The organism is Streptomyces sp. NPDC047971 (assembly GCF_040653355.1).
Taxonomy (GTDB): domain Bacteria; phylum Actinomycetota; class Actinomycetes; order Streptomycetales; family Streptomycetaceae; genus Streptomyces.
The window spans coordinates 171,488-223,692 of sequence record NZ_JBEZNW010000009.1 but is presented as its reverse complement, the minus strand read 5'-3'; the positions used below and the strand labels follow the sequence as shown (position 1 = coordinate 223,692).

The window sequence follows — 52,205 nt, the reverse complement described above, 5'->3', positions numbered from 1 at the left end:
GGGGGGGGAACCCGCGGCCGCTCACGCCGCCGGCTCCGTGCGGCGCACGAGGTGACGGGAGTAGGCGTCCGGGGTGAAGAAGAGCGGCAGCTCGGCCGCGAGCGCGGTCCTCTCGAAGAGCTCGCGCACCTCGTCGACAGCCGCCCACGGGTACTCGGCGCCCAGCTTGGCCAGCTCCTCGTCCAGCACCTCCAGCACGGTCGCGCGGTCGACCGCACGGTGCCTCAGCCACTGCCAGATCTGGACCCGCGCGATCTCGGCGGTGGCGGCGTCCTCCCTCAGCCCGTGCAGTGCCACGGCTCCCTGGCCGCGCAGCCAGGCGTCGAAGCAGCGCAGCGCGACGGCGATGGCGGTGCGCAGGCCGGCCTCGGTCGGCGGGCCGCTGATCCCGCGGACGCGGAGCAGGTCCTCCGCGGTCGTCTCCACGTCGTCGCGGGTCCGGTGGATCTGCTCGGGCCGGTCGCCCAGCACGCCGTCGAAGACCGCGCGGCAGGCCGGGACGAGCCCGGGGTGGGCGACCCGGGAGCCGTCGAAGCCGTCCTCGGCCTCGCGCTCCTTGTCGAGACGGACCTCGGCGAGAACCGCCTCGTGCGCGGCCGGGTCCCCGCCCGGCACCTGGGCCGCCGTGCCGCCGATGGCGTGGGCGCCGCGCCGGTGGCAGGTGCGCACCAGGAGTTCGGTGCAGGCGCGTATGAAGGGGGCGGTCATGGTGACCTCGGCCCGGTCGGGGAGAAGGAAGTCGGTGCGGTGGCCGAAGGTCTTGATCAGGCTGAAGAGGTAGTCCCGGCGTCCGGCGTCGAGGCCGGAACTGTGCTCGCGCAGTTCGTGGAGGATCTCCTCCATCTGGAACGCGGCGGTGATCGTCTCGATGAGGACGCTCGCGCGGGCGGTGCCGCGCGGGATGCCGAGCAGTTCCTGGGCGAGGACGAAGACGTCGTTCCAGAGCCGCGCCTCGTAGTGGTTCTCCAGCTTGGGGAGGGAGAAGTACGGGCCGTACCCGGCATCGATCCGGCGTCGCGCGCAGTGGAAGACGTAGAGCCCGAAGTCGACGAGGGAGGCGGGGACCGGGCGGCCCTCGAACTCCAGGTGCTCCTCGTCGAGGTGCCAGCCGCGCGGCCGGACCACGAGGGTGGCGGGGTGGGCGCCGAGCGGGTGCTCCCTGCCCTCGGGCGGGGCGAAGTCGAGGCGCTGCTCGACGGCGTCGAGCAGGGTGAGCTGGCCGCCTATGACGTTGTCCCAGGTGGGGGCGGTGGCGTCCTCGAAGTCGGCTATCCACACCCGGGCGCCGGAGTTGAGCGCGTCGACCGCCGTCCGGCGGTCCGGCGGGCCGGTGATCTCGACCCTGCGGTCGGTCAGGCCGGGGGCGGGCGGGGCGACCCGCCAGGACGGGTCGGCCCGCACGGCCGCGGTGGCGACGGGGAAGTCGAGCGGGGAGCCGGTGGCGAGCCGGATGGCCTGTCGACGGCGCTCCTTCAGGAGCCACTGCCGGCGTTCGCCGAAGGCGGCGGCGAGCCGGCCGACGAAGTCGAGTGCGGCGGGGGTGAGGATCTCGTCGTGGCGGTCACCGGGGGCGGCCAGGACGCGGACCTGACGGGTCGGGGCGCTGATGGTCATCGGACTCTCCTGAGCTGCTGGGCGAACGGGGGCGGGCGGGGATGGGTCGTCCGCCCCCGTTCGGCCGGGACGCGAACTGTCCGGTCGCGGTCACGGTGTTGCTCAGTGGAACTGCTCCTCCTCGGTGGAGCCGGCGAGCGCGGTGGTGGAGGAGGCCGGGTTGACGGCCGTGGAGACCAGGTCGAAGTAGCCGGTGCCGACCTCGCGCTGGTGCCTGACCGCGGTGAAGCCCTGCGCCTGGGCGGCGAACTCCCGCTCCTGGAGGTCGACGTACGCCGTCATGCCCTGCTCGGCGTAGCCGCGGGCCAGGTCGAACATGCCGTGGTTGAGGGAGTGGAAGCCGGCCAGGGTGATGAACTGGAAGCGGTAGCCCATCGCCCCGAGCTCGCGCTGGAACTTGGCGATCTGGTCGTCGTCGAGCGCGGCCTTCCAGTTGAAGGAGGGCGAGCAGTTGTACGCGAGCATCTGGTCGGGGTACCGCGCGTGGATCGCCTCGGCGAACTCGCGGGCCTGCGCCAGGTCCGGGGTGCCGGTCTCGACCCAGATGAGGTCGGCGTACGGGGCGTAGGCGAGGCCGCGGGCGATGACCGGGGCCATGCCGTTCCGTACCCGGTAGAAGCCCTCGGCGGTCCGCTCACCGGTCGTGAAACGGGCGTCGCGCTCGTCGACGTCGCTGGTGAGCAGGGTGGCGGCGAGGGCGTCGGTGCGGGCGATGACCAGCGTCGGGGTGTCGGCGATGTCGGCGGCGAGGCGGGCCGCGTTCAGGGTGCGGATGTGCTGGGCGGTCGGCACGAGCACCTTGCCGCCGAGGTGGCCGCACTTCTTCTCCGAGGCCAGCTGGTCCTCGTAGTGGATGCCGGCCGCGCCCGCCGCGATCATCGCCTTGGTCAGCTCGAAGGCGTTCAGCGGGCCGCCGAAGCCGGCCTCGGCGTCGGCGACGATCGGCGCCAGCCAGTCGATGTCGTCCGAGCCGCCCTCGGCGGTGGCGATCTGGTCGGCGCGCAGGAGGGCGTTGTTGATCCGGCGCACCACCTGAGGCACCGAGTTGACCGGGTACAGGCTCTGGTCGGGGTAGGTGTGGCCCGCCTGGTTGGCGTCGGCGGCCACCTGCCAGCCCGACAGATAGATCGCCTGGAGACCGGCCCGCACCTGCTGCACGGCCTGGCCGCCGGTCAGGGCGCCGAGCGCGTGGACGTAGTCCCGCTCGTGCAGCTGTCGCCACAGGCGCTCGGCGCCGCGCCGGGCCAGGGTGTGCTCCTCGCGGACGCTGCCGGAAAGCCGGACCACGTCCTCGGCGGTGTGGGTGCGCTCGATCCCGGCCCAGCGGGGGTCCGTCGCCCAGCGCCGGGCCAGTTCCGCCGCCGCGGCCGTCGTCTTCGTCTCTGCCATGACCGTCACCGTCTCCATGAGTCGTCCGAGAAGGCCGTGCACGTCAAATGTGCAAAGCATTGGCACTGTGTGCCGAGAATGGGGGTGTGCGACCCGCCGTCCCGGAGGGAACGAGCTGAGCAATCGCGCCGAACCGCCAGCCGATACCGCCGGGATCTCCGACGTCAGGGCGTGAATCGTGCCCGGTTGTACCGCCTGGGCCACCTGGTCCGGCGGGCCGCAGAACGACTTTCCCAGTGACACCCAGTGCCATCAACCAGGGACGATTGCCAAGTTCTGCGAATCTTCCGCGGGCGATCTGCCAACTCTGCGAAGGGTTGCCGGTGGGGATGTCCGCGTAGGCTGACGCCCGTCACGAACCGTCACCGACCTGGTCGGGGACGGCCCGGAGGGCGTCCGTGGAGAGGCCGGGGAGGCGCGGTGGGCAAGACGTACGCGGGAGCGCGGCTGCGGCGGCTGCGCGAGGAACGGCGGATGAGTCAGGCCGAGCTGGCCCGGGTGCTCGCCATCTCGCCCAGCTATCTGAACCAGATGGAGCACGACTCGCGCCCGCTGACCGTGCCCGTACTGCTGCGGCTCACCGAGACCTTCGGTGTCGACCCCGGCTTCTTCTCGGAACGGGACACCAGCCGCCTCGTCGCCGACCTGCGCGAGGCGCTGGCGGGAGAGGTCGACAAGGGCCGGGTCTCCCCCTCCGACCTGGCCGAGCTCGCCTCCCGCATGCCCGCCGTCGCCCATGTCCTGCTGGACCTCGGGCGGCGCGGCCAGCAGCTCGCCGAGCGCCTCGCCGGGACGGTCGAAGGGCGCGACGGGGACCTGGGCCCGGACGCTCCGCGCTCCCCGCACGAGGAGATCCGGGAGTTCTTCTACCGGCGCCGGAACTATCTCCACGACATCGACCTCGCCGCCGAGGAGCTGGCGCGCGCGATCCGCATCCGCCGCGGCGAGGTCGTACGCACCCTCGCGGACCGGCTCGCCGAAGACCACGGCGTGCGCGTCACCGCCGACTCGGACCGGCTGCACCACTACGACGCGGCCGGTCGCGTCCTGCGCCTGTCGGCCCGTCTCCGCCCCGGCCAGCAGGCGTTCCGCATGGCGACGCAACTGGCCCTGCTGGAGCAGTCCGCCGAGCTGGACCGGCTGGCGGCCGAGGACTTCCCCGCCGGATCCACCGCCCACGCGCTCGCCCGGATCGGAATCGCGAACTACTTCGCCGCCGCCCTCGTCCTCCCGTACGGGGCCTTCCACACGGCCGCGGAGGAGTTCCGGTACGACATCGAGCGACTCACCGACCACTTCGGGCTCGGTCACGAGACGGTCTGCCACCGGCTGAGCACCCTGCAACGCCCCAGGCTGCGTGGGGTGCCGTTCTCCTTCGTCCGGGTCGACCGGGCCGGCAACATGTCCAAGCGCCAGTCCGCCACCGGGTTCCACTTCTCCCGCGCCGGGGGCACCTGTCCGCTCTGGAACGTGTACGAGGCGTTCGCCGCCCCCGGCCGCATCCACGTCCAGGTGGCCGCCATGCCCGACGGGCAGCGCTACCTGTGGACCGCCCGGGCGGTCACCCGCCACCGCGGCGGCTGGGGCGAGCCGGGCAAGACCTTCGCGATCGGACTCGGCTGCGAGATCCGCCACGCCTCCCGGCTCGTCTACTCGGACGGCATCGACCTCGACAACGCCGCGGCGGCAACCCCGATCGGCATGGGCTGCCGCCTCTGCGAACGCCTCGACTGCCCCCAGCGCGCGGTCCCCCCGCTGGGGCGCCCGCTCGCGGTGGACGAGAACACCAGCACGTTCGTTCCGTACGCGGTGGAGGACGGCCGACTGGTGTAGCCTCCCCCTCACCTATTCAACGAGTTGAGTATGTGAGGGTTCATGCACCCGTTCCGCAAGGCCGTCGAGGACCGTGACACCGCCGCCGTGGTCGCGCTGCTGGCCGACGACGTCGTCTTCACGAGTCCCGTCGTGTTCAAGCCGTACGTCGGGAAGGCGATCACCGCGGCGATACTCCGCGGGGTGCTGCGGGTCTTCGAGGACTTCACCTACGTGCGCGAGATCGCCGACCCCGACGGGCGCGACCACGCCCTCGTCTTCACCGCCACCGTCAACGGCCGTCAGATCCAGGGCTGCGACTTCCTCCACTTCGACGAGGACGGCCGGATCGACGACTTCACCGTCATGGTCCGGCCGCTGTCCGCCGCCCAGGCGCTCGCCGAGGCGATGGGCGCCCAGTTCGACCGGATCGTGCAGGAGGCCGCCGGGGAGTGAGAGGGCGTGGAGGTCCTGGTCAGCCCAGCTGCCTGAGGACCTCGGCCGCCAGCGGGGCGGAGGAGGACGGGTTCTGGCCGGTGACGAGGTTGCGGTCGACGACGATGTTCGGCGCCCAGGGCTCGCCCGCCCGGACGTCGACGCCGGCCTCGGTCAGACGGGTCTCCAGCAGCCACGCGGCCTTGTCGGCGAAGCCGGACTGGGCCTCCTCGGCGTTGGTGAAGGCGGCGACCCGGTAGCCGGCGAAGGCGTTCGTGCCGTCGTCATCGACGGCGGCGAGGAGCGCCGCCGGACCGTGGCAGACGACGGCGAGCGGCTTGCCCGACGCGAGGGCGTCGATCAGGATCCGGCCCGAGGTCCGGTCGACGGCGAGGTCCTCCATCGGGCCGTGCCCGCCGGGGTAGAAGACGGCCGCGTAGGCGTCGAGGTCCACGTCCTCCAGCGCGATCGGGTGCTGGAGCGCGGTGAACGAGGCGAGGACGGCGGCGACCCGGTCCGCGCCTTCCTCGCCGCCGTTGTACTCGGGCGCGAGGCTGCTCCGGTCGACGCTGGGGACGACCCCGCCGGGAGTGGCGACGACGACCTCGTGGCCGGCCGCCTCGAACGCCTCGTACGGCGCGGCGGCCTCCTCGGCCCAGAAACCGGTGGGGTGCTTGGTGCCGTCGGCGAGCGTCCAGTGGTCGGCGCCGGTGATCACGAAAAGAATCTTCGCCATGATGGGTCACTCCAAGGGGGGCGGGGCCTGAGGCCCGTGGACGGACACCGCCGCGGGAAGACGTTCCGCGGGCGCCGGGGCTCCGCAACCGGAACGTCCGTGCGGCGATGTCCTCGACGGTAAGCCCGCCGCCGAAGCGTTTCCCATGCGGAATCCCATGGCCGGCATCGGAACTCCGATGGGTCCCCGGGAATACCCCCGCCGGACCCTCGTCCCCTCCCTGACCTGCGCGGATGCCCGGACGCTCAGAGGCTCGGCGCCACGCCGCCCCGGAAGGTCCGCCGGTAGGCGAGCGGGGACACCCCGATGGCGGCGTGCAGATGCTGACGCAGCGAGGTCCCGGTCGCGAACCCGACCTTGCCGGCGATGTCGTCCACCGCCAGGTCGGTGGACTCCAGGAGCTGCCGCGCGTGGTCCACGCGCTGCTGGATCAGCCAGCGGCCCGGGCTCATGCCCACCTCCTCGTTGAAGCGGCGCGCGAAGGTGCGCAGGCTCATCCGGGCGTGATCGGCGAGCTCCCTCAGCGTCAGCGGTTCATCGAGGCGCTCCAGCGCCCACTGGCGCGTGGCCCACGTCCCGCTCGAATCCGGCCCCGGAACGGGCTGGACGATGTACTGGGCCTGGCCGCCGTCCCGCCACGGCGGCACCACACAGGCCCGCGCGACCTGGTTGGCGACGGCGGTGCCGTGGTCCTTGCGTACGAGGTGCAGGCAGACGTCCACCCCGGAGGCGGCGCCGGCCGAGGTCAGCAGGTCGCCGTCGTCGACGAAGAGCACGTCCGGGTTCAGGTCCACCTGGGGGAACCACGACCGGAACACCTGCGCGAGCGCCCAGTGCGTGGTGGCCGGCCGGCCGTCCAGGAGCCCCGCCGCCGCGAGCACGAACGCCCCCGTGCAGATGGAGACGATCCGCGCACCGGCGGGGACCGCGGCGAGCGCGTCCGCGAGCTCCGTTCCCAGCTCCCGGGTGATCCGGGAGGTGTCGAAGGGCGGGAGCACGACCGTGTCCGCCGTACGCAGCGCCTCGGAGCCGTGCTCCACCGTGACGGAGAAGTCGGAGTTCGTGCGCACCGGCCCGCCGTCGACGGAGCAGGTCGCGACCGTGTACAGATCACCCGCCGCCCCGAACACGCGGCTCGGGATGCCGAGTTCGAAGGGATACACCCCGTCCAGGGCGAGGACGACGACGCGATGAGGCGTCGCCCCGGCGACATCCGAGGTGCTTTCGCTTCCCATGGCACGATCCTGTCGAAAGATGGCAATCATGCCATGGTACTCCCGGCCGCCGGCCGGGAACCTGGACACATGACGAACAACGCCACCATGCGAGCCATCAGCCAGGACACCCACGGCACCCCCGAGGTGCTCAAGGAGGTCCGCATCCCCCGACCCGCCCCCGGCCCCAGCCAGATCCTGGTCGCCGTCCGCGCGGCCGGTGTCAACCCCACCGACTGGAAGCACCGCTCCCAGGTGATCTTCCTCGACCGGATGCCGCTCGTCCTCGGCTGGGACGTCTCCGGGGTCGTCGAGGCCGTCGGCTACGGCGTGACGCTCTTCAAGCCCGGCGACGAGGTCTTCGGCATGCTGCCCTACCCCTACGGGGTCGGCTCCCACGCCGAGTACGTCACCGCCCCCGCCCGGGCCTTCGCCCACAAGCCCGCCGGCATCGACCACGTCCAGGCCGGAGCCATCCCGCTGGCCGCGCTCACCGCCTACCAGGCCCTGGTCGACACCGCGGCCGTCGCCCCCGGCCAGCGGGTGCTCGTCCACGCGGCCGCCGGCGGCGTCGGCCACCTCGCCGTCCAGATCGCCAAGGCCCGCGGCGCGTACGTGATCGGCACCGCGAGCGCGCCCAAGCACGACTTCGTGCGCTCGCTCGGCGCGGACGAGGTCATCGACTACCGCACCACCGACTTCCGGGACGTCGCCCGTGACATCGACGTGGTGCTCGACCCGATGTCGGGCGAGACCCGCGCCCGCTCCCTGGAGGTCCTGCGCCCCGGCGGCGTCCTCGTCTCGCTCCTGCCGCCCACCGACCCCGACGAGGCGCGGAAGGCCGAGGCACGAGGAGTCCGCGTGGAGACCCTCCTCGTCGAGGCCGACCACGCGGGGATGAACGCCGTCGCCGACCTGGTCGCCGCGGGCACCCTGCGCGCCCATGTGGAGGCCACCTTCCCGCTCGCCGAGGCCGCGAAGGCCCACGCGCTGGGCGAGACCGACCGCACCACCGGCAAGATCGTCCTGGTGATCGACGAGCCCGGCGAGGCACAGGGCTCGTAGCGGATCTGCCCGTGGGGCGCCGGGAGGGTCGCCGGGGTCTCCGGCGGCCCCCTCACGGTCTCCCGACGGGCCCCCGCCGGTGCCCTAGACCCGCTCCTGACGGAGCGGGCTCGCGGTGCCCGTCAGGCGCTCCGGGGTGAGGAGCTCCGCGATGCGCTCGGCGGGCAGGAGGCCCTTCTCCAGGGTGAGTTCCGCGACGCCACGGCCCGTGAGGAGGGCCTCCTTCGCGATCGCGGTGGCCGCCGTGTAGCCGATGTGCGGGTTGAGGGCCGTGGCCAGGCCGATGGAGTTCTCCACCGCTGCCCGCAGTTCCTCGGTGTTGGCGGTGATGCCCGTGACGCAGCGCTCGGCGAGGGTGAGGCAGGCGGCCCGCAGCGAGGTGATGCTCCTCGCCAGCGAGTGCAGGATCACCGGCTCGAAGGCGTTCAGCTGGAGCTGGCCGCCCTCCGCCGCCATGGTGATCGTGATGTCGTTCCCGATCACCTCGAACGCGACCTGGTTGACCACCTCGGGGATCACCGGGTTGACCTTGCCGGGCATGATGCTCGAACCCGCCTGCACGGCGGGGAGGTTGATCTCGTTCAGACCTGCGCGCGGACCCGAGGACAGCAACCGCAGGTCGTTGCAGGTCTTGGAGAGCTTCACCGCGAGCCGCTTCAGGACACCGGAGAGCTGGACGAACGCGCCGCAGTCCTGCGTCGCCTCCACGAGGTTGGCGGAGGTCACCAGCGGCATCCCGGTGATCTCGGCCAGATGGCGCCGGGCCGTCTCGGCGTACTCGGCGGGGGCGTTGAGGCCCGTACCGATCGCCGTCGCGCCGAGGTTGATCTCGTGGATCAGCTCCACCGCCTCCGCCAGCCGGTTGCGGTCCTCGTCCAGCATCACGGCGTACGTGGAGAACTCCTGGCCCAGCGTCATGGGCACCGCGTCCTGGAGCTGGGTGCGCCCCATCTTCAGGACATCGCGGAACTCCACGGCCTTCGCCGCGAACGCGTCCTGGAGGACGGCCGTCGCCAGCAGCAGCCCGCGTACCGCCGTGATCGCCGCGATGCGGACGGCGGTCGGGTAGACGTCGTTGGTGGACTGGCTGAGGTTGACCTCCTCGTTCGGGTGCAGGTGCCGGTAGTCGCCCTTGGCGTGGCCGAGGAGTTCGAGGCCCCGGTTGGCGATGACCTCGTTGGCGTTCATGTTCGTCGAGGTGCCCGCGCCGCCCTGGATGACGTCGACGACGAACTGGTCGTGCAGCTTTCCGCCACGGATCTCCCGGCACGCGGCGACGATCGCGGCCGCCTTCTCCGGTGCGAGCAGGCCCAGTTCCTCGTTGGCCAGCGCGGCGGCCTCCTTGACGGCGGCAAGGGCGTCGATCAGCTGCGGGTGGGCGGAGATCGGCGTTCCCGTGATGGGGAAGTTCTCCATGGCGCGCAGGGAGTGGATGCCCCAGTACGCGTCGGCGGGCACCTCCCGCTCTCCGAGGAGGTCGTGCTCACGGCGGGAGACAGTCTTCATGGAGGTCCGTGCCTTAAGGGGAGGGGAGGGAGGGGCTGTGAGGTGAGGCGTGGGAGGGCACGGCGAGGTGCCCGGGCGGATGGACCCGCCGGGAGGGGGACGTCGGCTGTCCGTCGAGCGCGGGGCGGTGTGCCCGTCTCCGTCGAGGGCCGCGCGGAGTTCCGATGGCCGCCGAGGAGGCGGTGCGGAGTTCCGATGGCCGTAGAGGAGGCGGTGCGGAGTTCCGGCGCCCGTCGAGCGGACTGCCGCACTCCGATGGCCGTCGCGGACGGCCGTCTCGGAGGGGAGGAGTTCCGGCGTCCGTGAGGGAGGAGGGCCGGCGTCCGTCGGGAGGGGGAAGAGGACGGACGCCGGCGCGTGGTCAGGAGCCGCCGGCGAAGCGGGAACCGGCCGCCGTCAGGGCGGGTTCGGGGCGGGCCGGGCCGTTCAGGAGGCCGTGCAGCAGTGCGGGACGACGGTCGGGAGTGACGTCGGACAAGAGGGTCGCGAGCACCGCCATCCGGGCCTGGCCCGCGCGCAGCGTTCCGGCCGGTACGGCGCCGCCGGCCACCAGGTCCACGGCTCCGCCGCCGGTGTAGATCTCCGCGACCGGCCCGGCGGGGACCCGGGTGCTGAGCGCGACGAGGGTGCCCTGGGACACGGCGTCCGCGACGGCCGCGGCTATCTCCGGGGTGGCGTTGCCCGCGCCCGTGCCGACCAGCACGACGCCCTGGGCGCCGGCCGCGACGGACGTCTTCAGGAACAGCGGGTCGCCGTCGCTGTGGTGCATGACCAGGTCGACCCGGGGAGGCGTGAGCCCGGCGACGGGAAGCGGAAGCGGCGTGGGCCGGTCGGGGCTGCGACGGATGTCCACACTGCCGAACCCGACCTTCCCGAGCCCCTGCTCGGAGGGGTCGGCGAACGCGTCGGCGGCCAGCGTCTGGGTCTTCACCGTGCCGCGCGCCGCGTGGACCCGGCCGTCGAAGACGACGAGGACGCCGAGGTCACGTACGGAGGCGGCGACCTGCAGCGCGTCGTACACATTGCCCGGGCCGTCGCCGTCCCCCGTACCGAGCGGGCGCTGCGCGCCGGTGAAGACGACCGGTCGGGGGTCGGAGTGGTGGAGGTCCAGGAAGAACGCCGACTCCTCCAGCGTGTCCGTGCCGTGGGTGACCACGACGCCGTCCACGCCGGGGTCGGCCAGAGCGGCGTGGACCGCCCGCAGCAGCGTCAGCTGGCGGGCACTGGTCATGCGGGAGCTGTTGACGTTGAACAGGTCCACGACCTCGACCGCCACGCCCTCGGGCAGGGCGGAGGTGGCCAGGACGTCGTCACCGGACGCGTCGGCGGCGTACCCGGTGCCCTGCCAGCGGCTGGCGATGGTGCCGCCGGTGCTGATGAGGGTGATCCGGCGGGGCCGGTCGTCGCGTGTCCACTGCATGTCTGTCTGTCCCGGAGGTCGAGGGTCGTCGCACTCGCAACGATAGGACAGCTTGTTTCGAATGTGATTGCGGATTCGGGGCCATGATCTCGAAATCCTGCGTGCATAATTGCGTGATGGATCGCATTGATCGCAGCATCTTGCGTGAGCTTCAGGAAGACGGCCGACTGACCAACCTGGAGCTCGCCCAGCGTGTCGGCCTCAGCGCCTCGGCCTGCCTGCGGCGGGTGCGGCAGCTGGAGGAGGACGGGGTGATCCAGGGCTACCGCGCCGTCATCGATCCGGCGGCGGTCGGGCGGGGCTTCGAGGTGCTCGTCTCGATCGAGGTCCGGCGCGACCGGGAGACCGTCGAGGCGTTCGAGGAGGCGCTGCGGGACATCCCCGACGTCATCGAGGCCCACCGCCTCTTCGGCAGCCCCGGCTGCCTGCTCCGCATCGCCGTCGCGGACCTCGCCGCGTACGAACGCCTCTGGATCGAACGGCTCACCTCGCTGACCGGGGTCACCGAGGTGAACTCGCAGATCATCATGAAGCGGATCAAGGAGCCGCGGGGGCTGCCGGTCGAGCGGTGAGAGCGCACGGGTTCCCCGTGTCGTGCGCCCGGCCCCGACTCGACCCGTGTCGTCGGCCGTGTCGTGCCGACCGTGCCCGCCCCGGTCGTGGTGTGCCGGGACCCGTCGGCTCCTTCGTGTCGACTTGTCGAGAGTCCCGTCGAGTCGGGCCGTGTCGTTGTTGGGCCGAACGGGTGAGGGACGGGAGGATGGTGGCATGAGTAGGTACGAGAGGTACGACGTCACCGACGAGCAGTGGGAGGGCCTCGCGCAGGTCGTCCCCCTGCGCGGCCGTGACGAATGGCCGTCAAGAGTCGACCACCGCGCGATGCACGATCCGTACGAGGCCGCGGAGCAGCGCCGCATGATCGTCCTGCGGGTGCAGGTCTTCGCCGATGCCCGTGAGGTCGCCGAGTACCTCGTCGCCCAGATCCCCGTGCTGCTGGACCTGACCGGCGCCGACACCGAAGTGGCCAAGCGGATCCTGGACTTCAGCAGCGGCGTGGTCTTCGGGCTCGGCAGTTCCATGCACCGCGTCGACCGCAACGTCTTCCTGCTGACCCCCGCCGGCACCGAGGTCGAGGGCGCGCCGGAGTCGGAGGACGACGACCTGGGGGTCGCCGTCCCCCGATCGTAGGAAGGTCATCTCGGTGTAACGGTTCGTCATACACCGGTCTGCGTACGGTCCGATCATGCACTTCACCGGCGGCCCTACGCCCGATTCCGATGCTTCCGCCACCTCCACCCTCGTTCCCGCTCCCGCTCCCGCTCCCGCGAGGGAGGCCGCGCGCCGCGTCGCGCACCACCCCCCGTACGACTCCGGCCACCGCGCCGCGTACGACGGCGTGGGCGACTCCCCGTGCGAATCCCCGGAGGACACGCCGCGCCACCTCGTGGGCGGCTCCGCACGGCGTCCCGCCCGCCCCGCCGTCACCGAACTGCGCCTCTCCGCCTTCGCGGGGCACCGCGCGGCCGTCCACCCCCTGGGGCCGGTGACGCTCTTCGCCGGGGCGAGCGGGAGCGGGAAATCCAGTGCCCTGCGGGCGTACGAGGCGCTGGCGCGGCTGGGCGCGGGCGACGATCTCGCGACCGTCTTCCCCGACGCGGCCGACTGCGTTCCCGAACGAGCCAGGCCGGACGCCCAGGGGAGGCGGGGGTTCCGGATCGGGTGCACGGTCGACGGCCCGGTCGGACCCGTCCACCTCGACATCGCCGTGCAGGCCGAACCCCGGCTCCGGATCGTCGGCGAACGGCTCACCTCCCGCGGCCGCACCCTGCTCACCACCGCCCTCCGCGACCCCGGCCGCGACTCCGTCCAGGCCGCATGGCACACCGCCGGAGCCACCCCCGTCACGCGCGCGCCGTTCCCCGACGACCTGCTGGGCACGGCACTCCTGCCCCTGCGGGTCGCCGGGAAGACGAAGGGGCAGCTGGACGTCCTGGCGGCTGCGGAACAGGTCGTGGTGGCGCTGCGCTCCGTCTTCGTCTGCGATCCCCGCCCCGACCGGATGCGCGCCCCCGTGCCGACCGGGGAGGGCTTGCTCAGGCGAGGGTGCGACAACCTCGCGGAGGTACTGCACCGCACCCACACCGACTGCCCGCGCCGGCACGCCCGGTTGGCCTCGGTCGCGGGCGCGGGGTGCGCGGGTCCGGTGGCGGGGCTCGGTGTCGAGGAACTGCCGGACGGGACGGTCCGGGCGGTCCTGGAGCGCGGGGTGCCCACTCCCTTGGGGCGGCTCGGGGACGGGGAGCTCCGCTATCTCGCGCTCGCGCTGGTCCTGCTCACCGGCCCGGGGGTGCTCGCCATGGACCAGCTCGCCGAAGTGCCGGCAGCCATGCGGACCTTGACCGTGCTCGCGGACGGGCTCGACCGGGGCCTGGACCGCCGTCAGCTCCGGGAGCTGCTGGACCTCGCCACCACCATCTGCGCCGGCGGGCACATGAGGCTCGTGGCGACCGTCGGGGAGACGGCCGCGGCGAGCGCGCGGGAGACACCCGGCGTGTCGCTCGTGGAGCTGGTGCGGTGAGCGAGGGAGCGGTGGCGAGGCGAGCGACGGCGAGGCGAGCGGTGGCGAGCGAGTGGGCGAAGACGCCGCGATCGCCGAAGCGGTGCCGTAGGGGGAGGCGCCGCGGTGGGTGAAGCCGCGCGGGGGGCGAGGTGTCGCTGAGGGTGAAGCCGCGCGAGGGGCGAAGGTGCAGCGGTGGGCGAGGCGGCCCTCGAAGGGGAGCGTCGGCCGGAACGGGGAGCCCTGCCGCGGGGGTTGACCCCCAGGCGCTCCGTGGGTGCCGCCGCGAACGATGATCGTCACTCTTCGGAGTGATCGGAATTTCCCCATCGAGCTTCCTGTCCACAGATTTCCGAATTCCTCTGGCGTTGGGGCTCAGGCGCCTTCACTCTGGGTAGTGGAGTGAGTGGGCAGTAAGTCGTACGAACGGGGGCGGCATCGATGGAGGCGGAGCGACTGATCGCGACAGGGCGGAACGCACTGGCGCGGAGCAGGGAAGCGTTGGACATCGTGGCGGAGGCGTGGCAGGCACAGGCCCTCGCCCAGGCGGTGGGGAATCACCTCGCGCTCGCGGGACCGCTGGAACTGCGGGGCGAGGCCCGGGGGTTGAGCGAGATAGGAGGCGGGCGCGGGATGGTCGACCATCCCGCGCTGCGCACAGGCGGTCTGAGAGCCGCTCAGCTGACCGAGGTGGGGGACACGCGCGTGGCCCTGACGGCGCTGAGCGCACTCCTGGGAGAGGTGGGAATCGCGCTGGTGGGGGTGGCCTGCGTCACCGACGAGGAGGGGCTCTACTGGCAGTGCATCGAGGCGATCGACGCGGCCGACGAGTCGAACGACCGGGTGCGGGGGATGCTGCGCAGGCTCGCGGTGCGGGAGCGGGACCGGCCGCCCGACGTCGCCCGTGAGCGGGCGGGCCCGGCGGGGCCCTCATGAAGGGGAACCGCGGGGGCACCCGCCGTGGGAGCGGGCGGTGGACGGCCGGCGCGCGCTCAGCGTGGGAGGGGCTCGCCCTCGGCCGGCGGCTCATGGCGCTCCGCCGAGGACTGCAGGTCGGCGTCGAGCCGCGACAGATCGGCGGTGAGCGCCGCCATCATCTCCTCCATCTGCTGGAGCAGACCCTTGGGCGCGCCGGGGCCCTTCTGCTCCGGCACGGAATGCTGGACCGGCTGCTCGGGCATCGCCTTTTCGGGCGGGGCTTCCTGGGACATGGCGGCCTCCTCGGCCCAGGCCCGTCCCGCGAGGGAGGGCCACACGTGAGAACGACGCACCGGCAGCGGCCGCCGGCGCGCGGGCCGGGCGGTCCGGCTCCGCCCGAGCCAACGACGCGCGCCGGGCCCCGGTCACTGGCCTCGGTGGAGGTGTCCCGCCGGGAGGCGGGTATTCACCCGACCGGGCTGGCGCGGTCCGGGCGCTGACGGACGCGTTGACGGACATTCGCCCAGGTCGCACCGGGCGACGCCCCACCTGGATCGGGAGCCCCTCGCCCCCGGACCCCGGGACGGAGGGGGACGTGAGGACCGGAACGCCCGCCGGCCCCCCGCCGGTGATAGACCTGATGCCGTGACGGAACTGGATGTAGCGGGATTGCAGCGCAGACTGGCCGAGTTCGCGGCCTCGCGGGAGTGGCAGCCGTACCACACGCCCAAGAACCTGGCGGCGGCGCTCAGCGTCGAGGCGGCCGAACTGCTGGAGATCTTCCAGTGGTTGACGCCCGACGAGGCGGACCGGGTGATGTCCGACCCCGAGCGGGCACACCGGGTCGAGGACGAGGTCGCGGATGTGCTGGCGTATCTGCTCCAGTTCTGCGGCGTCCTCGGTGTCGATCCGCTCGCCGCGCTCGCGGCGAAGATCGACAGGAACGAGCTCCGCTTCCCGGTCGGCCGGCCGCCGGGCAGGTCCGAGGAGGCCACGGAGGACGGGGACGGTCACTCGTCGGAGTGATCGCCCACCCGTCACCCGGGAGGTTGACCGCCACCCGGCGGTGCAGGATGGAGGCATGGATCTCCGAATCTTCACCGAGCCCCAGCAGGGGGCCGACTACGACACCCTTCTCGCGGTGGCGAAGGCCACCGAGGACCTCGGCTTCGACGCCTTCTTCCGCTCGGACCACTACGTCAGCATGGGATCCGCCGACGGCCTGCCCGGGCCGACCGACGCGTGGATCACGCTGGCCGGCCTGGCCCGGGAGACCAGCCGGATCCGTCTCGGGACGCTGATGACGGCCGGCACCTTCCGCCTTCCGGGAGTCCTGGCCATCCAGGTCGCCCAGGTCGACCAGATGTCCGGTGGTCGGGTCGAACTGGGTCTGGGAGCCGGGTGGTTCGAGGAGGAGCACCGGGCGTACGGGATTCCGTTCCCCAAGGAGAAGTTCGGCCGGCTGGAGGAGCAGCTGGCGATCGTCACCGGCCTGTGGGGCACCGAGATCGGCAAGAGGTTCTCGTACGAGGGGCGGCACTACCAGCTCGTCGACTCGCCCGCGCTGCCCAAGCCGGCGCAGGCGAAGATCCCGGTGCTCATCGGCGGGCACGGGGCGAGCCGTACCCCGCGGCTCGCCGCACGGTACGCCGACGAGTTCAACATCCCGTTCGCCTCGCTGGAGGACAGCGAGCGGCAGTTCGGACGGGTCCGCGCCGCCGCCGAGGCCGCCGGCCGCAAGGCCGACGACCTGGTCTACTCCAACGCCCTCGTCGTCTGCGTCGGAAAGGACGACGCGGAGGTGGCCCGGCGGGCCGCGGCCATCGGCCGCGAGGTACGGGAGCTGAAGGCCAACGGCCTGGCCGGCTCGCCCGCCGAGGTGGTCGACAAGATCGGCCGGTACGGCGCGATCGGAGCGTCCAGGATCTACCTCCAGGTCCTCGACCTCGACGACCTGGACCACCTTGAACTGATCGCCGCCCAGGTCCAGTCGCAGCTGGACTGACGGAAGGACCCCTCGGAAGGACCCCCGATGGCACCCGCCCGCACCCTCGCCGAGGCGCTCGCCGCCGAGGTGCTCGTCCTCGACGGCGGACTCTCCAACCAGCTGGAGGCCCAGGGCTGCGACCTGCGTGACGCGCTGTGGTCGGCCCGGCTCCTCGCCGACGGGCCCGAACAGATCGTCGCCGCGCACACGGCGTACGTCCGGGCGGGGGCCCGGGTCCTCATCACCGCCGGCTACCAGGCGAGCTTCGAGGGCTTCGCCCGGCGCGGCATCGGCCGGACCGAGACGGCACGGCTGATCGGGCTCGGGGTGGAGCTGGCCCGGGCGGCGGGGGAGGAGGCCGCCGAGCAGGTGTGGGTCGCCGGGTCGGTCGGCCCGTACGGGGCGGTGCTCGCGGACGGGAGCGAGTACCGCGGCCGGTACGGACTGACGGTGGCGGAGCTGGAGCGCTTCCACCGGCCCCGCATCGAGGCCCTGGCGGCGGCCGCGCCGGACGTGCTGGCCCTGGAGACGGTGCCCGACGTGGACGAGGCCGAGGCGCTGCTCCGGGCGGCCGAGGGGTGCGGGGTGCCGGTCTGGCTCTCGTACACCGTCGCGGGGGAGCGGACCCGCGCGGGACAGCCGCTCGTGGAGGCGTTCGCAGCGGCCGCGGAGAGCGACCAGGTGATCGCGGTCGGGGTCAACTGCTGCGAGCCGAGGGACGCGGGCCGCGCCGTGGAGATCGCCGCGGGGGCCACGGGGAAGCCGGTGGTCGTCTACCCCAACAGCGGCGAGGAGTGGGACGCCCGGGCCCGGTCCTGGCGCGGGAGCGGCTCCTTCGACCCCGGCCGGATGCGAGCCTGGACCGCGGCGGGGGCGCGGCTCCTGGGAGGCTGCTGCCGGGTCGGCCCCGACAGGATCGCGGCCTTGGCCGCCGCGCTGGGACCGACGACCTCGGGACCCGCCGACCGCTGAGGAAAATGCCTGGTCGGAGGGGGACCGGCGGACCATACTCGGACGTGTGTTCCTGACGATCAGTACAACCGGCACCCCCGAGCGACCCGCGACAGATCTGGGCTTCCTGCTGCACAAGCATCCCGACAACGCGCAGTCGTTCTCGACCTCGCACGGCCGGGCCCATGTCCTCTACCCCGAGGCGAGCGCCGAGCGGTGCACGGCCGCCCTCCTCCTGGAGGTGGACCCCATCGGGCTCGTGCGGCGCGGCAAGGGCAAGGGCCGGGGCGGCGCTCCCGACTCCGCGCTCGCGCAGTACGTGAACGACCGGCCCTACGCCGCGTCCTCGCTGCTCGCCGTCGCGTTGGCCACGGTCTTCAAGAGCGCCCTCCACGGCACGTGCAAGGCCATGCCCGAGCGGGCCGCGGAGCCGCTGCCGCTGCGCGTGGAGGTACCGGCGCTGCCGGCGCGCGGCGGAGCCGAGCTGGTCCGCAAGCTGTTCGGGCCCCTCGGCTGGGACACCGTCGACGCCGAGCCGGTGGTGCTCGACACCGCGTTCCCCGAGTGGGGCGACTCCCGCTACGTGCGGCTCGTCCTCGAAGGGGAGCTGCGGCTCGCCGATGCCCTCAACCAGCTCTACGTCCTGCTGCCGGTCCTCGACGACGCCAAGCACTACTGGGTCTCGCCCGACGAGGTCGACAAGCTGCTGCGCGCAGGTGACGGCTGGCTCGCCGACCACCCCGAGCAGAAGCTGATCACCAGCCGCTATCTGTCCCGCCGCTGGAGCCTGGCCCGGCAGGCCATGGAGCGGCTGGAGCTGGTGCGCCTGGCCGAGAGCGACGGGCTGGAGGTCGATGACCTCGACAACGCGGTCGACGAGAACACGGACACCGAGGAGAGGCCCGTCCCGCTCGCCGAGCAGCGCAGGGACGCGATCCTCGCCGCGCTGCGCGCCGCCGACGCCACCCGTGTGCTCGATCTCGGCTGCGGACAGGGCCAGTTGGTGCAGGCGTTGCTCAAGGACGTGCGCTTCACCGACATCGTCGGTGTCGACGTGTCCGTACGCGCCCTGACCGTCGCCGGTCGGCGGCTGCGGCTCGACCGGCTCGGCGAGCGGCAGGCGGGCCGGGTGAAGCTGATCCAGGGCTCGCTCACGTACACCGACAAGCGGCTGACCGGCTACGACGCGGCCGTGCTGAGCGAGGTCATCGAGCACCTCGACCTGCCCCGGCTGCCCGCGCTCGAATTCGCCGTCTTCGGCTCGGCCCGTCCCCGGACGGTCCTCGTGACCACGCCGAACGTCGAGTACAACGTCCGCTGGGAGTCCCTCCCCGCCGGACACGTCCGGCACGGCGACCACCGCTTCGAGTGGACCCGCGAGGAGTTCCGCGACTGGGCGGCGCGCGTCGCCGGACAGTACGGCTACGAGGTCGCGTACACGCCCGTCGGCCCGGACGATCCCGAGGTCGGCCCGCCCACCCAGATGGCCGTCTTCACCCTCACCACCACCCCGACCCCGAAGGAGGACTCGGCATGACCGACACCACCCGCAAGCTGCCCGTCACCGACCTGTCCCTCGTGGTCCTGATCGGTGCGAGCGGCTCCGGCAAGTCCACCTTCGCCCGCCGCCACTTCAAGCCCACCGAGGTCATCTCCTCCGACTTCTGCCGCGGTCTGGTCGCCGACGACGAGAACGACCAGAGCGCCAGCAAGGACGCCTTCGACGTCCTGCACTACATCGCGGGCAAGCGTCTGGAGGCGGGCCGGCTGACCGTCGTGGACGCCACCAACGTCCAGCAGGAGGCACGGCGCCAGCTGGTGCGGCTGGCCCGGGAGTACGACGTGCTGCCCATCGCCATCGTCCTCGACCTTCCCGAGGAGGTCTGCCAGGCCCGGAACGCGGCCCGCCCCGACCGCGCGGACATGCCGCGCCACGTCGTCCAGCGCCACCGCCGTGAACTGCGCCGCTCGCTGCGCGGGCTGGAGCGCGAGGGCTTCCGCAAGGTGCACGTGCTGCGCGGCGTCGAGGAGGTGGAGGCGGCCGAGGTCGTGCTGGAGAAGCGGTTCAACGACCTGCGTCACCTCACCGGGCCCTTCGACATCATCGGCGACATCCACGGCTGCCGCTCCGAGCTGGAGACCCTGCTCGCCGGACTCGGATACGTCGACGGCCACCACCCCGAGGGGCGCACGGCGGTGTTCGTCGGCGACCTCGTCGACCGAGGCCCGGACAGCCCTGGCGTCCTGCGGCGCGTCATGTCCATGGTCGCGGCCGGTGACGCGCTCTGCGTGCCCGGAAACCACGAGAACAAGCTCGGGCGCTGGCTCAAGGGCCGCAAGGTCCAGGAGACGCACGGGCTCGCCGAGACCATCGAGCAGCTGGGCCGCGAGTCCGAGGAGTTCCGGGCCGAGGTCGGCGCGTTCATCGACGGGCTCGTCAGCCACTACGTCCTCGACGAGGGCAGGCTCGTCGTCTGCCACGCCGGTCTTCCGGAGAAGTACCACGGCCGGACCTCCGGCCGCGTGCGCTCGCACGCGCTGTACGGGGACACGACGGGCGAGACCGACGAGTTCGGTCTCCCGGTGCGCTACCCCTGGGCGGAGGACTACCGCGGCCGCGCCACGGTGGTCTACGGCCACACGCCCGTCCCGAACACCTCGTGGATCAACAACACCATCTGCCTGGACACCGGGGCCGTCTTCGGCGGGAAGATGACCGCGCTGCGCTGGCCGGAGCGCGAACTGGTCGACGTACCGGCGGAGAAGGTCTGGTACGAACCGGCCCGGCCGCTGGCGACCGAGGCGCCCGGCGGCCACCAGGGACGTCCGCTCGACCTCGCCGACGTGCACGGACGCCGGATCGTGGAGACCCGTCTCCTGGGCAACGTGTCCGTGCGGGAGGAGAACGCGGCGGCGGCTCTGGAGGTCATGAGCCGGTTCGCGGTCGATCCGCGGCTGCTCGCCTACCTGCCGCCGACGATGGCTCCCACGCAGACCTCCAAGGAGGAGGGCTATCTGGAGCACCCGGCCGAGGCGTTCGCCCAGTACCGGGCGGACGGTGTCGAGCGGGTCGTGTGCGAGGAGAAGCACATGGGCTCCCGGGCCGTCGCCCTCGTCTGTCGCGACGAGGAGGTGGCGCGGGAACGATTCGGGGTGGTCGGAGCCACCGGCGCCCTGCACACGCGTACCGGACGCCCGTTCTTCGACGATCCGGCCGTCACCGAGCAGGTCCTCGATCGGCTGCGTGCGGCGATCGGCGCCGCCGGACTGTGGGACGAGCTCACCGCGTCCGACAGCGGCTCCGGCGCGGCGGACTGGCTGCTGTTCGACGGCGAGCTGATGCCCTGGTCGCTGAAGTCCGGCGGGCTGCTGCGCTCGCAGTACGCGGCGGTCGGCGCGGCCTCCCGCTCGGTCTTCCCCGGCGCGCTCGGCGCACTGGAGCAGGCGGCGGCACGGGGCGTGGACGGCCTAGACGGGCTCCTCGCCAAGCAGCGTGAACGGGCGGCGGACGCCGAGGCGTTCACGGAGGCGTACCGGCGGTACTGCTGGCCGACGCAGGGACTCGACGGTGTGCGCTTCGCGCCCTTCCAGATCCTCGCCGCGCCGGGGCGCTCGCTGGCGGCCGTGCCGCACGACGAGCAGCTCCGGTGGCTCGACCGGATCGTCGAGGCGGACCCCACCGGTCTGCTGCAGGTCACACGACGGCTCGTGGTCGAGACGGGTGACGAGGCGTCGGTACGGACCGGCGTCGACTGGTGGCTGGAGATGACGGCGGCCGGCGGCGAGGGCATGGTCGTCAAGCCGCTCGCGCCGAACCGGCGCTCGCCCGCGCTCGGCCGCGACGGCCGACCCGTCCAGCCGGGCGTCAAGGTCCGCGGCCGGGAGTACCTGCGGATCATCTACGGCCCCGAGTACACCCGCCCGGAGAACCTGGAGCGTCTGCGCAACCGCTTCCTCGGCCACAAGCGCTCGCTCGCGCTGCGCGAGTACGCGCTCGGCCTGGAGGCGCTGGACCGGCTCGCCGAGGGAGAGCCGCTGTGGCGGGTCCACGAGGCGGTCTTCGCGGTGCTCGCACTGGAGTCCGAGCCGGTGGACCCGCGTCTGTGACCCGTCCGTGACACGGTCCCCACGGGGGGCGCAGGGGAGTGGATAGTTACGCTCCCCTGCGCCCCCCGTGCCCGTTGACGGGCTTCTTCGCCAGCCCCTAGCGTTCTTCACCCCACGACGTGACGCAGTGTCAACAGAGTGCCTGCGGTCACCACATGAGGTGGGAACCAACACACCGAGGCGAGCGCGGGCACGGCCCCACGTGGCTTCCACGGCTTCACGGGCGGGGGTGGACGGAGTTGAGCCTTTTCGGCCAGGACCGCTTCCTCCACGCCCTGCCCGAGCGGGACCGCCGGACACTCCTCGCCGAGGGGAACACCCACGTCTACGAGCCCGGCGAGGTGATGATCCGGGAGCGCGACACCACCGGGCACGTCCTCGCGCTCCTGTCCGGCTGGTCCGTCGTCTCGGTCGACACCGAGCGCGGCACCCGCCTCATCCTCGCCCTGCGCGGCGAGGGAGAGGTCGTCGGGGACCTCGCCGCCGTGGACCGCAGGCCGCGCAGCGCCACCGTCACCGCGCTCGGCCGCGTCGAGGCCGTCGCCATCACCGGCGACCGCTTCCGCCGCTTCCTCGCCGCCCATCCGCACGCCACCTCGCTGATCCTGCGGCAACTCTCCGCCCGGCTGCGCAGCGCCGACGTCGAGCGCCGCTCCCTCGCCTCCGAGACCGTGCTCCAGCGGCTCGCCGCACGCCTGGTCGAGCTCGCCGAGCGGGCGGGCCGACGCGCGGACGCCGGCACCGTACTCGAACTCCCGCTTCCCCAGCACGACCTGGCGGCCGCCATAGGAGCCACCCGGGAAGCGGTGGCCAAGGCCCTCCGGCTGCTACGGGAACAGGACGTCGTCCGCACGGCGAACCGCCGTGTGGTCGTCATCGACATGCCCGTCCTGATCCTGCTGGCCCAGGGCGGATCCCCCCACACGAAATCGGCGGAGAAACCTCCGCCGGGTGTGTAAACGGCTACATCGCCGGCCGCCGCGCGCGGCCAGGCTTGACCCGTCACCACGGCAACACGGCACACAGGGAGTCCGAGTGAGCAGTGCGGGAGCGAGCGCGGGAGCGATTCACCGCCTCGTCGTCTTCGGCGACGCGGCCGGATCCGGCACCTGGGGCATGGACACGAAGCGACGGATGCGCGCCGCCATGTACGAGGCGTTCGGCGAGGCGTACGCCGCCGTCGGCGTCGAACCGGGCACGGTCCACCAGGAGGACCGCGGCGACGGCATCCTCGGGGCGCTGCGCCCGGACGTCCCCCCGGCGCTCATGGTCGGACGGTGGATCGACACCCTGTACGAGAGCCTGCGCGAACACAACGCGGGCCGCCGGGACCGCCTGCGGATGCGGATCGGCATGAACGCGGGACTCGTCCTGGAGGACGACCACGGTCTCGTCGGCCGCGCGGTCGACCTGGCCTGCCGGCTCTGCGACAGCCCCACGGCCAAACAGATCATGACGGCCGCGCCCGACGCCGACCTGCTCGTCGTCGTCTCCGGCTGGCTCTACGACAACGTGGTCGTCGAAGGCGGCCGCTATGTCGAGCCGGGGCACTACCGGCAGGCCCGGGTGCGCTCCAAGGAGACCGACGAGACCGCCTGGTTCCACATCCCGCGCAGACCCGCGCCGCCGATGCCGCCGTTCGGCGGGCCGGACGGCGGGGACGGCCGTGGTGACCCCGAGACCGGCGGTGGGCCGACGCGGGGGGACGGCCCACCGCCCACCAAGCCCCCCTCCCCGGGCGACAGCTACCGGGCGGGCCGTGACCTCGTGGTGATCAAGGACAACACCATCCACGGCGGCATCACCGGAATCCGGCACGGGGAGGGCGCATGAGCGACGAGGACGGTGCCGCGGCACGCGACGAGCCCAGGGACGACGGCCGCTCCGCCGGGGGCGACTCCTCGGGCGCCGGCGGCGACCGGGCGGGCGGCGATCGGCACGGCGGCGACCGGCCCGGTGGTGACCGGGCCGGCGGCGACCGAGCCCCAGCCGACCGGCCCGGCGCCGACCGGGCCGACACCGCCGGGGAACAACAGCCCGAGGCCAACCCCTTCGACCGGGCCGGCCGCAGCCCCGTCGACGGCGTGGGCGGCACCGGCGGCGCCGGCACCGCACGCGCGGCGCTGCGCACCCTCGCACCGCGCCCCGCCGGCCGCAGCTACGAATTCGGCCGCGACGGCCAGATATACGAGGGCAACCAGTTCATCACCCAGTACTGGACGAGCCCGGGCGCCCGCTCGGACATCGTGCAGGGACGCGTGCCCGAGGAGACCCTCCGACAGCTGGACGACGTCTACTGCGAGGTCCCCGGCTACGTACGGATGAGGGAACTCCTGCGGGAGAACCGTCTCCTGGTCCTGTGCGGCGAGAGCGGCAGCGGCCGCAAGGCCACCGCCCTCGCCCTGCTCTCCGAACTCACCGACCACAAGGTCGCCCGCCTCGACCCCCGCCACCGGGTCGACGAGATCGAGACCGACGTCCTGGAGCGGGCCTGCGGCCACCTCCTGGAGCTGCCGTCCGACGACGCCCGCCCCGACCACGAGCCGCCCGGCGGCCGGGACGAGCCCCGGGACCGGGCCCGCCGCTCCCGCGTCCGTCTCTCCGAACTGCACCTCGACCGGTTCAGCCGGCAACTGCGCGAACAGGACGGGTACGGCGTCGTCCTCGTCGAGAGCGGCGATCTCGCCGACCGGATGATGCGCGGACGGTACGGCGTGTACTGCCCGCCCCCGCCCTCCGACGAGGTCCTCCACCGTCACCTGCGGCAGCTGCTGCGCGGCGAACCCGTCGGCGCCCTGGACTCCGCGCGCGACCTCGCCCGACAGCCCGAGGTGACCAAGGCCCTGGGGCTCGACGCGTTACGGCCGCGCGAGGCCGCCCGGCTCGCCGACCATCTGGCCCGGCGGCAGAAGGAGGAACTCACCCACGAGGAACTCCTCGCGGACTGCACGGCGTTCGTCCGGGCCCAGGCCCGCGCCTGGTTCGCGGGCGCGGACCGACCCGGCACCCTGCCCGAGGCGCAGCCCGCCCTCAACGCCACCGCGTTCCGCATCGCCGTCGCCGTCTTCAACGGCTCCGCCTACAGCATCGCCGCCGAGGCCGCCGAACTCCTCTCCTGGGAGCTCGGCTCCACCCTCGACCCCGAACACCCGGCGGGCAGGCGGCTGTTCGGCACCCACGCCGACAGCCGTCCGGTGCTCGCCCGCTCCGTCGTCGAGGACGGCGAGCTCGACCTCGGCCCCGCCAAGGTGCCCGTGCGGGCGATCCGCTTCCAGGGCGACGCGCTGGCCACCGCCGTCCTCGGAGAGGTCTGGCACGGTTACCACAACGTGCGCGGCCCGGTCTCCCGCTGGCTCCGCTCGCTGTGCGACGACGCCCGCCCGGAAGTGTGGGTACGCGCCTCCATCGCCGCCGGGGTGCTCTGCTCCTGGGACTGGATCCACGGGTTCGGCGAACTGATCGCCCCGATGGCGGTCACGGACGGCGCCGTACCGCGGATGGCCGCCGCCACGGCACTCGCCGAGGCCGCGCGCGACCCCCGCGTACGGCCGGCCGTCGTCGCCGTCCTGAAGGAGTGGGCCGGCGACGACGACCTGCGCGACGTGGTCCTGCTCGCCCACGGCTACGTGCTGGCCGCGGGCACCGTGAGCGGCTCGCTCGACGGGCTCGCGCGGGTGGTCCGCGAACGCGAGGCGACCGACGTGGACGTCCTGTCCTCGGCCGCGTTCAGCGTCGCGAGGCTCCTCGCCTCGGGGGAGCCGGAGACGGTGACCCGACGGATGGCCGAGTGGCTCGAGGACGGGCGGCTGAACCTCGCCAACCTGGTCCTGGTCACCATGGTCGACACCCTGACCTTCCGGACCACCCATCTGTGGGGTCTGCGCGACGTGCCCGAGCTCGAACCGCATGCCGCCCGGCCGCTGCTCGTCGCCCTCCTCGCCACCCACCCCGAACTCACCCCGGAACTCGGCGCCCTGCTGCGGCACACGCTCAACGCCGCCCGCTCGGGCGAGGTGGCACTCGACGGTCTGGGCAGCCTGCTGCGCCGGGCCGCCAAGGACGAGGAGGCGCTCGGACACGTCTGCCGGCTCCTGCCGCTGCTCGGTGTCAGCCGCCGGGACCGGGACCGGCTGCGGGGGCTGCTGAAGGAGCTGGTCGGAGACCGGGACCGGCCCATGGACAAACGCGCGGCGGGCCGGATGTGGGACGCCGTCGCGGAAGGAGCGACGCGATGAACGACCCGCGGCACCAGGCCCCCTCGGACGAGCGCCGGGGCCGGGAACAGGATCAGCGCGGCAACAACGGGGCCAAGGGCCCGCTGCTCCGCGAGCGCAAGCCCCCGTACAAGCGCGACAGCGGTCAGATCGCCGCCGTCCTGCTCTACCGCAACGGCGGCCACCGGGTCGTCTGGCCCGACCGGAACGAGGACACCGACAAGCCCCTCATGGGCTTCCCCTACACCGTCTTCGAGGTCCAGCTCGGGCGCAACGTCACCGAGTTCGAACTCACCCTGCCCGCCTCCGGCGACGGAGTCTTCTTCAAGGCCGCCGCCCGCGTCCAGTGGGAGGTCGCCGACCCGCACCTCGTCGTCACCCGGCAGGTCTGGGACGTCGCCGAGCTGCTGCGCGACGACCTCCTCGACGGACTGCGCGCGGTGTCCCGCCGATTCCGGCTCACCGACGCCCAGCGCGCCGACGAGGCCGTACGGGACGAGCTGAGCTCCGGACGCTTCAGCCTCGGCGCGGACCTCGGGCTGCGGACCCGGGTGCTGGTCTTCATCGACCTGGACGACGCCATCAAGGAGGCGATCGGCAAGCGGGACATGGTTTCCGTGGCCATGCAGGTGGACGAGCGCGAGATGGAGCAGCAGCGCCTCAAGGACATGGCCGAACGGCGGCTGGTCGCCGAGCGCGCCCGCGATCTCGAAGAGCTCTTCCGGCGCGGCGACCTCGCCCAGATCGCCCACCACATGGCGATGAACCCCGACAAGCAGTGGGACATCCGACGCGAGCTCCAGCACGAGAAGAGGGAGGGCCAGGCCGACTTCCTCGCGGTGTTCAACCGGCTCCTCGACACCGGTGTCCTGGAACGCCACGACATCGGCGAACCGATGTACCAGGTGCTGGAGTTCCTGCGGGAGAGCACCGGAACCGTCCTGAACGGAGTTGCCGGACACGTCCTGGACCCGTCCGGTTCGGGCCGCGGGCGGCCCGCTCTGGACCGGGGGACGCCCGAACCGGTCCAGCCGCCGTGGGACGCCGACGACGAGGACACCGACACCGACACCGACCGCCGTGGGGCCGAGGACGACCGGTACGACCGCCGGGAGACCCGACGGGGCGACGACCGGGGCGACGACCGGGGCGAGAGGGAACGCCCGGTGTACGAGCCGACCCGCGTCCAGTCCTCCTCCGAGCGGGACCGCGACGACAACCGGGGGCGGTCCTCCCGCTCCCGGCACAGCTCCGACTTCGACGACTGGGACGTCGAATGACCACGCCCCCGCCGGCGCCCGTCCCGCCCCCGGCGCACCCCGACCCGGCGGCCCCGACGCCCCCGCCCGCCCTCGACCCCGTCCACGCCACGCCGGTCCCGGCTCCCGACCCCGAAGACCTGCGCTTCATGGCCGACCGGCTCCTGGTCACCGTCCGCGAGGACATCGGCCGGGCCGACACCAAGGCGGCGATCCTGCTCTCCGGCGCCCTCGCCTTCCTGGCGGTGGTCTTCTCCCGGGACAACGGCCCGCTGCCCACCTCCGGCGCGGGAGTCGCCCTGCTCGTCGTCGCCGGGACGCTGTGGACGGCCGGGGTCCTGATGCTCGTCTCGGTGGTCCTGCCGCGCACCCGCATAGGCGCCGACCGCACCCTCCTGCGCGACCTGACGGCGGGGACGCCCCCGGACGCGCTGCGCGACCGGCTCACGGAGTCCGGCGAGGACGCCACCGGCTGGCTCCTCGAACAGGCGAGCGTGCACGGTGTCGTGCTCGCCGCGAAATACCGGTGGCTGCGCCTGGGCGTCTGCTCCCTCGTGCTCGGCGCACTGCCGGCCCTCTTCAGCGAACTGTGGTGAGAGAAATGCAGTGGAGAAACACCGCGGGCGTCCTGCTCCTCGCCGGAGCGCTGCTCGCGACGTCCGGCCCCACCGGCGCCGACGCGGCGACCTCGCGGACCCCCGCCCTCACGACCGCCCCGCCGACGGACGACGGCCCCGACCCGATCGACTTCGCCGTCGTCGTCGACCAGTCCGCCAGCCTCGCCGACAAGGACCTGGCCCTCGAGACCGAGGCGGCCGCGCTGCTCAGCCAGGGCGAGATATCCGAGCGCTCCCGGGTCACCGTCATCGGCTTCGGCAGCGCCGAGAAGGCCGGCCAGTCCCCGGTACGGGAGGTCTGCCCGCTCACCGTCGCCGACGCGGCCGGACGCCAGGGGCTCAGCGACTGCGTCCCGCGCCTCACCCGGCGCGACGCCGCGTCCACGGGCCCCGGCACCGACTTCCCCGCCGCGATCCGCCAGGCCGTCTCCCGGCTCACCGAGAGCGGCGACAAGACCACGCCCAAGGTCGTCTTCCTGCTCACCGACGGCAAGCTCGACGTCAGCGACAGCCCCGAGTACGGCACCGACAAGGCCAACCGCCAGGCCAACGGCGAGAAGCGGCTCGCCGAGGAACTCGCCCGCGCCCGCGCCGCGTCCGTCCAGATCTGGCCGCTCGGCTTCGGCGGCCGGATCGACCGGGCGGCGCTCACCGCCATGGCCGAGGGCGGCCACCGCGGCCGCTGCGCGGACCTGCCCGAGGCCACCCCCAAGATGCGGGTGGTCGACACCGCGGCGGAGATCGACAAGGCGCTCCAGGAGACCTTCGCCGCCGCCCGTTGCGCGCGGATCGCCCACGGCACCGTCGGCAAACCGCCCGCCGACCTGTCCGTCATCATCCCGCCCATCGCCACCGACGGCTCGCTCACGGTCGGCAAGCACGACCCCAAGGTGCGGGTGACCTACTACGACCCGAGCGGGCGCAAGGTGCCCACGCAGGGCGAGTTCGACGGCTCCACCTTCGAGGTCAGCGGGCAGGACGGCCCGGTCGAGGCGCTGCGAGTGAAGAACCCGATGCCCGGCCGCTGGCGCGTCCACATCGAGGCCCCGGAGGGCCACCGGGACCGCGAGGTCGCCGTCCGGGCGATCTGGCAGGGCCGGCTCCGCTCCGAGGTCACGCTCGACCCCGCCTCGCCGCGCGCCGGCCAGGAGGCCGTCGTCGAGGTACGGATGCAGACCCGGCGCGGCGTCGTCATCACCGACCCCAAGCTGCTGGAAGGCGTCAAGGTCTCCGCCGTCCTGACCGGAGCCGGCTTCACGCCCGTCACCGTCCGCCTCACCGACGACGGCCGCGCCCCCGACCGCAGGGCGGGCGACGTCCGCTTCACGGGCCGGATCACCGTCCCCGCCACCGCCACCGGCGATCTGACGCTCGTCACGGACATGGCGGCGCCCGGGGTCACCTCCGATCGCCGCCCGCTCAACACCACACGGTCGGAGGGCACCCCCGCCGTCACCGCCGGGCTCGCCGTCGACCGGGTGACCGTGCATCCCGGCGACACCGTGCGGGGCACCCTCGACATCACCAACAACGACAGCGGCCCGCACACCCTGCGCCTCGCCCTGAAGGACCAGACGGCCGGCTCCGACCTGAAGCTGTCCCCGGCCACCGTCACCGCGGAGGCGGGCCGCAAGACGAGGTTCGACTTCACCGTCACCGTGGGCAAGGGCACCCCCGTCGGCGAACTCGGCGGCCTGGTCGAGGTCCTGGACACCTCGGACGCCGGGCAGGCGCTGGACACCGCGTTCCTCGACGTGCGCGTCGAGGCACCCCCCACCTGGTGGGACCGCTGGTGGTGGGCGGTGACCGCCGCAGCGGCGGCCGTCCTGCTCGCCGGCGCCTTCGTGGGCATCCGGCTCCTCGCCCGCAGTCGCCGCAAGGACCTGACCGGGGTCCGGCTCGAACTCCTCCGCGACGGACAGTCCCTCAGCACGATCACCGTCCGCAGCGGCCAGAGCAGCGGCGGCGAGTACCTCTTCACGGTCGAGGAGGCGAGGGGCGCGGCACCCGCGCTGCGCCGGGCCCGCGGCGCCTCCTCCGCCCACCGGCTGCGCCGCACCGGCGCCGGCGAACTCCTGCTGCGGCCGAACGGCGGACGGGAGTTCTCCGTACGCCCCGGAGTGCCGGCCGGACTCGACGACTTCGAGATCGTCGTCGGCGACGGCCGCCGCACGGGCCGCGGCGGCGCACAGACCGGATCCGGGCGTCGGACCGACGGCGGCGGACCGACGCGGACGGAGCGCACCCCCGGTGCCGGCGGCTGGCGCGCCCGCGTCCCCCGCCGTCGTGCCCCCGCCACCGGCGACCGCGGCACCGGCCGGGACCGGAGCCGTACACCGGGCACCGACGAGGGCCGCGCGGAGCAGCCCACGACCACCAGCACATGGGACCCGAACTTCTGACCGGACCAGGCATCACTGGGTCCCAAGGGGAGACACGACATGAAGATCTACCAGCCCATGCTCTTCGTCGGCCTGGGCGGCACCGGCGCACGCATCGGCAACGAACTCGAACGGAGCCTGCGCAGGGAGCTGTGCGGCCCCGACGGCACCGACCTCGTCGACGGGGGGAAGCGGCTCCCCTTCCAGCTGCCCGAATGCCTCCAGTTCGTCTACGCCGACTTCAGCGAGAGCGACCTGCGGCAGCAGCCGCAGTTCCGGGCCAGGGGCACGGAGAGCCAGGCGTACGCCCGTACGTCCAGGGTGATCCGCGACCTGCTGCCGGCCGAGTTCGACTCCTCGCCCGAGGTGACCCGCATGCTGCGGATCGCCCTCCACGAGGAGACCCGGTCCTGGCTGCCGCCGCAGGCCCGGCAGCCCCGGGTCGCCCCCCTCCACGACGGCGCGGGCCAGCTGCCGACCGTCGGCCGCGCCGCGCTCTTCGCGACGATGCGCTCCGGTCTCGAACCGGTCCTGCGCCAGCTGCGCGAGGCGATCAGCGCCATCGGCACCGCGGCCGGGGACCTCCAGCGGGTCGGCGGCGGACGGATCCGCGGCTGCGACGTCTTCGTCGCCTTCTCGGTGGCCGGCGGCACCGGAGCGGGCATCTTCTACGACTTCCTCCACCTCATCGGGCACGAGTTCCGCCACGCCAAGGTGCGCGGGGTGAAGATCTATCCGCTCGTCGTCATGCCCTCCGCGTTCCCGCCCGAGGCGGGTGGCGGCCGGGAGGCCGAACTCAACGCGGCCCGCGCCCTGGTGGACCTCTCGCGGCTCGTCGACGACCAGAACGTGCCGGATGCGCTCGACGAGGTCGGCGACATCGGGCAGCGCAGCCGGATCAGCGTCCACTACCCGGGCGAGGGCGTCGTCGCGCTGCGCCCCTCGACCGTGCAGACCGCCTTCCTCTTCTCCAAGCCGTCGGTGATCAGGCCCGAGGACCTGCGCCGCTCCATCACGGCCATGGTGATGTCGCTCATCGGCACCGAACTCGGCGAGGACACCGGATCGGGCAACCACGGCGGCGACGACGACTACCAGTCCTTCGCCGCCAGCTTCGTCAACAAGAGCGTGGAGCGCTCCACGCCCGCCCGCACCGGCATCGGCTACCGAGGCATGTCCAGCAGCCTCGCCGCCTCCCTCACCGTGCCGGTCGACGACCTCGCCGAGATCGTCGCCGCCCGTCTCCTCGCCCAGGCCGTCCGTGGCATGACCGAGAAGGCCCGCCGGCCCTCCACCGAGTCCCCCGAACTCGTACGGGAGCTCTTCAACCGATCCGGCATCGGCCGGCTGTGGACCCGCGAGGCCCCGGACGTTCCCGACCCCGAGGAACTCCCGCGCGGGAACCGGGCGATCGCCAAGGCGCTGCGGGACCGGCTCGGCGACATGGAGGACTCGCTCGCCCGCCTCGAAGGCCAGCTCGACCGCGAAGTCCCGCGCCTCACCGAGGAGTTCAAACCGAGCACCGGAGCCCGTGAACTGCTCGACAAGATCGGGCCCTTCCAGCTGGAGGCCGTTCTCAACGGGCTGCCCGGCCACCCCGACCGGGTCGCCAGGGAAGGCTTCACCGGAATGCTCGACAACCGGCGCAACATCCCCGAACGGCCCGCCCACGTCCAGAACGCGTCCCCCGTGATCCCGCACATCAAGCGCAGCGCCGCCGGCCTCGTACCGGCGCGCTGGACCGATCCCGACGTCCAGGACGTCCTGGCCGAACAGCAGGACTGGTACCAGTGGCGGGCGCGCAAACTGTGGCACGGCGGCTGGGAGGCCGGCGAGCCGCAGTGGCGCGACGCGCTGCACCGGATCGTCCACGACCTCGGCGAGCTGACCAAGGCGCTCCGCGTCCACGAGCAGGACGAGGGCCGGCTCTTCGCCGACCGCAGGCGCGAGCTCTATCGCGACGACCGCACCGGCATCACCTACCTGCTGCCGCCGCAGAACAGCCTGCGCGCCTTCTACGACGACGTCCTCGACCGGCTCGCGCAGAGCGAACGGCTGCCCGAGAACGTCGACGCCGCCACCCTCCTCGGCCGACTGGTCCGCCCCGAGGACTGGCGCGCGGCCCTGGACGCCGTCCGCCACTCGCCGGGCGCCCCGGTCAAGGTGATCAAGCAGGTCGTCGAGCAGCGCGTCAAGCGGCTCTTCGGCGAGGCCAACGAGGACCGGTACACTCGGCCGCTGCTGCCGTCGATGGAGCTGCTCCTGCGGGCCGCGTCCGGTGACGAGGCCGCCGAGTCGAAGATCGACGTCCGATGGCTGGAGCAGTTCCGCTCCGGCATCGCGGGGCTGCTCCCGCTGGGGTTCAGCCCGGACGGCAGCGGGCCCCTGAAGATCCTCATCGTGCACCCGGCGAGCGAGTCCGACGCCCGAGCCGCCGAGTACCTCGGCGAGGAGCTGAACCTGCCGGCCGGCGCGACCCAGGAGTACCGGGCCGTGGACACCGACTCCCTCACCGTGGTGCTGTTCCGCAGCGGGATGAACCTCACCGACATCTCCGAGGTCCGTGGCGTCCTCAAACTCTGGGCCGACGCGCGGGACTCGGCGGGCGAGGACGACTTCCTGCACTGGCGGCAGCGGCTCGGCTACCAGGACGACTGGCTGGTCTCCACCGAGGAGGACCGGCAGCGGATCCTGCACCGCCTGCTGAACGCGATGTGGAACGGACACCTCAGGATCGAGGGACCCGCGGACTCGCCGGAACTGGTCAGGATCCGGCTCCAGGAGGGCGAGTCCGCGACCATGTCGCTGCGTCTCGAAGGCTTCGACGGGGCCCTCTCCAGCTGGGCGGGGCTCCTGCGCGCCTACGAACGCTGGGCGCTGCTCGACGAGGGCCGCATCATCGAGGAGTTCTGCGATCGGCTGATGCGCGCGCTGCCGAAGGGCCTCGCGACGACGCCGTCGGGTCCCTCGCCGCTCTTCGTCCACTTCGTCGAGAAGGTCGCCCCGCGCCAGCTCGTCCTCATCGACGAACTGGCCGCGGAGTACGGCGAGGAGGGCGCGGAGTGGCTGGCGCCGCTGCGCCACTTCTGGGAGGTGACCTACCCCGGCGCCCTGGACAGGCGCTTCGCCGGGGCGGGCCGCGCCACCCGCCCCACCCTGCGCGCCCTCTTCGAGCGCCACGCCCCGAACGGCCAGGCCACGGAAGCCTCACGGGTGCCCGGGCCGCGCGACGCGTACGACCGTGAGCCCGATTCCGGGGACGACGACCGGGACCCCCGGTCGTCGTACGCCTCCGGCCGTCGCGGTTCGTACCGCGAGGAGCCCCGCGACGGGTACGACCGGCGGTCCTCCGACGAGCGTGAGGACAGGCGGTCGTACGACGAGCGTGACGAGAGGCGGTCGTACGACGAGCGTGAGGATCGGCGGTCGTACGAGCGCGAGCCGAGGTCGTCGTACGAGTCCGGCCGTCGTCCGTCGAACGGTTCCGGGCCTCGTGACGGGTACGACCGTGAGTCCGGTTCCGGGTACGACGAGCGGGAGCACCGGCCGTCCTCCGAGCGGGAGGACCGGCCGTCGTACGACGACCGGGGGGATCGGCGGTCCTCCGACGAGCGTGACGAGAGGCGGTCGTACGACGAGCGCGAGGACAGGGGGTCGTACGACGAGCGTGAGGATCGGCGGTCGTACGAGCGCGAGCCGAGGTCGTCGTACGAGTCCGGCCGTCGTCCGTCGAACGGTTCCGGGCCTGGGTACGACCGTGAGTCCGGTTCCGGGTACGGAGAGCGGGAGGACCGGCCGTCGTACGACGACCGGGGGGATCGGCGGTCCTCCGAGCGGGAGCACCGGCCGACGTACGACCGCGAGGAGCGGTCGGCGTACGAGTCCGCGCGAGAGGGCCGGCGCGGGACACGGCCCGCCGCCGAGTCCGCCGACGCGGCCGAGGCCACCCGCTACCCCTGGGCCCTGGACGGTGAGGAGGAGTGAGCCCTCGCGCGACCCCGGAGCACCCGGTGCCCGGTCATGCCGTCTGCCTCGACCTGAGGGGCGGAGGGCGCGACCCCGACGGCGCGGTGCGCACCGCCCTCGACGCGCCGCAACCGCGCGGCGAACGGCGCTTCCTCGTCCTCGACGACGCCGACCGGCTCGTCGCCCATCAACTCCTGTACGAACGCCTGTCGTCCCACGGCCCCGCGCGGGTCGTCTGTCTGGCCGTCGGTGCCCCCGGGCAGCGGACCCTGAGCCGCTCGCTGACACTCCGCCCACCGGGCGCGGGAGTGCTGTGGCTGCTCGACGACTCCGACGACGCCGCGCTGCGCCCGCTCGTCGACGTGCTGACCACCCCGGAGGTCTTCGACGCCGTGCTCCTCGCGCTCGCGGACGTCGTACGGGGCGTGGCGGTCCCCTCCGCCCGCGTCCTCGAGCACGACCTGACCGACGAGGCCCGGGCGCGCTCCTGGCGCCAGGCGGTCGAGGGCCTGGCCGGCCCCGACGTGCCGGCGCTCGCGCCCACCGAGGCCGTCCCCGCCGAACTCGGCGTACTGCTCGACGAGTCCGTGCCGCGCTCCCTCTCCGGTCACGACTGGATCCCCGCCCAGGGACGGGCCGGCATCCTGCTGCGCACCTGCGAGGAGGCCCTGGACGACGCCGTCGAGGGGTACACCTGGGTGCGGGGCCCGGCCGGCCTGCTCAGCGGGTCGGGCCGCACGCTCGACCTGCCCGGTGACATCGAGCGGGCCGCGGGCGCCCTGGCCCGTCTCCGTACCGCCGTCGCCGACGCCTTCGCCGCGGCGGGCGGCGCACGGCTCACCGCCGAGCACCGCGGGCAGCTGCGGGACAGGGGCATCGAACTGCCCGAGATGCCCCGGGAGATCTCGCGCGCGGGAATCGTCCCCGCGCTGCGCGACCACACCCACGACCTGATCGGGCGCGGCCTGCCGCTGCGCTCGGTCGCCGCCCGGCTCGCCGCGCTCTCGGCACGCACCGCTCCGGCAGGCAGCGCCGCCCGGCTCGCCCGGCTCGACGAGATCTGCGGCCAGGAGGAGAGGAACCGCCTGGCCGCGCAGCATCCGTTCACGGCCGGCGGGTCACGGACCGCCGCCCTGGCGGTCACCGCCGTCCTCGCCTTCGTGGCGGGGCTCTGGCCCGTCGCGGGCTGGGCACTCGGCCCCGCCGTCGGCGTCCTGGGCGCCGGCCTCGCCCACCTGATGCTGCGGCGCAGGCCCAACCGTTCCCCGGACGGACGGCTCGACGGCGGAGGCAGCACGGGCGCCGCGCCCCGGCTCCTCGGCGGCCTCGCCGGCGGCGCCGCCGGAGCGGGGGTGGGCCAGGTCCTCGGCCTGCCCCTCTGGGCGGGCGCCGTGGCCCTGGCCGTGGCCGTCTCCACCGTCGTGGCGCTCGCCCTGCGGGACTGGACCCGGGCCGTGGACGACTGGTGGTCCCGGGTGGACCCGGAGAGCGCCGGACGGGTGGTCCGGGAGATCCACGCCCTCGTCGTCACGACGGCGGTGCACGACTGGCTCTTCGCCGAGGTGCGCCACCACTGCTCGGACGGCGCGGGCGCCGTCGCCCGGCTGCTGCGCGGACTCGCGGCCACCGCGGACGCGTACGCGTACGCGTCCGGCGCCGGTGAGTCGTACGGGTCCGACGGCGACGGGGCGGGGGAGAAGCGCGCCGACGCCCCGACGACCGGCGCGTGGAGCTGGCAGGACTGGGCGGACAGCGCGGGGGACGACGCCTGGTCCGACGCCCCCGCCGGGCCGACCCCGGACTCCGCCGTGCCCGCCCCCGCTCCCTCGCGGGCCACGGGCGCCGCGCCGCCCTGGCTGGAACTCCGGCGCGGCGACGGGGGACCCGCCCTCGTGGACACCCTCGTCGCCGACCTCGTCGACGGCACCGTCCGCATCCTCGACAGCTGTTGGGCCGGGATCGAACGCGACCCCGGGAACGCCGGCCGGATGCGTCTCGACGACCGGCTGACGGAGCTGCTCGACGAGACCCGGGTCCGGCTGGAGCGGGACGTGGCAGCCTCGCCGCCGCCCGGCGCCGCGGACCGGGCCGAACGCCCCGACGCGGCCCGGCTCACCGGAGTGGCGCCGGACGCGGTCGCCCGGCTGCTCTCCGCCGACGACGACCCCGACCGCACGGTGCCGCTCTGCGGCCCCGAACATCTGCGGCTGCTGTCCCACGACCCCTCCGCCGCCCGGCAGGTCCGGTTCGTGCCCGAGGCGATGCGCCGCGGCGCCACCGGGGACGACATCTGGCGGGGCACCACCGAGGACGTGGTGTGGACCCGCGCGGGACGCCACGCGGGCATCCTGCGGCTCGTCCCGTTGCGCGGCGACGTGGTCCGCATCGTCAGGGAAGAAGGGGCGGGAACGTCATGACCGAGGCGGAAGCGCCACAGCGCCCCGGCCCGCAGGAGGAGCTGGAGTTCCGTACGTATCTGGAGGAGCCGATCAGGTTCGCCGTCCGCTACGGCGAGGACCGCAGGCTCCCCGGCCGTACCGGCGTGCTGGCCCGCCAGGTCACCCTGAGCAGCGGATGGCCGGCCCTGCAGTTCCGGCTGCCGCTCTCCGCGCAGGGCGACCCGCGGGCGTACGGCCTGCTCGAACGGGAGGTCTCCGCCGCCGTCGCCCTCGAACGGCGTTACGGAGCGGAGAAGTTCGGCGAGGTCTTCACCCGGGTGATCGGCTTCGACCTCGAATGCGCCGAGCCCTTCGTCCTCTACCGGACTCCGAGCGGTACGCCGCTCTCCGCGTGCCGGGACCGCCTCGGCGGTGACGAACAGCAGCACATCATCGCCCAACTGGCCCTCGCCGTACGCCTCCTGAGCGACGTCGAGCTGGTGCACCGGGCCATCGCGCCCGACACCGTCCGCTGGGACGGGACCCATGTGAGGCTCAGCGAGCCGTACGCGGCGCTGCGCACCGGGGAGCCCCGCGAGGTCTTCGGCGCGGCGCCCTGGGCCTCGCCCGAACAGCGCGCCGGACGGGGCGTGGCCGACAGCCGCGACGACCTCTGGTCGGTGGCCAGGCTCGGCTACTACCTGCTCTCCGGACACCCCGACCCGGGCGACGGGCCGCCCGAGGACCTGGGCGACTACCGGCGCCTCGCGGCGCTGGAACAGAGCGGACTCTTCGACGCGGAGGCGTCCGCGCGGCCGTCCCCCGTCGAACTGATGCGGCTGCTCCACGTCCCCGACCCCCTCGCCACCGCGGTCGGCACCGCCGATCCGCTCAGCCGGGGACGTGCCGAGTACGACGCCCAGATCGCCCGCAAGCGCGAGGCGTCGAAGGCGCAGGGGCAGGGCGAGAGGCCCTCGTCCACCGCGTACGGCCGTGCGGCCGCCTCGCCCGACGGCCCCCGCAACCCGTACGACCTGGTGCCACCGAAGCGCTCCCTGCGCGACCGACTCTTCGGCGGCGCCACCGACCCCTCCCCGCCACCGCCGCCTGCCGCACCGGCGCCCTCCCCGTCTCCGGCGCGGGGGCGGATGTGCCCGCACTGCCTGGTCCCCGTCGAGTACGACGAGCGCCTGCTCGTCACCATCGACGCCAAGGGCAACCGGATACCGCTCGACCTCAGCGGCGAGCACCGGCGCGAGATCCGGCAGGACGCCCTGCGCAAGGCGTACCACCTGTGTCCGCACGCCGGGAAGGGCGAGGAGGCGCACGAACTCCCCGTCCCCTATCTCACCAACGGCGAGCCGCTGTCCATCGCGCTCGTCGGCAGCTCCTCGGTGGGCAAGACCCATCTGCTCGCCGCCATGCTGGGCGAGGTCGAGCTCGGCGGCCTGGAGCCGTACGGTCTGAAGTGCCTGCCGCTCAACCCCGAGGCGCACCGCGCCTATCTGCGGGAACGGGTGCAGAGTCTGCAGCAGGGGCGGCAGTTGGGCCGCACGGGCCAGCAGACGTTCGCCCGGTTCGCCGACGGGCTGCTCGTCTCCGCGCCGGGCACGCTGCCGCGGCCCGTCGTCTTCTTCGACCTGGCCGGTGAGGACCTCGCCCAGGACGGGGAGGTCGCGCGCTTCCTGATGGGGGTCGACGCCTTCGTCTTCGTCCTCGACCCCCTGCGGGCGCTGCGGATGCCGTCGCTCGACCCGGTCCGCGAACAGAACGGCCTGCCCCGCCGGGACCTCGGCGACGAGGCGTTCACGACGGTCCTCAACCGGATCCCGCGGCAGAGCGGCGGCCTGGTCGGCGCGCCGGCGGCCATCGCCGTCAACAAGTCCGACCTGGTGCGCTTCGAACCGGCCGTCGACCGCTGGCTCGGCCGTGCGCTGCCCCGTCGGCTCGACCGGGAGGCGCTGCGCGCCGAGAGCCGGGACGCCTACGCGTTCCTGTCCCATCACGCGAGCGCCGCCTGGCTCAAGCCCTTCGACGACTGCGCGCGCTGCACGCTGCACTTCGTCGCGGCGACCGGCGGCGAGGCCAAGGGGGACCGGTTCCCCCACGGGGCACGGTCGCGCCGGGTCCTCGCACCGCTGCTGTCCATCTTCGCCATGTGCGGGCTGTTCCCCGAGGCGGAACCGAGCGAGGGGAGCGCCTGATGGCGCGGTCGGAGAACGAGGTCGACCAGATCGTCTTCCGCTGGGACGGCGAGAACGCCTCCGGCAGCACCGGCTTCGGCCCCGTGGCCTGGTCGGCGTCGCCCGACGAGGTGGAGACCGTCTTCGGGATCTTCGGCGCGGTGCTGCGGGCGAGCGGCGACGAGACCCGGCCCGCGCTGCTCAGGCTGCACCAGCGCGCGGGGGTCCTGCTGATCCGGCGTACGCCGTGGACCGACCCCGGAGGGCGCTCCTCCGTGATCTGCCACGCGCTCATCGGCTCGGCGGAGCTGCTCGACCCCGCCACCTGCCTGGGGCTGCACGGCTGGAACTGGGAGGGCTCCGCGCTTCCCCTCGCCGAGGTGCGCGGCACACTCCCCGTCGTCCCGGCGCGGGCGCTGGAGCGCGCGGCCGGTCCGATCGCCCTGCAGGGCGTGGAGTCGGAACTCATCGGAACCACGGCCGAGTTGCTGCGCGACCCGAAGGCGCGGTTCACCCTCCTCGACGAGCGGGGGGACACGGCGTGTCCCGTGCTGTGGGGGCTGCACGGCATGTTCGGCGGTCTCCTTCCCGACCGGCGGTGGACCTTCGCGAGCCATGACACCGTGGAACTGCCCGCGCTGCGCTTCGTGTTCGTCGGCCGATGGGCGGGCGCGGCGAGCCGGAACACCGAACGCCGTCGCGTCGACCCCCGCGAACGCCTGGGCGACCGTGCGGAGGAGACGGCTGCCCGACTGGTCCACCACCACCTGTGGTCCCTCTCCGAGGCCGCCGAACACCGCCCGCCGCGGGTCGCCGACGCCCTGGCCGCGGTCGCGGGCCCGGACGACCTCCCCTTGCTGGAGAGGGCGGAGCGCGCGCTGACCGTGCTCGACGACGCGAGGGCCCGGGGGGCGGGGGAGACCCGGCGCGAGCGGCGCCCGGGCGGTGCCGGGGAGAAGCCCGGGGGCGACTCGGGCACCCGCGCGGCACGGCCGGCGGGGAACCCGTACGCCGGTGGCGCCGACCGGCCGCGCGGCGGCGAGGCACGGCGCGAACTCCGCGAGGAGCGGGGCCCGGAGGGCGTCGCGGAGAGCGGCTTCGGGGACGGCTCGCGGGATCGCGGGGCGTGGCCGGACGGCGCGTACGACCGTGTCGGCGGCACCCGGGGAGGCCCCGAGAGCAGGGGCGGCCCGCGCTCCGCCGTGCCGGCGCCGGGGGACGCGTACGACGGGGGGTCGCCCCGCGGCGAGGCACGGCTGGGGGTCCGGCCGGGGGAGGCCGACGACGGCCCGGGGCCGCGCGCCACCGGCGGGACCGCTGAGGTCTCGCGCCCGCGCGAGACGTGGCCGACGGGGGACGGGTACGACGACGGCGGGGCGCCGCGGGACGGCCGGGAGCACCGGGAGTCCCGGGTACGCCGGGAGGCGTCCGGCCCCGGGGCGTCCCGCCCGGAGGGGCTCGCGCACGGCGGCGAACCGGACGGGCGCGCACCCCGGGAGGGCCGTGCGGCACACCACGTCGGCGACCGGCGGGACGTCGGTCCCGCGCCCGCCCACGACCCGGTCGCCGTGCCCGTCGTGGCACCCGCCTGGCGCGGGCCCGAACGGGCTGCGCGGAGGCGCTTGCCGCGGCCTCGGGGGCGGGCGCGGACCGTGGAGACCGGACTCGTCCAGCGGCTCGCCGGTCCCGTCGACGACGCGGAGGCGCGCGTACGGGCCGGCGGCGACGGCGAACTGCTCGACGCGCTCCGCCGGCGCCAGACCTACGCCGTCACCACCCTGCTCATGGGGGAGGTCGCCCGGCGTCTGCCGTCCTGGGACCGCCCCCTGCGCAGGGAGTTCCGTGACCTCGTGATCGGCCAGGAGCTGTTCGCGACGGCGCCTCGCTCCACCCAGCCCGGCGAACCGGGGGAGGCCGAACGCGCCGCCAACGCGGCGGCGTTGCACCGCTGGGCCGTCCGCCCCCTGCTCGACGAGGGCGACGTTCCGGCCGCCGCGCTGGCCGGGCTGCTGTCCGTGCTGCGGTCGAGCCCCGTCCCGGCCGCGCGGTCGGCGTTCCGGCAGATCGTGGACGACGAGAGGCCGGGGCTCCCCGAGGACGTCTGGCGGGCGCTGCTGCGCGAGGCGTACTCCCACCCGCACCCCCATCCCCCGACGGCGCGTCCGTCGCCCGGACCCCCCACCGTGTCCCCGCCCGCGCAACCGTCATCGCCACCGCCACCGCCACCGCCGCCGCGACCCGCTGCTCCGCCCCCACCGTCCCGGCGGCCCGAACCACCCCCGGGAGGCTCCTCCGGGGGCGACGGCAAGCTCGTCGTCCTCACCCTGGTCGCGGTGATGGTCTCCCTGCTCGCCGTCATCGTCGCCTACTACGCGACGTGACCTCGGCGGACCGCCGCGAGAACCACGCGCGAGCCGCCCGGCTCCGTCAGGATGGGCGCATGGGATTCCATGTCGACTCCGAGGCCGGGCGGCTGCGCCGCGTCATACTGCACCGGCCCGATCTGGAGCTGAAGCGGCTGACACCCTCCAACAAGGACGCTCTCCTCTTCGACGACGTGCTCTGGGTGCGCCGGGCCCGCCAGGAGCACGACGGATTCGCCGACGTCCTGCGCGACCGGGGCGTCGAGGTCCATCTCTTCGGGGATCTCCTGCGCGAGTCCCTCGAACTGCCCGCCGCCCGCAAACTCGTCCTCGACCGGGTCTTCGACGAGAAGGAGCACGGCCCGCTGGCCGCCGACCATCTGCGCGCGGCCTTCGACGCGCTCGACGCCCCCGAGCTCGTCGAGGCTCTGGTCGGCGGGATGACCAAGCGGGAGTTCCTGGCCTCGCACCGCGAACCGACCTCGGTCCGCTTCCACGTCATGGATCTGGACGACTTCGTCCTGCGGCCGCTGCCCAACCACATCTTCACCCGGGACACCTCGGCCTGGATCTACGACGGCGTCTCCATCAACGCGATGCGCTGGCCGGCCCGGCAGCGCGAGACGGTCCACTTCGAGGCGATCTACAAGCACCATCCGCTCTTCACCGGACCCGAGGCGGGCGGCTTCCATCACTGGTCGGAGGGGCAGTCCGACTATCCGTCGACGATCGAGGGCGGGGACGTGCTCGTCATCGGCAACGGCGCCGTCCTCATCGGGATGAGCGAGCGCACCACCCCGCAGGCGGTGGAGATGCTGGCGCGCGGCCTGTTCGCCGCCGGCTCGGCCCGGACGATCATCGCGCTGGACATGCCGAAGCGCCGCGCGTTCATGCACCTCGACACGGTCATGACGATGGTCGACCACGACACCTTCACCCAGTACGCGGGGCTCGGAATGCTCCGCTCGTACACGATCGAACCCGGCGACGAGGGGCAGTCGCTCCGGGTCACCGACCACCCTCCGGAGCAGATGCACAGCGCGATCGCCGCCGCGCTGGGGCTGCAGGACCTCCGCGTCCTGACGGCGACGCAGGACGTCCACGCGGCGGAACGCGAGCAGTGGGACGACGGCTGCAACGTGCTGGCCGTCGAGCCGGGCGTGGTGGTGGCGTACGAGCGGAACGTCACCACCAACACGCATCTGCGCAAGCAGGGGATCGAGGTGATCGAGATCCCGGGGAGCGAGCTGGGGCGGGGGAGGGGCGGACCGCGCTGCATGAGCTGTCCGGTGGAGCGGGACGCCGTGTAGGAGGAGCGGGCGGGTGAGGGCCCGGCCGGATCGGTATCGGTGGGGATACGAGTGGGCCGCATCACTGTATAGACATGCTGGTCAACGTATAGACTTCCAGGCGTTGACTCGTTCGCCGTATCCGACCGTACCCAGGAGCACCCCATGGCCCCCGACCTCATCGGCCGCCACTTCCTCAAGGAGCTGGACTTCACCGCCGAGGAGTTCCGCGGTCTGATCGAGCTCGCCGCCGAGCTGAAGGCGGCGAAGAAGGCGGGTGAGGAGGTCCAGCGGCTGCGCGGCAAGAACATCGCCCTGATCTTCGAGAAGACCTCGACGCGCACCCGCTGCGCCTTCGAGGTCGCCGCCGCCGACCAGGGTGCCTCCACGACCTATCTCGACCCCTCCGGTTCGCAGATCGGGCACAAGGAGTCGGTCAAGGACACGGCCCGCGTCCTCGGCCGGATGTTCGACGGCATCGAGTACCGCGGCGACAGCCAGGCGCATGTCGAGGCGTTCGCCGCCCACGCGGGCGTCCCCGTCTTCAACGGTCTGACGGACGACTGGCACCCCACCCAGATGCTCGCCGACGTCCTGACGATGACCGAGCACACGGACAAGCCGCTGGACGCCGTCACGTTCGCCTACCTCGGCGACGCCCGCTTCAACATGGGCAACAGCTACCTGATCACCGGCGCCCTGCTCGGCATGGACGTGCGGATCGTCGCGCCCGAGGCGTACTGGCCCGCCGAGGAGGTCGTCGCCTCGGCGCGGAAGCTGGCCGAGACGAGCGGGGCCACGATCACGCTCACCGAGGACGTCGCCGCGGGCGTCCACGGCGCCGATTTCGTCGCCACCGACGTCTGGGTCTCCATGGGGGAGCCCAAGGAGGTCTGGGACGAGCGGATCGCCCACCTCGCCCCGTACTCCGTGACGATGGACGTCCTGCGCGCCACGGGGAAGGCGGACGTGAGGTTCCTGCACTGTCTGCCGGCCTTCCACGACCTGGGGACGGCCGTCGGCCGCGACATCCACGCCCGGCACGGGCTGACCGAGCTGGAGGTCTCGGACGAGGTCTTCGAGTCGGAGTACTCCGTCGTCTTCGACGAGGCGGAGAACCGGATGCACACGATCAAGGCGGTCCTGGTGGCGACGATGGCCCCCGTCCTCGGATAGCGATACGTCCGATTGGGTGTATATGCGCACCCATGGTTACCATCGGTCGATTGGTGGGGTCCGGGCTCGCACGCTCGGGCCCCACACGTGTGTGACCCACGCGTGCGTGTGCGCGTGTGCTCGACCAGAGATGAGAACCACCGCATGTCCCCGTCCGCGTCGCGGATCAAATCCCCCCAGCAGCTGATCGCCGAATCCGGTGCGGACCTCGAAGGCCACGGCCTCAAGCGCACCATGGGCCTCTTCCAGCTCGTGTGCTTCGGCGTCGGCGCGATCGTCGGCACCGGCATCTTCGTCGGTCTGTCCGACAGCGTCGCCGAGGCCGGCCCCGCCGTCGTGATCTCCTTCGTCCTGGCCGCGATCACCTGCATCTTCACCGCGCTCTCCTTCGCCGAGCTCGGCGGCGCGATCCCCGTCTCCGGCTCCTCCTACTCCTTCGCCTACGCGAGCCTCGGCGAGCGGGTCGCCTTCCTCGTCGGCTGGTGTCTGCTCCTGGAGTACGGCGTCTCGGTGTCGGCGGTCGCGGTCGGGTGGAGCCAGTACCTCAACGAGCTGCTCGACAGCCTCGTCGGCCTGAAGCTGCCCGCCGCCCTGTCCTCCGGTCCCGCCGACGGCGGCGTGATCAACCTGCCGGCCGTGGTCGTCATCCTCCTCGCCGCCGTGCTGCTGGTGCGCGGGATCCGGGAGAGCGCCCGGGCGACGGCCGCGATGGCCGTCCTCAAGATCGGCGTCCTGATCGTCTTCTGCGCGATCGGCTTCACCGCCTTCCAGGACGGCAACCTCTCCCCGTTCGCCGGGCACGGCGCCGCCGGGATCACCGCGGGGGCCTCGCTGGCCTTCTTCTCGTACATCGGCTTCGACGCCATCACCACCGCCGGCGAGGAGGTGAAGAACCCCCGCCGCACCATCCCCCTCGCCATCCTCATCTGCATCGGGGTCGTCACGGTGCTCTACGGCGCGGTGGCGCTCTCGGCGATCGGGGCGCTCGGCGCCGACGCCGTCGGCGACAAGCCGGCCGCGCTCTCGCTCGTGGTCGACCAGGTCACCGGATCGACGGTCGGCGGCGGGATCATCGCCTTCGGCGCGGTCGTCGCGATCGCGTCCGTCGTCCTCGCCGTGATGTACGGACAGACCCGCATCCTGATGTCGATGTCCCGCGACGGGCTCGTCCCCCGGGTCTTCGAGCGGGTCTCGCCGAAGAGCGCGACCCCGGTCGCCAACACCTGGATCGTGGCCGCCGTCTTCGCGGTCCCCGCCGCGTTCTCCTCGCTCGACGTCGTGGTCGGTCTGACGACGATCGGCACGCTGGCGGTCATGGCGGTCGTGAACGTCTCGGTGATCGTGCTGCGCCGCCGCGACCCGGAGCTGCCCCGCTCCTTCCGGGTGCCGCTCTACCCGTTCAGTCCGCTGCTCGGGGTCGCCTTCTGCCTGTATCTGATCTGGGGCACGGGCTGGGAGACCTGGGTGCAGTTCGCGGTCTTCCTCGCCGTCGGCGCGCTGGTGTACGCGTTCTACGGGCGCCGCAACTCGCGCCTGGTCACGGCCGCGCCGTCCGCCGCTGCCGGGGGCGCAGCCCTTCCGGGCGCCGCTGCCGGGGCCGGGGCTACGCCGGCCGGCGCTGTGCCGGTATCGCGGGAAGCGTGAACCAGACCGCCTTGCCGTGAGCGGTGGGGCGGTGGCCGCAGTCGCTGCTGAGCGCGCGGATGAGCAGCAGGCCACGGCCGTGCTCCTGCCAGGGGTCGGGCCACTCGCCCGGCTCCTGGCCGATCAGCTCTCCGGGGCGGGCCGGCCTGCGGTCGTGCACCTCGACCTGACAGCCGCCGGGCGTGAGCTCGACGACGAGCTCGATGGGCTCCCTGTCGTCGGTGTGCTCGACGGCGTTGGCGACCAGCTCGGCGGTCAGCAGCTCCGCCGTGTCGCGGTCCGCCGGGGAGTCGTGGCCGCTGAGGGCCGTGCGGACCAGCGAGCGGGCGATCGGCACGGCCGCCGTGGTGTGCGGAAGCCGCCGGCGCCACGTGGTGGGGGCGGTGGCTTCGGCCATGGCGGGTCCGTTCGACGGGGAGGGGAGGGGGACGCCTCCGGGGACGTCCTGGTTTCCACCTTACGAACCGAGGGAGGGCACGCCATGGGCACCCCCTCCCTCGCGGCAGGGCCCCGGGTCCCCGCTGGGCGGGACCTTCGGCGGCACCGGCCCGCCCTTCGCTCTATCGCGTGCTCGTGACGACAGTCACAACACGGTGATACGCTCCGGACAGGAGGAAGGGAGGCCGTTCCGTATGAGTCCCTTTATCGGCTCCGCACCCCGTACCGAGCGCTGGCACCATCTGCGGCTCGCCGTCGACGACGGCGTCGCCACCGTCACCCTCGCCCGCCCGGAGAAACTCAACGCGCTCACCTTCGGCGCCTACGCCGACCTGCGTGATCTGCTCGCCGAGCTCTCCCGGGAACGCACCGTGCGCGCGCTCGTCCTCGGCGGCGAGGGCCGTGGCTTCTGCTCCGGCGGCGACGTGGACGAGATCATCGGCGCGACGCTCTCCATGGACACGGCGCAACTGCTCGACTTCAACCGGATGACCGGGCAGGTCGTCCGGGCCATCCGGGAGTGCCCCTTCCCCGTGATCGCCGCGGTCCACGGCGTCGCGGCCGGGGCGGGCGCCGTCCTGGCCCTCGCCGCCGACTTCCGGATCGCCGACCCGAGCGCCCGCTTCGCGTTCCTCTTCACCCGCGTCGGGCTCTCCGGCGGCGACATGGGCGCGGCCTACCTGCTGCCCCGGGTCGTCGGCCTCGGCCACGCGACCCGGCTGCTCATGCTCGGCGAACCGGTCCGCGCACCCGAGGCCGAACGGATCGGCCTGCTCAGCGAACTCACCGAGGACGGCGGCGCCGACGCGCGCGCCGCGGAGCTGGCCCGCCGCCTCGCCGACGGCCCCGCCCTCGCCCACGCGCAGACCAAGGCCCTGCTCACGGCCGAGCTGGACATGCCGCTCGCGGCCTCCGTCGAACTCGACGCCAACACCCAGGCGCTGCTGATGAACGGCGAGGACTACGCCGAGTTCCACGCGGCGTTCACCGAGAAGCGGACCCCGAAGTGGCGCGGGCGGTGACGATGGCCCCCGCCGGAGACGCCCCCGCCCCGCGGGACGCGACGGCCGGACCGAGCGCGTCCGCCGTCCGGAGCGCCACCCCGTCGGCGGGCGGTACCGCCGCCCGGAGCGCCGCCGCGCCCCGACCGGAGCCCACCCGCCCCGCCCCGCTCCGTGTCGCGGTCGTCGGGGGCGGGCCCGGCGGGCTGTACGCCGCCGCGCTGCTCAAGAGGCTCGACCCCGAGCGCGAGGTCACCGTCTGGGAGCGCAACGCCCCCGAGGACACCTTCGGTTTCGGAGTCGTCCTCTCCGACGAGACCCTCGGCGGGATCGAGCACGCCGACCCCGTCGTGTACCGCGCCCTCCAGGACGCCTTCGTCCGCTGGGACGACATCCACATCGCCCACCGCGGACACCTCCTCACCTCCACGGGCCACGGCTTCGCCGCGCTCGGCCGCCGCCGTCTCCTGGAGATCCTGCACGCCCGCTGCGCCGAACTCGGCGTACGGCTCCGCTTCCGCACCGAGGCCCCGCCCGCCGCCGACCTCGCCGCCACCCACGACCTCGTCGTCGCGGCCGACGGGGTCCACAGCCGCACCCGCGACGCCCACGCGGACGTCTTCAGGCCCAGCCTCACCACCCACCGTTGCCGGTACATCTGGCTCGCCGCCGACTTCGCCTTCGACGCCTTCCGCTTCGAGATCGCCGAGACCGAGTACGGAGTGATGCAGCTCCACGGCTACCCCTTCTCCGCCGACTCCTCCACCGTCATCGTGGAGATGCGCGAGGAGGTGTGGCGGGCCGCCGGCTTCGACGAACTCGACGAGGCGGAGTCCACCGCCCGCTGCGCCAAGCTCTTCGCCGAGGCGCTCGGCGGCCGGGCCCTGCGCTCCAACAACTCCTCCTGGACCGCCTTCCGTACCGTCGTCAACGCACGCTGGTCGCACGGGAACACCGTCCTCCTGGGCGACGCCGCCCACACCGCGCACTTCTCCATCGGCTCCGGCACCAAGCTCGCCGTCGAGGACGCCCTCGCGCTCGCCGCCTGCGTCGAGGAACAGCCCACCCTGGCCGAGGCGCTCGCCGCGTACGAGACGGAACGCCGCCCCGTCGTCGAGTCCACCCAGCGCGCGGCCGCGGCCAGCCTGCGCTGGTTCGAGGAGCTCGACGGCTACCTCGACCAGCCGTCACGCCAGTTCGCCTTCAACCTCCTCACCCGTAGCCGCCGCGTCACCCACGACAACCTGCGGCTGCGCGACCCCGACTTCACCGGCTCCGTCGAGCGCGCGTTCGGCTGCCCGCCCGACACCCCGCCGATGTTCACCCCGCTCCGGCTCCGTGGACTGACCCTCCGCAACCGGGTCGTCGTCTCGCCGATGGACATGTACGTCGCCGAGGACGGCCTCCCCGGCGACTTCCACCTCGTCCACCTCGGCGCGCGAGCGCTCGGCGGCGCCGGACTCGTCATGACCGAGATGGTCTGCGTCGGCCCCGAGGGCCGGATCACCCCCGGCTGCACCGGCCTCTGGACCGACGAGCAGGCGGCGGCCTGGAGCAGGATCACCGCCTTCGTCCACGCACAGTCGCCCGGCACCGCGATCGGCGTCCAGCTCGGACACTCCGGCCGCAAGGGCTCCACCCGCAGGATGTGGGAGGGCATCGACCAGCCGCTCCCCGAGGGGAACTGGCCGCTGACCGCCCCCTCCCCGCTCCCGTACCGGCCCGGCGTCAACCAGATCCCGCACGCCCTGGACCGGGCCGGGATGACAGCCGTGCGCGAGCAGTTCGTCGCCGCCGCCCGACGGGCCGCCCGCTCCGGCTTCGACCTCCTCGAACTGCACTGCGCGCACGGCTATCTGCTCTCCGGCTTCCTCTCCCCGCTGACCAACCGGCGCGAGGACGCCTACGGCGGGGCGCTCTCCGGACGGCTGCGCTTCCCGCTCGAAGTCTTCGACGCCGTCCGCGAGGCATGGCCGCAGGACCGGCCGATGACCGTACGGATCTCCGCCACCGACTGGGCGGAGGGGGGCACGACGGCGGAGGACGCGATCGGGATCGCCCGTGCCTTCGCCGACCACGGAGCGGACGCCCTCGACGTCTCCACCGGCCAGGTGGTCCCCGACGAGCGCCCCGAGTACGGCCGCTCGTACCAGACCCCGTACGCCGACCGGATCCGCAACGCGCTCGGCGTCCCGGTGATCGCGGTCGGCGCGATCTCCTCCTGGGACGACGTCAACTCCCTGCTCCTGGCAGGCCGCGCCGACCTCTGCGCCCTCGCCCGCCCCCACCTCTACGACCCGCACTGGACGCTGCACGCGGCAGCCGACCAGGACTACCGGGGCCCGGCGGCCCCCTGGCCCCCTCCGTACCGCGCCGGCAGCCGCACACCCCCGACGGGCCGCACGGACGCGCCGAAGCCGAGACTCACGCTCCGAACCCCGTCGCCCGGAGAACCGGCCCCCTGAGGTCCGTCGGGCGGGGATCCGGTGCCGAAGCCCGCCGTCGGCTCACGCACCGGTACGGCGGTCGGCGTCCCCGGCCGGCCGCGCGAACTCCGCGCCGCGGTCCCGAAGCCTCGCGTGCAGCGCGGCGAACACCTCCGCCGAGCGGGCGCCGGGCCAGTCCGGCGGCAGCAGCTCGGGGGGGAGGACCGGGTCCGCGTACGGGAGGCGGCGCCAGGAGTCCAGGGCGAAGAGGTAGTCCCGGTAGGCGTCCTCCGCCGAGCCGGGCGAGGCCGTCCACGTCCGCAGCACCGGTTCGTGGGCCGCGAGGAACTCCTCGTGGAGCTTGGCGATCGACGGGAGGTCCCACCAGCGGCCCACCGCCTCCGCCGTCGCCGCGTAGCCGAGGTGCTCCCCCCGGAAGAGGTCCACGTACGCCGAGAGCTCCAGGCGCTCCAGGGTGTGCCTGGTCTCCTCGTACAGCCGCGCCGGCGCGATCCAGACACCCGGCGACGCCGTCCCGAAGCCCAGCCGCGCCAGCCGTGAGCGCAGCAGATGGCGCTTGTGGCGCTCGGCCTCCGGGACGGTGAAGACCGCGAGGACCCAGCCGTCGGACAGGCTGGGCTCCGTGCGGTTGTAGATCCGGCGGTCGCCGTCGTCCAGGAGCTGGCGCGCGTCGTCCGACAGGGCGTACCCGGCCGCCCCGTCCGCCGTCCGGCGCGGCAGCAGCAGGCCCCGCCGCTTCAGCCGCGACACCGACGACCGCACCGAGGGCGCGTCCACGCCGAGCACCGCGAGGAGGCGGATGAGCTCGGCCACCGGCAACGGCTCCTCGAACGGCGCGAGGCCGCGGCCGTACGCGCCGTACAGCGAGACGATCAGGGAACGGGGGGTGTGCTGCTCGGCCACGTGATCACTCTAGGGGGTGTCCTCGGGCACCGCGCGCAGCCGGAATCGCTGGAGCTTCCCCGTGGCCGTCCGGGGCAGCGCGTCCAGGAAGACGATCTCGCGCGGGCTCTTGTACGGCACCAGCCGGGCCCGTACGAAGGCCCGCAGCGCACCCGCCGTGTCCGCGTCGCGCGGAACCCCGTCCCGTACGACCGCGTACGCGACCACGATCTGGCCGCGCACCTCGTCCGGGCGGCCCACCACCGCCGCCTCGACCACGTCGGGGTGGGCGAGCAGCGCCTCCTCGACCTGGGGCCCCGCGATGTTGAACCCGGCCGAGATGATCATGTCGTCGGCACGGGCCACATAGCGGAAGTAGCCCTCCGGGTCGCGGACGTACGTGTCGCCCGTGACGTTCCAGCCGTCGTGGACGTACTCGCTCTGCCGCGGGTCCGACAGGTAGCGGCAGCCGACCGGCCCGCGCACCGCGAGCAGACCCTCCTGGCCGTCGGGGACCTCCGCGCCGGCGGCGTCGACCACCCGCGCCTGCCAGCCGGGCACCGGCCGCCCGGTCGTCCCGGGGCGGATGTCCCCGTCGGCCGCGGAGATGAAGATGTGCAGCAGCTCGGTGGCTCCGATGCCGTTGATCAGCTTCAGGCCGGTGCGCCGGTGCCAGGCGTCCCAGGTCGCGGCCGGCAGGTTCTCGCCCGCGGACACGCACCGCCGCAGCGACCGCAGCACGGCCGGGTCGTACGCGCCCTCCCGGTCGATCTCCTCCAGCATCAGCCGGTACGCGGTCGGAGCCGTGAACAGCACCGACACCTGGTGGTCCGCGATCGCCCTCAGCAGCTGCTTCGGTCCCGCCTGCTCCAGCAGCAGCGCGCTGGCGCCGGCCCGCAGGGGGAAGAGGACGAGACCGCCGAGACCGAAGGTGAAGCCGAGCGGGGGCGAGCCGGCGAAGACATCGTCCGGTGCGGGACGCAGGACGTGCGCGGAGAAGGTGTCGGCGACCGCGAGGACGTCGCGGTGGAAGTGCATGCATCCCTTGGGACGCCCGGTGGTTCCCGAGGTGAAGGCGATCAGGGCGACGTCGTCCCCGGCCGTCTCCACCGCCTCGTAGGTGTCCGGCCGGCCCATGGCGAGGGAGAGCAGATCGTCGGGGGAGTCCCCGCCGAACGCGGTGATCCGCAGCCCGGGCACCTCGGCCTTGACCAGGTCGTCGACGCTCCGGATGTCGCACAGCGCGTGGGTGCAGTGCGCCATCTCGCACATCACGGCCAGTTCCTGGGCGCGCTGCTGGGCCAGGACGGTGACGGCGACCGCGCCGGCCTTCATCACCGCGAGCCAGCAGGCGGCCAGCCAGGGCGTGGTGGGGCCGCGCAGAAGCACCCGGTTGCCGGGCAGGATGCCGAGGTCGGCGGTCAGCACGTGGGCGATCCGGTTCACCCGTTCGCTCAGCTGTCCATATGTCCAGACATTCCCGTGTCCGTCCCGGAAGGCGGGTCGTTCCGGGCCGAAACGTTCGATCGTGCGGTCGAGCAGCTCCGCCCCGCAGTTGAGGCGCTCCGGATAGGCCAGCTCCGGAAGGTCGAAGAGCATGTGGGGCCAGGTGTCGGCGGGCGGCAGATGGTCGCGCGCGAAGGTGTCGTGGTGGGCCGAGGGGGTCAGCTCCATGAGTTCGTCCCCTTGTCGTCGTGGGGTCGCCCATCGAGCGTATCGTGATGGTGACGACAGTCAACGGTGCGCGATAGAACTGATGCAGGCGAGCGAGCCAGAGGGAGACAGGGGTCCGAATGTCCGTATTCTCACTCGATCCACGCCAGACCGCCCGGTGTGCGGAGCTCCGCGCCCTCGCGGCCGAGCATCTGCGGCCGCTCGCGGAGAAGGGCGAGCCGGGCCGGGTCAACCGCCCCCTGGTCGCCGCCCTCGGCGAGTTCGGCCTCCTCGACGGACTCTTCGAGGCGGGCGCCCTCGACCTCTGCCTGCTGCGCGAGTCCCTCGCCCACTCGTGTACGGAGGCCGAGACCGCGCTCGCCCTCCAGGGCCTCGGCGGCCACCCCGTCGCCGCCTTCGGCACACCCGACCAGCGGGCCCGCTGGCTCCCCGAGATCGTCGCGGGCCGCGCCGTCGCGGCCTTCGCGCTCAGCGAGCCCGACGCGGGCTCCGACGCGGCCGCGCTCTCCCTGGAGGCACGCCCCGACGGCGCGGGAGGCTGGCGACTCCACGGCGAGAAGCGCTGGATCTCCAACGCCCCCG

Annotated in this window: 38 protein-coding genes (1 of these 38 cut by a window edge); 28 read left to right on the top strand and 10 right to left on the bottom strand. The window is 73.4% G+C overall.

What is annotated here, in order from left to right; genetic code table 11:
- Nucleotides 1-21 precede the first annotated feature (21 nt).
- Both aceB and aceA read right to left on the bottom strand, forming a co-directional pair.
- Entirely contained in the window at nucleotides 22-1,614 is a 1,593-nt protein-coding gene (gene aceB / locus AB0D99_RS12440) for a malate synthase A (protein WP_362359469.1), read from the bottom strand.
- 102 nt (nucleotides 1,615-1,716) lie between these two features.
- Nucleotides 1,717-3,003 carry an isocitrate lyase gene (gene aceA / locus AB0D99_RS12435; RefSeq protein WP_362359467.1) on the bottom strand — a complete coding sequence of 429 codons (1,287 nt, stop codon included), beginning with the start codon at nucleotides 3,001-3,003 and terminating at the stop codon, nucleotides 1,717-1,719.
- A 420-nt stretch (nucleotides 3,004-3,423) separates the two neighbouring features.
- Between aceA and AB0D99_RS12430 the strand changes: the two genes are divergently transcribed.
- Together AB0D99_RS12430 and AB0D99_RS12425 are read left to right on the top strand one after the other, a co-directional pair.
- Nucleotides 3,424-4,836 (top strand): short-chain fatty acyl-CoA regulator family protein, encoded by a 1,413-nt coding sequence (locus AB0D99_RS12430; RefSeq protein WP_362359465.1) that lies wholly within the window; start codon nucleotides 3,424-3,426, stop codon nucleotides 4,834-4,836.
- A 42-nt stretch (nucleotides 4,837-4,878) separates the two neighbouring features.
- Nucleotides 4,879-5,271: a nuclear transport factor 2 family protein gene (locus AB0D99_RS12425; RefSeq protein WP_362359463.1), complete on the top strand. Its 393-nt coding sequence runs from the start codon at nucleotides 4,879-4,881 to the stop codon at nucleotides 5,269-5,271.
- Nucleotides 5,272-5,290: 19 nt separating this feature from the next.
- Here the strand turns inward: AB0D99_RS12425 and AB0D99_RS12420 are convergent, their stop codons facing one another.
- Nucleotides 5,291-5,986, bottom strand: coding sequence for a type 1 glutamine amidotransferase domain-containing protein (locus AB0D99_RS12420; RefSeq protein WP_362359461.1), 696 nt, complete (start codon nucleotides 5,984-5,986; stop codon nucleotides 5,291-5,293).
- A 245-nt stretch (nucleotides 5,987-6,231) separates the two neighbouring features.
- Nucleotides 6,232-7,221 (bottom strand): helix-turn-helix domain-containing protein, encoded by a 990-nt coding sequence (locus AB0D99_RS12415; protein ID WP_362359459.1) that lies wholly within the window; start codon nucleotides 7,219-7,221, stop codon nucleotides 6,232-6,234.
- 69 nt (nucleotides 7,222-7,290) lie between these two features.
- On the opposite strand from AB0D99_RS12415, the gene AB0D99_RS12410 reads away from it, so the two are divergent.
- Nucleotides 7,291-8,265, top strand: a complete 975-nt coding sequence (locus AB0D99_RS12410) for an NADP-dependent oxidoreductase (RefSeq protein WP_362359457.1) — start codon at nucleotides 7,291-7,293, stop codon at nucleotides 8,263-8,265.
- 84 nt (nucleotides 8,266-8,349) lie between these two features.
- Here the strand turns inward: AB0D99_RS12410 and aspA are convergent, their stop codons facing one another.
- A complete protein-coding gene (gene aspA, locus AB0D99_RS12405) occupies nucleotides 8,350-9,771 on the bottom strand; it encodes an aspartate ammonia-lyase (protein WP_362359455.1) in 1,422 nt (473 codons plus the stop codon).
- A gap of 361 nt (nucleotides 9,772-10,132) precedes the next feature.
- Entirely contained in the window at nucleotides 10,133-11,191 is a 1,059-nt protein-coding gene (locus AB0D99_RS12400; protein WP_362359453.1) for an asparaginase, read from the bottom strand.
- Nucleotides 11,192-11,307: 116 nt separating this feature from the next.
- Between AB0D99_RS12400 and AB0D99_RS12395 the strand changes: the two genes are divergently transcribed.
- The 4 genes from AB0D99_RS12395 (at nucleotide 11,308) to AB0D99_RS12380 (ending at nucleotide 14,684) form a co-directional block, all read left to right on the top strand.
- A complete protein-coding gene (locus tag AB0D99_RS12395; protein WP_329114786.1) occupies nucleotides 11,308-11,763 on the top strand; it encodes an Lrp/AsnC family transcriptional regulator in 456 nt (151 codons plus the stop codon).
- A gap of 196 nt (nucleotides 11,764-11,959) precedes the next feature.
- Complete coding sequence (locus AB0D99_RS12390) at nucleotides 11,960-12,379, top strand: cell division protein SepF (RefSeq protein WP_362359451.1); 420 nt, start codon at nucleotides 11,960-11,962, stop codon at nucleotides 12,377-12,379.
- A 55-nt stretch (nucleotides 12,380-12,434) separates the two neighbouring features.
- Entirely contained in the window at nucleotides 12,435-13,769 is a 1,335-nt protein-coding gene (locus tag AB0D99_RS12385) for an ATP-binding protein (protein WP_362359450.1), read from the top strand.
- Between the two features lie 420 nt (nucleotides 13,770-14,189).
- On the top strand, nucleotides 14,190-14,684 hold the full coding sequence (locus tag AB0D99_RS12380) for a DUF6099 family protein (RefSeq protein ID WP_362359448.1): 495 nt from the start codon (nucleotides 14,190-14,192) through the stop codon (nucleotides 14,682-14,684).
- 56 nt (nucleotides 14,685-14,740) lie between these two features.
- On the opposite strand, the gene AB0D99_RS12375 is transcribed toward AB0D99_RS12380, so the two are convergent.
- A complete protein-coding gene (locus AB0D99_RS12375) occupies nucleotides 14,741-14,959 on the bottom strand; it encodes a hypothetical protein (protein WP_362359446.1) in 219 nt (72 codons plus the stop codon).
- A 352-nt stretch (nucleotides 14,960-15,311) separates the two neighbouring features.
- Here AB0D99_RS12375 and AB0D99_RS12370 point away from each other — a divergent pair, with 352 nt between their 5' ends.
- The 18 genes from AB0D99_RS12370 to AB0D99_RS12285 all read left to right on the top strand — a co-directional run bounded on the left by AB0D99_RS12370 (nucleotide 15,312) and on the right by AB0D99_RS12285 (nucleotide 45,181).
- Nucleotides 15,312-15,692 carry a nucleotide pyrophosphohydrolase gene (locus tag AB0D99_RS12370; RefSeq protein ID WP_362359444.1) on the top strand — a complete coding sequence of 127 codons (381 nt, stop codon included), beginning with the start codon at nucleotides 15,312-15,314 and terminating at the stop codon, nucleotides 15,690-15,692.
- 55 nt (nucleotides 15,693-15,747) lie between these two features.
- A complete protein-coding gene (locus tag AB0D99_RS12365; RefSeq protein ID WP_362359442.1) occupies nucleotides 15,748-16,671 on the top strand; it encodes an LLM class F420-dependent oxidoreductase in 924 nt (307 codons plus the stop codon).
- 27 nt (nucleotides 16,672-16,698) lie between these two features.
- On the top strand, nucleotides 16,699-17,625 hold the full coding sequence (mmuM, locus tag AB0D99_RS12360; RefSeq protein WP_362359440.1) for a homocysteine S-methyltransferase: 927 nt from the start codon (nucleotides 16,699-16,701) through the stop codon (nucleotides 17,623-17,625).
- Nucleotides 17,626-17,671: 46 nt separating this feature from the next.
- Nucleotides 17,672-19,141, top strand: a complete 1,470-nt coding sequence (locus AB0D99_RS12355; protein WP_362359438.1) for a 3' terminal RNA ribose 2'-O-methyltransferase Hen1 — start codon at nucleotides 17,672-17,674, stop codon at nucleotides 19,139-19,141.
- Nucleotides 19,138-21,711: a polynucleotide kinase-phosphatase gene (locus tag AB0D99_RS12350; RefSeq protein WP_362359436.1), complete on the top strand. Its 2,574-nt coding sequence runs from the start codon at nucleotides 19,138-19,140 to the stop codon at nucleotides 21,709-21,711. The genes AB0D99_RS12355 and AB0D99_RS12350 overlap by 4 nt, the downstream gene beginning before the upstream one ends.
- 239 nt (nucleotides 21,712-21,950) lie before the next feature.
- Nucleotides 21,951-22,670 carry a Crp/Fnr family transcriptional regulator gene (locus tag AB0D99_RS12345; protein ID WP_362359434.1) on the top strand — a complete coding sequence of 240 codons (720 nt, stop codon included), beginning with the start codon at nucleotides 21,951-21,953 and terminating at the stop codon, nucleotides 22,668-22,670.
- A 76-nt stretch (nucleotides 22,671-22,746) separates the two neighbouring features.
- On the top strand, nucleotides 22,747-23,544 hold the full coding sequence (locus AB0D99_RS12340) for a hypothetical protein (RefSeq protein ID WP_362359432.1): 798 nt from the start codon (nucleotides 22,747-22,749) through the stop codon (nucleotides 23,542-23,544).
- Nucleotides 23,541-25,946 (top strand): hypothetical protein, encoded by a 2,406-nt coding sequence (locus AB0D99_RS12335; RefSeq protein WP_362359430.1) that lies wholly within the window; start codon nucleotides 23,541-23,543, stop codon nucleotides 25,944-25,946. Before AB0D99_RS12340 ends, AB0D99_RS12335 begins: the two co-directional genes overlap by 4 nt.
- On the top strand, nucleotides 25,943-27,205 hold the full coding sequence (locus tag AB0D99_RS12330) for a hypothetical protein (RefSeq protein WP_362359428.1): 1,263 nt from the start codon (nucleotides 25,943-25,945) through the stop codon (nucleotides 27,203-27,205). Before AB0D99_RS12335 ends, AB0D99_RS12330 begins: the two co-directional genes overlap by 4 nt.
- Nucleotides 27,202-27,780, top strand: coding sequence for a Pycsar system effector family protein (locus AB0D99_RS12325; RefSeq protein ID WP_362359426.1), 579 nt, complete (start codon nucleotides 27,202-27,204; stop codon nucleotides 27,778-27,780). Before AB0D99_RS12330 ends, AB0D99_RS12325 begins: the two co-directional genes overlap by 4 nt.
- A 5-nt stretch (nucleotides 27,781-27,785) precedes the next feature.
- Complete coding sequence (locus AB0D99_RS12320; protein ID WP_362359424.1) at nucleotides 27,786-30,203, top strand: vWA domain-containing protein; 2,418 nt, start codon at nucleotides 27,786-27,788, stop codon at nucleotides 30,201-30,203.
- 39 nt (nucleotides 30,204-30,242) lie between these two features.
- Entirely contained in the window at nucleotides 30,243-34,166 is a 3,924-nt protein-coding gene (locus tag AB0D99_RS12315) for a tubulin-like doman-containing protein (RefSeq protein WP_362359422.1), read from the top strand.
- A complete protein-coding gene (locus AB0D99_RS12310) occupies nucleotides 34,163-36,565 on the top strand; it encodes a hypothetical protein (protein ID WP_362359420.1) in 2,403 nt (800 codons plus the stop codon). The genes AB0D99_RS12315 and AB0D99_RS12310 overlap by 4 nt, the downstream gene beginning before the upstream one ends.
- Nucleotides 36,562-38,730: a hypothetical protein gene (locus tag AB0D99_RS12305; RefSeq protein ID WP_362359418.1), complete on the top strand. Its 2,169-nt coding sequence runs from the start codon at nucleotides 36,562-36,564 to the stop codon at nucleotides 38,728-38,730. Before AB0D99_RS12310 ends, AB0D99_RS12305 begins: the two co-directional genes overlap by 4 nt.
- Complete coding sequence (locus AB0D99_RS12300; protein WP_362359416.1) at nucleotides 38,730-41,090, top strand: hypothetical protein; 2,361 nt, start codon at nucleotides 38,730-38,732, stop codon at nucleotides 41,088-41,090. The genes AB0D99_RS12305 and AB0D99_RS12300 overlap by 1 nt, the downstream gene beginning before the upstream one ends.
- A 59-nt stretch (nucleotides 41,091-41,149) precedes the next feature.
- Nucleotides 41,150-42,382 (top strand): arginine deiminase, encoded by a 1,233-nt coding sequence (locus AB0D99_RS12295; protein WP_362359414.1) that lies wholly within the window; start codon nucleotides 41,150-41,152, stop codon nucleotides 42,380-42,382.
- 144 nt (nucleotides 42,383-42,526) lie between these two features.
- Nucleotides 42,527-43,537, top strand: a complete 1,011-nt coding sequence (gene argF, locus AB0D99_RS12290; protein WP_362359412.1) for an ornithine carbamoyltransferase — start codon at nucleotides 42,527-42,529, stop codon at nucleotides 43,535-43,537.
- A gap of 144 nt (nucleotides 43,538-43,681) precedes the next feature.
- Nucleotides 43,682-45,181, top strand: coding sequence for an amino acid permease (locus AB0D99_RS12285; RefSeq protein WP_362359410.1), 1,500 nt, complete (start codon nucleotides 43,682-43,684; stop codon nucleotides 45,179-45,181).
- Here AB0D99_RS12285 and AB0D99_RS12280 read toward each other — a convergent pair.
- Nucleotides 45,141-45,578: an ATP-binding protein gene (locus AB0D99_RS12280; RefSeq protein WP_362359408.1), complete on the bottom strand. Its 438-nt coding sequence runs from the start codon at nucleotides 45,576-45,578 to the stop codon at nucleotides 45,141-45,143. The genes AB0D99_RS12285 and AB0D99_RS12280 overlap by 41 nt on opposite strands.
- A 235-nt stretch (nucleotides 45,579-45,813) precedes the next feature.
- Here AB0D99_RS12280 and AB0D99_RS12275 point away from each other — a divergent pair, with 235 nt between their 5' ends.
- On the top strand, nucleotides 45,814-46,641 hold the full coding sequence (locus tag AB0D99_RS12275; RefSeq protein WP_362359405.1) for an enoyl-CoA hydratase family protein: 828 nt from the start codon (nucleotides 45,814-45,816) through the stop codon (nucleotides 46,639-46,641).
- Nucleotides 46,642-46,643: 2 nt separating this feature from the next.
- On the top strand, nucleotides 46,644-49,085 hold the full coding sequence (locus AB0D99_RS12270; RefSeq protein WP_362359489.1) for a bifunctional salicylyl-CoA 5-hydroxylase/oxidoreductase: 2,442 nt from the start codon (nucleotides 46,644-46,646) through the stop codon (nucleotides 49,083-49,085).
- Between the two features lie 42 nt (nucleotides 49,086-49,127).
- Here the strand turns inward: AB0D99_RS12270 and AB0D99_RS12265 are convergent, their stop codons facing one another.
- Entirely contained in the window at nucleotides 49,128-49,970 is an 843-nt protein-coding gene (locus tag AB0D99_RS12265; RefSeq protein WP_362359403.1) for a PaaX family transcriptional regulator C-terminal domain-containing protein, read from the bottom strand.
- A gap of 9 nt (nucleotides 49,971-49,979) precedes the next feature.
- On the bottom strand, nucleotides 49,980-51,623 hold the full coding sequence (locus tag AB0D99_RS12260) for an AMP-binding protein (RefSeq protein ID WP_362359401.1): 1,644 nt from the start codon (nucleotides 51,621-51,623) through the stop codon (nucleotides 49,980-49,982).
- A 119-nt stretch (nucleotides 51,624-51,742) separates the two neighbouring features.
- On the opposite strand from AB0D99_RS12260, the gene AB0D99_RS12255 reads away from it, so the two are divergent.
- On the top strand, nucleotides 51,743-52,205 hold the start of the coding sequence (locus tag AB0D99_RS12255; protein ID WP_362359399.1) for an acyl-CoA dehydrogenase family protein. 773 nt of this gene lie beyond the right edge of the window; only the first 463 of its 1,236 coding nucleotides appear in the window; the start codon lies at nucleotides 51,743-51,745; its stop codon lies off the right edge, out of view.

Bases quoted from the DNA above. Each gene is read 5' to 3' on its own strand.
- aceB (WP_362359469.1), bottom strand. From the start codon at position 1,614: ATGACCATCAGCGCCCCGACCCGTCAGGTCCGCGTCCTGGCCGCCCCC.
- aceA (WP_362359467.1), bottom strand. From the start codon at position 3,003: ATGGCAGAGACGAAGACGACGGCCGCGGCGGCGGAACTGGCCCGGCGC.
- AB0D99_RS12425 (WP_362359463.1), top strand. From the start codon at position 4,879: ATGCACCCGTTCCGCAAGGCCGTCGAGGACCGTGACACCGCCGCCGTG.
- AB0D99_RS12420 (WP_362359461.1), bottom strand. From the start codon at position 5,986: ATGGCGAAGATTCTTTTCGTGATCACCGGCGCCGACCACTGGACGCTC.
- AB0D99_RS12415 (WP_362359459.1), bottom strand. From the start codon at position 7,221: ATGGGAAGCGAAAGCACCTCGGATGTCGCCGGGGCGACGCCTCATCGC.
- AB0D99_RS12410 (WP_362359457.1), top strand. From the start codon at position 7,291: ATGACGAACAACGCCACCATGCGAGCCATCAGCCAGGACACCCACGGC.
- aspA (WP_362359455.1), bottom strand. From the start codon at position 9,771: ATGAAGACTGTCTCCCGCCGTGAGCACGACCTCCTCGGAGAGCGGGAG.
- AB0D99_RS12400 (WP_362359453.1), bottom strand. From the start codon at position 11,191: ATGCAGTGGACACGCGACGACCGGCCCCGCCGGATCACCCTCATCAGC.
- AB0D99_RS12395 (WP_329114786.1), top strand. From the start codon at position 11,308: ATGGATCGCATTGATCGCAGCATCTTGCGTGAGCTTCAGGAAGACGGC.
- AB0D99_RS12390 (WP_362359451.1), top strand. From the start codon at position 11,960: ATGAGTAGGTACGAGAGGTACGACGTCACCGACGAGCAGTGGGAGGGC.
- AB0D99_RS12385 (WP_362359450.1), top strand. From the start codon at position 12,435: ATGCACTTCACCGGCGGCCCTACGCCCGATTCCGATGCTTCCGCCACC.
- AB0D99_RS12380 (WP_362359448.1), top strand. From the start codon at position 14,190: ATGGAGGCGGAGCGACTGATCGCGACAGGGCGGAACGCACTGGCGCGG.
- AB0D99_RS12375 (WP_362359446.1), bottom strand. From the start codon at position 14,959: ATGTCCCAGGAAGCCCCGCCCGAAAAGGCGATGCCCGAGCAGCCGGTC.
- AB0D99_RS12365 (WP_362359442.1), top strand. From the start codon at position 15,748: ATGGATCTCCGAATCTTCACCGAGCCCCAGCAGGGGGCCGACTACGAC.
- mmuM (WP_362359440.1), top strand. From the start codon at position 16,699: ATGGCACCCGCCCGCACCCTCGCCGAGGCGCTCGCCGCCGAGGTGCTC.
- AB0D99_RS12350 (WP_362359436.1), top strand. From the start codon at position 19,138: ATGACCGACACCACCCGCAAGCTGCCCGTCACCGACCTGTCCCTCGTG.
- AB0D99_RS12335 (WP_362359430.1), top strand. From the start codon at position 23,541: ATGAGCGACGAGGACGGTGCCGCGGCACGCGACGAGCCCAGGGACGAC.
- AB0D99_RS12330 (WP_362359428.1), top strand. From the start codon at position 25,943: ATGAACGACCCGCGGCACCAGGCCCCCTCGGACGAGCGCCGGGGCCGG.
- AB0D99_RS12325 (WP_362359426.1), top strand. From the start codon at position 27,202: ATGACCACGCCCCCGCCGGCGCCCGTCCCGCCCCCGGCGCACCCCGAC.
- AB0D99_RS12320 (WP_362359424.1), top strand. From the start codon at position 27,786: ATGCAGTGGAGAAACACCGCGGGCGTCCTGCTCCTCGCCGGAGCGCTG.
- AB0D99_RS12315 (WP_362359422.1), top strand. From the start codon at position 30,243: ATGAAGATCTACCAGCCCATGCTCTTCGTCGGCCTGGGCGGCACCGGC.
- AB0D99_RS12305 (WP_362359418.1), top strand. From the start codon at position 36,562: ATGACCGAGGCGGAAGCGCCACAGCGCCCCGGCCCGCAGGAGGAGCTG.
- AB0D99_RS12300 (WP_362359416.1), top strand. From the start codon at position 38,730: ATGGCGCGGTCGGAGAACGAGGTCGACCAGATCGTCTTCCGCTGGGAC.
- AB0D99_RS12295 (WP_362359414.1), top strand. From the start codon at position 41,150: ATGGGATTCCATGTCGACTCCGAGGCCGGGCGGCTGCGCCGCGTCATA.
- argF (WP_362359412.1), top strand. From the start codon at position 42,527: ATGGCCCCCGACCTCATCGGCCGCCACTTCCTCAAGGAGCTGGACTTC.
- AB0D99_RS12285 (WP_362359410.1), top strand. From the start codon at position 43,682: ATGTCCCCGTCCGCGTCGCGGATCAAATCCCCCCAGCAGCTGATCGCC.
- AB0D99_RS12280 (WP_362359408.1), bottom strand. From the start codon at position 45,578: ATGGCCGAAGCCACCGCCCCCACCACGTGGCGCCGGCGGCTTCCGCAC.
- AB0D99_RS12275 (WP_362359405.1), top strand. From the start codon at position 45,814: ATGAGTCCCTTTATCGGCTCCGCACCCCGTACCGAGCGCTGGCACCAT.
- AB0D99_RS12270 (WP_362359489.1), top strand. From the start codon at position 46,644: ATGGCCCCCGCCGGAGACGCCCCCGCCCCGCGGGACGCGACGGCCGGA.
- AB0D99_RS12260 (WP_362359401.1), bottom strand. From the start codon at position 51,623: ATGGAGCTGACCCCCTCGGCCCACCACGACACCTTCGCGCGCGACCAT.